The sequence below is a fragment of the Roseibium porphyridii genome, assembly GCF_026191725.2.
GTDB classification, from domain to species: domain Bacteria; phylum Pseudomonadota; class Alphaproteobacteria; order Rhizobiales; family Stappiaceae; genus Roseibium; species Roseibium porphyridii.
Genome location: NZ_CP120863.1, coordinates 4,648,262 through 4,705,932, shown reverse-complemented (window position 1 = coordinate 4,705,932; position 57,671 = coordinate 4,648,262). Strand labels below are relative to the sequence as shown.

Genomic DNA, 57,671 nt, shown 5'->3' with positions numbered 1-57,671 from the left:
TCCTGCAGGATGTCACCGCAGCGTTGCGCGGCAGGGATGATCCGTGCGCTGTCATACCCTTGGAAGACCGGGAGCATCTTGACCACATCGCCAATCGTCGCCAGTTCCATATCGGTCATTTCGTTGTCCGACGCCGAGACGATGACCATCACATAGATGAGGGCTTCCTGTACGCTGATCGGCTCATTCATAGTCACTATTCATTCTCCAGTGGCGCCGGTTATGTTCGATTTCGAAGGCCCGGTGTATAGGCTTGGCGTGAAAGCTTCAAGTCGTGGACTTGCGACATGTGATTGCACATGAATGCTGCTTGATCTAGTGTCGCGCCGCAGCATTTGGCCCGAGGCCCCAAAAAGCCTTCCGTTATGTTGCGCAATTCATCCAAACAAACAGAACGAATTTATAAAATGACCGACCAATCCCTGCCTCCGCTTGACCTTTCGCAAGACTTTGTCGAGGCGGCCCGGAAATCGAAAGCCTGGCCGTTCGAAGAAGCGCGAAAACTGGTCAAACGTATCGAGAAGCGGGATCCGGAAAAGCCGGTTCTGTTCGAAACCGGCTATGGCCCGTCCGGTCTGCCGCATATCGGAACCTTCGGTGAAGTGCTGCGCACAACCATGGTGCGCACGGCTTTCCGTTTGCTCACAGAAGACAAGATACCGACGCGTCTCCTGTGTTTCTCCGATGATATGGACGGAATGCGCAAGATCCCGGAAAATGTTCCGGATCGGGCAGCACTTGAGCCATATCTTCAAATGCCTTTGAGCGCCGTTCCCAATCCGTTCGGTGGGGATTTCGACAGTTTCGCCGCTCACAACAATGCGATGTTGCGCCGGTTCCTCGATACATTCGGCTTCGACTACGAATTCGCGAGCGCGACGGAGTATTACAAGTCCGGCAAGTTCGACGAAGTCCTGATCCTGGCGACACAAAAATATCAGAAGATCATGGACGTCATGCTGCCGACGCTGGGCGAAGAGCGTCAGGCAACCTATTCACCTTTCCTGCCGATCTCGCCGAGTTCTGGGCGCGTTCTTTACGTGCCGATGAAAGAGGTCAACGCGAAAGACGGCACCATAACGTTCCAGGATGAAACCGGCGAGGACATCACTTTGCCGGTGACCGGTGGGCAGGTGAAGCTTCAGTGGAAGCCGGACTTTGGTATGCGCTGGGCGGCACTTGATGTCGATTTCGAAATGTTCGGCAAGGACCACATGACCAATGCGCCGATCTACGACAAGATCTGCAACATTTTGGGCGGAAAGGCTCCTGAGCACTATGTCTATGAGCTGTTCCTGGACGAAAAGGGAGAAAAGATTTCCAAGTCCAAGGGCAATGGCCTGACCATTGACGAATGGCTGACCTATGCGGCGCCTGAAAGCCTGGCGCTGTATAACTATCAGAAGCCCAAAACTGCAAAGAAGCTCTATTTCGACGTCATTCCGAAAGCGGTCGACGAGTACTACACGTTTGCTCAGAAATACGAGCAGATGCCGGTTGAGCAAAAGCTGCAGAATCCGGCCTGGCACATCCACTCCGGCAATATTCCGAAGATTGATTTGCCAGTGCCTTTTGCCATGCTGCTCAATCTGGTGTCAGCTTCCAATGCGGAAAACAAAGACGTCCTCTGGGCCTTCATCTCGCGCTATGCACCGGGTGTCACACCTGCGACGCATCCGGATCTGGATGCGCTCGTTGGTTATGCGATCCGTTACTTTGAGGACTTTGTTCGACCGGCCAAGTCGTTCAAGGCTCCAGACGAAACCGAGCAGGCCGCGCTTCGTCAGCTGGACGAAAAACTGGCAGCATTGCCGCAGGACGCCGATGGCGCGGCCATTCAGGATGCGGTGCTCGATGTGGCGCGTGCAATTGAGCGGTACCAGGATCCGAAGAAAAAAGGCCCTGATGGTGGTCCTGGAGTTTCGGTTGTCTGGTTCTCCGCGCTCTATCAGCTTCTGCTCGGCCAGGAAAAGGGCCCGCGTTTCGGCTCATTCGTGGCTCTTTACGGCATAGCCGAGACCCGGGAGATGATCCGGAAGGCACTCGCGGGCGAACTCTCGACCTAAACAGGAAAGGCGGCGTGAATGCCGCCTTTCAAATTCTGAAGACTATGGTTGCTGCGCTCATTGCTGGGGGGCAATGGCCGGATCGCCAAGGCCGAAAAGCGATGTGTCGTCTTCCGGTGCTTCGGGATCGGCTCTGAGGCTCCATTCGACGATTTCAGGCTCGATCACTTCAAGGCCGGGCAGTGCGGCAGTCGGGTCGTTTTCCCATTGTGTGGCAGGCAGGTCTTTCAACCATTCTGCCTGCCATTTGCCGATCTTTCGCTCCTTGGCCTTGAGTGCCAGTTCCTGCAGGTGGTCGGGGGCATTCTCAAGAGGATCCGCCCATCCATAGCGGACCAACCGGGTACTGAGATCTATCTTGCCTCTGCTGCAGGTTGCCAGGATTTGCCGGGGGCCGAGTTCTTCGATCTTTTCGCAGTTGACCTTGAATTGGCGGATCAATCCGCGCAGAAAAGTTCTGGCGCGCGCTCCGCAAGGCCAGGTGCCGCCAAGGCGGGAAACACAGGTCTCTTCCGGCTCGAGCGGAATAATGTGAGCCAGCTTGACCGTGATTTGGTTCGCACGCAGCCGGCCACCGTCCAGGACCTGCACCCTGACAAGTTCCAGAGGGCCATCCGGGATCGGCTCGACCGGCGGATCCTTGAGTTCCAGATAGCGCTTGGAAGGCGCAATACGCTTCAAACCGCCACTCACTTTTGGCGCGCTGACCCCGTCAGGTGAGACATCCCGGATGTTTCCTGGAAGAGGAGCGGGCGCTGCCGGGGCAGGTGGAGAAGTTTGCGCACTGGAGATTTCGTTTTGGGTCTCTGCCACCAAAGCCTTTGCCAGTTGGCCGTCACGGCTGGCGGCTGTTTCATCGGAGGATGAGTTAGGCGGGTCGGCCAACAACAGCACCGCAAGCAGACCGCCGGCGGCGGTCAGCACAAGAGCAGGTACCAAGACTGACCTCAGATTCATTCCGCTATTACTCGCTTTTCAGACACGGCGAATGATAGCGCCAAACGATTTGAATGCCGAGTGTGCAAATTGGAACAACGCTCTTTAGACGAGACAGGTGCGAATTTCGTATTTTGCTGTGTTGCTGCGTCTCTCATGGCAGAAGTTTCAGCGTTTATCCTTAAAAAAATGTCGTGCCGTGAACAAGTGGCCAATGGTCAGCTTGTTCGACAGAATTCACTTGAGTAGTGTCCTGCCGGCGGAATTGACGGCAGGATTGGAATAACCCGCGCTGCCGTCTCGCGAAAAGGCACACGGATGACCCTGATTTTCAAGATCGTTCCACGATCTCTTTGGCAGACCGCGATCCAGGAAGGACGCTTTAAAGGCGCTCCTGTGGATCTTTCGGATGGTTTCATACACTTTTCAACTGCGGATCAGGTGCGAGAAACGGCACAAAAGCACTTTGTCGGTCAGGAAAACCTGCTTTTGGCAGCCTTTGACACTGATGCCCTTGGTGAAGAGCTGAAGTGGGAGCCTTCGCGCGGCGGTGCCTTGTTTCCGCACCTTTATTCGGATCTTGACCCAGCGTCTGCTGTTTGGGTCAAGGAGCTGCCGCTCGGCAAGGATGGCGATCATGTCTTTCCGGAGTTGGGAAAATGAGTTTGCCGTGGTTGGACAAGGCGGCACTGAAGGTTCTTCGCGGTTTGGACGCAGAGACCGCGCACAAGATGACGATACTTGCGCTGAAGTCCGGTGTCCTGCCTGGCCAAAGACGCCGGTCTGACCCGCGTCTTGCGGTGAAACTATGGGATTTGACCTTCCCGAATCCTCTCGGCATGGCAGCAGGTTTCGATAAGAATGGCGAGGTACCGGATGCGCTTCTGAAGCTTGGGTTCGGTCATGCGGAAGTCGGATCCGTAACACCAAGGCCACAACCTGGTAATCCGCGTCCGCGCGTCTTTCGATTGCCTGCCGATCAGGGCGTTATCAATCGCTATGGATTTAACAATGACGGACACGAAGCGCTGCGCAAACGTCTTGATGCGAGGCGAAAACTTTCCGGCATTGTCGGTATCAATGTTGGGGCGAATAAGGATGCTGAGGACCGGATCGCCGACTATGTCAGCGGCATTTATGCCTTTGCCGACATCGCAACCTATTTCACCGTCAATATTTCATCGCCGAATACGCCCGGCCTGCGCGACCTGCAGGCGCGATCGGTTCTGGCCGAGCTTTTGACGGGCGTGATTTCTGCGCGTGATGAGTGCACTCAGAAAATTGGCCGTCATGTGCCCGTGCTTCTCAAGATAGCTCCAGATGTTGCAGATGAAGACCTTTCCGACATCGTCGAGGAAGTCCTGGCGAAAAGCGTCGATGGGTTGATCGTTTCAAACACCACAGTTAGCCGAGATGGCCTGAGCGGACATGGGCCGTCAGCTGAAGCCGGAGGCCTCTCGGGCCGTCCGCTTTTCCGCAAATCGACGATTATGCTCGCCAGGGCACGCAAGCTTGCAGGACCTGAATTGCCGATCATTGGAGTTGGCGGCATCGATAGCGCCGAAACCGCGTGGACCAAGATCACTGCGGGAGCAGATCTCTTGCAGCTCTATTCTTCGCTAGTTTTCAAAGGACCTGCATTGGTTGGTGATATTCTGGACGGGCTGTCGGACAAGCTTGAAGAACAGGGGCTTTCCTCGCTGAGGCAGGCGAGGGATGCCAACATGGACGCATGGGCAGGTGAAAAAGCCTGACATCAGCCTTCTTTAAAGGTTTCAGCTGCGCGTTTTTGACAGGCAGCCAGCATGGTGAAGCCCCGAGCGCCGAAAAACAGCAACAAGGCCAGCCAGAGACCATGATTGCCGAGATACGGGAAAAAGGCGTAGTAAGCAGCAAGGTAGAGCACCAGTGATAGGAGCATCATGTTGCGCATGGTGGAAGACCAGGTCGCACCAATAAAAACGCCGTCCATCTGAAATGCCAGCACACCGAACAGGGGTGTGAGCACCGCCCAGGCCAGGAAAGTTGCCGCTGTCTGCCTGACTTCCGGCGAAGTCGTCATGAAATCGATCATGAACGGTCCGAAGGCCCAAAAGAGCATTGCAAGAAGCCCGGCCAGTGCAAAGCTCCAAAGTGCCGTCAGTTTGAGTGTCCGGTCGAATGCGGGTCTGTGTTTCGCTCCAACGGCGCGTCCGGCCAGTTGTTCAGCCGCTGTGGCCAGACCATCCAGGAAGAACGCTGCAACCATGATGAATTTTTCAAGCAACGCATTGGCGGCCAGCACAATGTCACCCTGATCGGCCGAGCGTGCCATGAAGAACGCAAAGGCGTAGAGCAGCGTGAAGGAGCGGATCATGATATCGCGGTTGATCGCCATCATGCGCAACAGCAGCCGGCGATCGAATACAATGGCTGCAGCTGGCCAGCTTCCGTTCCTCGTTGCCGCAAAAATCAGAACAAGTCCGAAAATCGTTGCCGATATTTCGCTCAAAACGGTGGCAAACGCCACGCCTTCCACACTCCACCCGAGCCCGACCACGAACCACAGACTGAGAGCGATGTTGAGGCCGTTCAGAACCAGTTGCAGCAATAACCCGGTTCCGGCTTTGTTAAGTCCGATGAACCACCCCAAAATGGCATAGTTGGCCAGCAGAAAAGGAGCGCTGTAAACACGAACGTCGAAATAGCGGCTGGTTGCAGATTGCACGTCCTGGCTGCCGCCCATGAACCAGAGCCCGAATTCTTTAAGCGGCAATTGGGCGAAGATGACCGCAAGGCCACTCAAAAGAGCAATGACAAGGGCCCTGAGCAAAGTAGCCCGGACTTCCCGCTCGTTCCCGGCTCCCAAAGCTTGTGCCGTGAGGCCGGTCGTGCCGGAGCGCAGAAAGTTGAATGTCGTGAAGGCCAGGTCGAAGATGATCCCGCCGATCGCGATGCCGCCCAACAGCGCAGCGTCACCCAGCCGCCCGATGACCGCCATGTCGACCAGTCCGAGCAACGGTGTCGACAGATAGGCAAGTGTCATCGGCGCGGCGATTGCCAGCACGGAGCGGTGCGTTACGGAAAATGCAAATTTGGACGGCACGGGTGTGACACTACTGTGTGGCATGGAGATCTCTGAATGGACTGACGCTCTCTTTGTCCCGCTTAACCTGTTTCGTCAATCCACGAGCCTGCATACCCGATATTCCAGCATCCTTTGACGAAAGCGACTGTTCCGAAGCAGGGGTGTAAGACCTGAACGTCTGACCTATATTGCGGCCCATGTTACTGCCGATTGTTCATCATCCTGCCTATTGTGCTGATCTTCCTGCAAATCATCGTTTCCCGATGGACAAGTTTCGGGCAGTGGCCGATTTGATCCGGCAAGAAGGTTTTTTGGAGCAGGGTGACTTCTACCGGCCGCGGCCAGCTCCGTTCGAGTGGGTCGCTCTGGCTCATGATCCTGCTTACGTAGATCAGGTCTTCAATGGAAAGGTGCCGGACAAGATTGCTCGGGAAATAGGCTTTCCGATGCGGGAGGACATTGCGCTGCGCGCACGCTGCGCGACAGGTGGAACCGTGCTGACATGCTATCTGGCCTTAGAGCACGGCATTGCCTGCAACACTGCCGGAGGCAGCCACCATGCACGCCAAGCACACGGTGCCGGTTTCTGTGTTTTCAATGATGTGGCTGTTGCACTCAAGGTGATGCAGGCCGATGGAGCTATCGGTAAGGCATTGATCGTTGATCTTGATGTTCATCAGGGCGATGGAACCGCCGATATCTTTCAAGATGATCCGGATATTTTCACGTTCTCAATGCATTCCAAGAAGAACTATCCAGTGCGAAAGGTTCCTTCGCATCTCGACATCGCGCTGGCTGATCTGACCGGTGACGACGCCTATCTGATGAGGCTCACTGAAGTGCTGCGGGACTTGTTGGAGCGCGAAGCCTGGGATCTGGTCGTCTATAATGCCGGTGTCGACCCTTATGAGAACGATCGTCTGGGCAGGCTTGCACTCACCAGAGAAGGTCTGCGGCGACGCGACAGATTGGTGATTGAAAGTGTACGCTCTTTTGGAATTCCGATTGCAGGTGTGCTCGGCGGAGGTTATTCAACCGACATCGATGAACTTGCGGATCGGCATGTCACTCTGCATCGTGCCGCGAGGGCGGTCAGTTCCTGGTCCGGCCCATCGAGAGAAGGCGAGATACCAACCAGATCGGGACAACCACGATTGCGCCGATGACGAGGTAATTTCCCAACCTGCCGATTGCATTGAAGCCCATATCCCAGAGACGTTCGAAAAAGTTGAGAACCATGTAGACCAGGTCGATCGGGTCCAGGTTAAGTGCGGACAAGACGATCCCGACCACGAAGGAAAGGAAAACAAGCCGCAACAGCACCTGAGCGGGAGAGCCTCCGAGAAAACGGCTCAAGCCGGTGTCTGACATGCGTTTCTCCTGATCCTGCGTTAATTTCTGAATTGTTCCGGAAGTTAGGAATAATCGTACCGGATTACAATGGCAGGCCTTCGGATGCGTTCAAAACCCCGAATAATTGTATGTGGTGGCGTAAATGGTAAAATCCTTTACGCGTCAGGCCAATTACTTACTTCGCATTATCGGTAATGATGATTCTAGGTTGGATAAATCGGTGGCAGAGCGAAATCCCACAATCGCGGCCAACTGACCAACCTCTACCTGTGGTGAAAGACATTCGTCGGCCCGGCGCGGAAAAACGGGTTTGGCAAACAAAACGATCACGCTGCGGGATGGGCCGGAAAAATATCGAAGACGGAACGGTCTCTATGCATGTCGTAGTCCGAAACCGTTTTTGGAAATGGGTAGCTGAGCGGGAGTTTTCGCTACCTGACGGCAAATAGAATGTTCTTAGGCACGGTGGCTCACTTGCCCGAAAGTACCACCGTGCCCCAATTCTTCCAATTTCTGATCAGTCAGCTGTAATCGCTTCCCGCAGGCGCGGCCGGGTGGCGTGCGCACTTTTGTTTTTTGGTGAAGGCTGGGTGAATTGCTTGACACTGTCGTCTGAAGCGGGATCGCCATTGATCGACAGAGGTTTCTCCGGCGCTTCCCGAACCTTGCGGGGAGAAACTCCGAACCATGCCTTCACAGCGCGGGAGAATGTACTGAGTTCTGAAAAACCCAAAAGATAGGCTATTTCCTTCATGGGCAGATCCGTGCTGCGCAGGTACCTTTCTGCGGCCGATCGGCGGATTTCTTCGCTGAGTTTGCGGAAACTCGTGCCTTCCTTTTCCAATAGGCGCTGCACGGCACGTTGCGACATTCCGAGTTTTGCTGCCACATGTGGCAGAGTGCAGGAGCCGTCGGCCAGATTGGATGCGACTTCATTCGCAATTCTGGACAGCGGTGCTTCCAGTTCACCGAACCGGTCCAGTTCGCTCAAAGCCGATTTCAGGATGATATCGTAAAGATGGGCGTCGTTGCGGCGAAGCGGACGCGACAACAGAGCCTTTGGCAAGGCGATCCTGTTGTGAGGTGCGTTGAAGCGGATGCGGCCTTGGTACTTTTTCTGAAAGGCTGATCTATTTTTGGGTTCCGAAGTCGCCAATTCGATCATGATCGGTGGCGTTTTCATGTCCAGAGCATGTTCCAGCTGCTGTGTCGCCCAGCCCATCCGCGCAAACATGTTCTGCCGCCATTCACCGCGACCTTCCAGGATCGGCCATTGAACGTAGCCACCGGTCTCATCTTCTTCGAAGGTCATGCGGTAGGCATTGGTGCGGATCGAAATAAACTTCACCCAGGCCTGACATGCATCGCGCAAGGTCGGCGCACAGGCAAAAAGATAGTCGAATATGGAAAAACAGCCGATATCGACATTGTTGAACAGGTCGAACATGACGGCATCGTTGCCAAGTTTCTCGGCAATATACTCAAAGACACCATGCCAGGCTGTTATGGGAACAACGCCCTGGGGGTCTTCCAGGCTCGCAAGGTCAAAGTTGTAACGTTGCGCCAGATATGGCCAGTCCAAATCTTCGTTTGAACAAATATCGCGCAATACGCGGAAAACGTCCGCGCGCGCCCATTCGCCATCAAGCGACATTCCCAACTCCAGCCGACGTGCACAGCTCTTTTACGAAATGTGCATGACAAGTCGTGAAGGATCAAGTTTTGACGTGATTTGCTAACACATATCACGTGCAAAATACGTAAAAATGACAATACCGCCCCTGAAAAGAGGCGGTATCTGCGCGAAGATTAAGCGGCGTCCTTGTCCAATTGAGGCGTTTTCGGCGGGAATCTCCCATAAAAACTCTGATTGTCCTTGGCCATGTCCCGGAGCAATTTGTTGGGTTTGAAACGCGGGCCCCATTTGCGGGTGAACTTTTTGCAAAGCTCCACGAAAGCCGGGGTGCCCATCATGTCGATATAGGACAGTGTCCCACCGGAATAAGGTGCGAACCCGAAGCCGAGGATCGAGCCGACGTCAGCTTCACGCACATCGGTCAGGCATTTCTCTTCGAATATTCGCGCGGTTTCCAGAGCCTGCATCACCAAGAGGCGCTGCTTCAATTCTTCAATGTTGAAGCTTTCTGCGGACTTCGGCTGACCGGTAACCTCCGGAATGCCAGGCCACAGGCTCTTTTCCTTGCCCTTGTAGTCATAGAAGCCCTTGGCATTCTTGCGTCCGAAGCGTTCGCGCTTGACCACCATTTCTTCCAGAATGTTGTCCAGAGGTCCTTCGACGTATTTGACGCCGAGGTCCTTGCGTGTCGCCGAAACGATCTTCCAGGCAAGATCCAGCGCCACTTCATCGCCGAGCGAGAGCGGCCCAACAGGCATGCCGGCCATTTTGCCCGCATTTTCGATCATTGCCGCTGGAACACCGTCCGCAAGCATCATCAGGCCTTCGCGGATATAGGTCATGACAACGCGGGATGTATAGAAACCGCGACTGTCGTTGACCACAATCGGTGTCTTCTTGATTGCCTTGATGTAGTCGAGAGCCAGGGCGAGGGCCCGGTCCGAAGTGCGTTTTCCAAGGATCACCTCAACCAGCATCATCTTGTCGACCGGCGAGAAGAAATGGATGCCGATGAAATTTTTCGGCCGCTTGGAAGCTTGGGCCAGGGACGTGATCGGCAGTGTTGACGTGTTTGATGCAAAGATTGCGCGGGACTTCATGACCGCTTCGGCCTTTTCCGTCACGGTCTTTTTGATATCCCGGTCCTCGAACACCGCCTCGATAACGAGATCGCAGTCCGCAAGCGCATCGTAGTCGGTGGTCGCCACGATCTTGGCCAGCAGTTTTTCCTTCTGGTCTTCGCTGGCCCTGCCTCGCTTGATCGCCTTGTTCATCAGCTCTTCGGTATGAGCCTCGCCCTTGTCCGCAGCTTCCTGATCCCGATCGATCAACACGATATCTATTCCGGCTTGAGCCGAAACATACGCGATGCCGGCTCCCATGAAACCGGCTCCCAGAATCCCAACTTTCTTGATCTTGTTCGGCCGTTGGTCGAGCGGGCGGCGTGCCAGCTTGTTGAGTTCCTGCATCGACACGAAGAGTGAACGGATCATGTTGGCAGCTTCAGGCGTTTGCAGAACCTTGGCGAAGTAACGGCTTTCCACCTGCAATGCGAGATCCATCGGCAGCTGCAGACCTTCAACAACGGAATGCAGCAGGTAGCGCGCTCCTGGATAATTGTCGTGGGTCTCGCGCCGGTAGATTGCATTCGCTGCAGGCCAAAACTGGAACCCAGCTGGAGAGTAGATCTTGCCATTGGGCAGCTTGTAGCCCTTCTTGTCCCACTCCTTGACCGGATCGATTCCGGCCTTCAGCATCTTTTTGGCAGCTGCGACAAGTTTTCTTGTGCCGGTCACCTCATCGACCAGTTTCATTTTTTGAGCCTGCGGAGCGCGCAAGGTTCGTCCCTGCAGCAGGAATTGCATGCCTTGCTGGCCATCTGTCATCCGCATGACACGCTGCGTGCCGCCAGCGCCTGGGAAAAGGCCGACCTTTACCTCCGGCAAGCCCATTTTCAGGCCCTCATCGACAACCCGTGCATGACAAGCCAGGGCAAGCTCCGTTCCGCCACCCATGCAGGTGCCGGCAACGGCGGCCACGAACGGCTTGCCGCAGGTTTCCAGTTTCCGATAGGCCAGTGACAGTTTACGCGAGCCTTCAAACAAGGCCTTGGCGGCTGCCTCCGGATCGCTTCCGCGCTTGATATGGAAGTCCTTCAAGAGACCCTCCAGCATCGTCAGGTCCGCGCCTCCCGAAAAGGCTGCCTTGCCGGATGCAATGACAGCGCCTTTGATGGCGTCGTTGCCGGCAACTTCATCAATCAGGGCGTCCAGCTCGTCCATGACCGAAAGATCAATGACGTTCATCGATTTTTCCGGCATGTCCCAGGTGATCAGCGCCAAGCCGTCGGTATCGGTCTCAATGGCGAAATTCTTGTAGTTCATCTGACATTCCTCCTCGGTCTCAAGCGCCGTTGGTCAAGTGGGCGCGCTGTTGCGCTGCCGACTTCGTGCCTTCCACGACCACGTCGCCCGTGTGTTTGGTTTCTGCAGGTTCAAAAAGCATCACCCAGCATTCGTTCTCAGCCAGCGGGTTGTGTTCCACACCTTTGGGAACCACATGCAGTTCGCCAGCGGACAAAACCACATCTTCGCGATCGCGGTACTGAATGGTCAGACTGCCTTTGACGATGAAGAACAGTTCGTCCTCGTCGGCATGGTCGTGCCAGACAAACTCGCCTTTCAACTTGGCCAGTTTGACACTCTGATTGTTGACATCGGCAACAACCCGCGGCGACCAGTAGTCGGTAATCTGGCCGAACTCCCTGTCGAGATTGCTGATCATCGCTCAGACCCGCTCGATGATTGTGGCCGTGCCCATGCCCGCGCCAATGCAAAGCGTTACCAGAGCCGTGTTGAGGTCCCTGCGCTCCAGTTCATCAAGCACGGTTCCAAGGATCATGGCTCCGGTTGCACCCAGAGGATGCCCCATGGCGATGGCTCCGCCATTGACGTTGACGACGTCAGGATCGAGATCGAAGGCCTGCTGATAACGCAGGACAACGGAAGCAAACGCCTCGTTGATCTCGACAAGGTCGATGTCCTTCATATCCATCTTGGCGTTTTTCAGAAGCTTCTCGGTAACATCCACCGGCCCGGTCAGCATCAGGGCAGGTTCGGAACCGATATTGGCGAATGCCTTGATGCGTGCCCGCGGCTTGAGCCCGGAGGAGCGCCCCGCCGTGCTGGAGCCGATCAGGACTGCGGCAGCACCGTCCACAATGCCGGACGAGTTACCGGCGTGGTGCACATGTTTGACGTTTTCGATTTCCGGATGCGCCTGAATACCGACGGCATCAAAACCACCCATTGCGCCCATCAGTTCGAAAGATGCATTGAGCGCGGCGAGCGACTGCATATCCGTTTCTGGCCGCATGTGCTCGTCTCGATCGAGAATGGTAATGCCGTTGATGTCCTTCACCGGGACCACCGACTTGGAAAAGCGTCCTTCGTCCCAGGATTTTCCGGCGCGTTTCTGGCTTTCCACGGCATAGGCATCGCAATCGTCGCGAGAGAAGCCATATTTGGTGGCGATCAGATCCGCGGAAACACCTTGTGGCATGAAATAGGAAGGAACGGCGACTTGTGGTTCAATTGGCCAGGCACCTCCAGAAGCACCAATGCCAACGCGGCTCATGCTCTCCACGCCACCTGCGACCACCAGTTTGTGTTGACCAGCCATGACCTGGGCGGACGCCATGTTGACCGCGTCAAGCCCAGAGGCACAAAATCGGTTGATCTGCATGCCGGGAACCGACGTCGCATATCCGGCGGCAAAGACAGCTGCACGGGCGATGTCACCGCCTGCTTCTCCGACCGGATCTACGCAGCCGAGCACGACATCATCGACTTTTGCCGTATCCAGTGAATTGCGATCACGAATGGCTTCCAGAGCTGTTGCTGCCAGACGTACGGACGGAACTTCATGCAAAGCACCGTCCTTTTTTCCGCGGCCGCGCGGCGTGCGCACGTGGTCGAAAATATAGGCTTCGGGCATCAGATCCTCCTCAAGATCAGACGATCCTCACTTGGCGTCCGGCAGGGGATGGCCGGGCATGAGGTCATAGGGGTGTTTCCAACCGGGCAGGGCCTTGATCCGGTCCAGCCAGGCAATGACGTTGGGATAGGGTGCGAAATCAATGCCGGTCTCGTCTCGGACATAAAGGTATCCGCACAGAGAAAAGTCGGCTGTCGTTGGCTTCGACCCGATGGCGAATGCGTTGTGTTCGAAGTGATTGTTCAGGATGGCGAGAGCAGATTTCACACGTCCGTCGAGCCAGCCGGTTACTTCGGTTTCACCGGTCTTGATCAACGCGCGCAGGAAGCGAAGCGGGCCGATCATGCCGGAGACTTTTTGATTGTCGAAGATGGTCCAGCGCAGAACTTCGCGGCGTTCTTCTGCGGTGTCGCCACCGAATTTGCCGAACTTTTCCGTTAGGTAATCCAGAATGACGCCGGACTGGGTCAGGACATTCGATCCTTCGACGAGAACCGGAACTTCACCCATCTCATTCAGTGTCGTGCGAAATTCTTCCGTACGGGTTTCTCCATTGAAGAAGTCCACCCATTTGGGCTCCCAATCGGCACCGCACAATTCCAGCATCAAGGCCACTTTGTAGGAGTGACCCGATTGTGCCATGCAGTGAAGAACGAATTCAGCCATAACTTGATTATCTCCCTGGCAAATCAGTTGAGGGGCGAGACTAACGCGCCGCGTCACGATTTGCGCGGGTGAATTTCCGACCCTCGCAAGAAGGGTCGAACGAGATCAGAACGCTTCGGCGTTAACCGACATCATTGTGTCCGAGCCGGTCGAGATTCTGGCAAGATGAGCTGCCGTTTCCGGCATTGTTCGTTCCATGAAGAAAGTCCCGAAGGCGATCTTGTTCTCGAGCCAGCTGGCCTTGTCGCCAGCACCGTTGGACAGCTGCTCCTTCGACGCCTTGGCAATCTGGGCCCACATGTAACCAAGAGCCACCAACCCGAAGAGATGCATATAGTCAACCGAACCGGCTCCGGCATTGTCGGGGTTTTTGGTGGCATTATTCATGAACCACATCGTGGCGGCCTGCAGATCGTCGACACCTTTTTTCAGCGGAGCGGTGAAACCTGCCAGGTCTTCATTGTCCTTGTTTTCCTTCAGGAACGTGTTGACCTCGTTGAAAAAGCTCATGATTGCCCGGCCACCGTTCGCCGGCAGCTTCCGGCCGACGAGATCAAGTGCCTGAATTCCGTTTGCCCCCTCATAGATCATGGCAATACGGGCATCGCGGACGAACTGCTCCATGCCCCATTCGCCGATATATCCATGGCCGCCATACATCTGTTGTGCGTTGACCGCATTGGCGAACCCCGTGTCGGTAAGCACGCCCTTCAGAACCGGGGTCATCAAGCCCATCATGTCGTCGGAAAACTGTTTCGATGCGTCGTCGTCCGAGCGATGCGAAACATCGCCGTGAAGCGCAGTCCAGATCACAAGCGCCCTTGCCGCTTCGTTGAACGAGCGGATCGACATCAGCGTCCGGCGCACATCCGGGTGTACGATAATGGGATCTGCCGCCTTGTCGGGGTTCTTGGGGCCGGTAAGCGCACGACCCTGCAAACGGTCGGTGGCATAGGTGGCGGCGTTTTGATAGGCGACTTCCGATTGCGAAAGACCTTGAACGGCGACGCCAAGACGCGCTTCGTTCATCATGGTGAACATGGCCCTCAGGCCCTTGTTCTCTTCGCCCACCAGCCAACCGGTCGCGTCGTCGTAGTTCATTACGCAGGTTGCGTTGCCGTGAATACCCATCTTGTGTTCGATGGATCCGCAGGAAACGCCATTATTGTCACCCACCGACCCGTCTTCGCCGACATGATTGCGCGGCACAACAAACAGCGAAATTCCCTTCGTTCCATCCGGTGCACCTTCAATACGTGCAAGCACAAGGTGAATGATGTTTTCAGCCATGTCGTGTTCGCCGGCCGAGATGAATATCTTGGTTCCGGAGATCTTGTATGAGCCATCGTCCTGGGGAACCGCCTTGGTGCGGATCAGACCAAGATCGGTGCCACAATGGGGTTCTGTCAGGTTCATGGTGCCGGTCCAGGTTCCGGCGATCATGTTCGGCAGATATGTCTGTTTCTGGTCATCCGTACCGTGCAGCGTCAATGCCGCGACTGCACCGGCCGTCAGTCCGGGATACATGGAAAAGGCCATGTTTGCGGACGATGCGAATTCATTGAAAATGGTCGCAAGTGTATGAGGCAGGCCCTGACCGCCATAGTCGGGATCAGCTGCAAGAGTGCCCCAGCCGTTCTCGCAGAAAGCACGGTAGGCCTCTCCAAATCCTTTGGGCGTTGTTACGGTTCCATCTTCATTGCGTGTACAGCCTTCCTGGTCACCGCTCTGATTGAGGGGTTGAAGCACCTCCTCGGCAAACTTGCCGCCTTCTCGCAGGATCGCTTCCACAAGATCCAAAGGGGCGTCTCTGAAGCCCGGAAGGTTGGAATAGCGTTCGTACCCGAACACGTCCTTTAAGAGGAAGAGTGTGTCATCGACGGGTGCTGTATAACTCGGCATGGAAATCCTCCCAGATTTGCCGGAATGCAATGTGAGCTTACGTTTCCGTAAACGTCATCTTGAGGTTTATATACGCGTCTTGATTCCGTCCGGCAAGTGGTGTCCCAAGGGAAGGCATGACAAAAAAATACGCCCAAAACATGCTAATTGGAATGACTTTGAGGGTTCCTCAGCACAGATCTGTGTTTTGTTGACGTAATTTTGAGGTCATCGCGACCTCCATCCATCCCAAGGACACAGGCACCGATGAGAGCGAATTGGCAAAGTCTAGGATCAAAGGAACGGATTGCCGTATGCCCAAGATTGATTGGATCACGCTGAAATGCCGGGACCCGGAAGCGCAACGGCGCTTTTACTGCGATGTCCTTGGAATGAAGGAGCAGGGGGACGGCACTGTCGGCTATGGCAAGGAAGAGGCAGGCTTAAAGTTCGAGCAGGCAGCGACTGCCTATTGCGGATCTAGCGAAGACCTATATTGGAAAATTGCCTTGTCCATACCGGATCTTGATCTGGCTAGCCGGCAGCTCGCCGAAAAAGGCGTGCGGGTCGGAGCACCTGAGCAATTTGGCGATATTGGCTATCTGGCACACTTCAAGGACCCTGAGGGGTTTCCGGTCGAGCTGATTGCACACTGTTTCAAGGGTGAGCGTAGCCTCAAGGAAACAGAGGCGGGCAAACTTGGGGGCGGTCCGGCCCTGAACCTTTTGACACTGCGCTGCCGGGAAACAGCGACAATGTTTGAAAGTTGTGACGCCCTCGGCATGAAGCTGCTGGCGACCATGCCGGTAGAAGCACATGGTTTCACGCTCTATTTCTTTGCTTTTACTGAGGAAGACCCGCCGTCATCGGATCCATTGGCACTCCAAAACCGCAGTTGGCTCTATCAACGGCCCTATACCGTCCTGGAATTCCAGCACCGTCCGTCACTTGAAGCAGCCAGGCTTCCAGGTGCCGGACAGGCCGGTTATCGAGAAACTGTTGTAACTGGTCTGGATAAGAGCCTTGTGGCGAACGTGTTTCGCGTTCGCGGGTCTTAAGTTCACGTTCGCTTCCAGCGGACTTACTGATAAGTCTTCTTCGGAAGCTTTTTTGCACCGCGCCGATAGGGAGGCCGCTTTGTCACAAGTTGTGCTTACAGTACTGTATCCTTGGCCGATCAACGCCGAGAAATTCAATGCCGACTATGAAGCTCATCTGGATTTGCTGCATGAGAAGGCGAGGATCCCTTCAGGTCCGAAACCTTACTCCGTGGTGAGGTTCCTGGCAGGGCCCGATGGCAATCCGCCCTTTTACCAGAGCTTTACAATGGCATTTCCATCAGCCCAGGCACTACAGGAAGCCATGTCGACAGTCGGAATGCAGGAAGTCGCGGCTGACGCTGAACGCATCTCGACCGGTGGCAAGCCGACAATCCTGATCGGCGAGCCAAAACACTAGAAGCTCATGTGCACAGAGCCGCAATAGCTGAGCGGTCGAGCCTCGATCAAGACGGAACTAGGAAAAACCGCCGGCCAAAGGCTCGGCGGTTTCCAACATCGTCTGAAGCTTTGAGCCTTAGGCTTCTTCGGCTTCTTTCTGCTTGAGCATCCCGGAAACGATCTCGACGGTCCGGGACAATTCCTCGATAGCCTGTTCGATGTCTTTGCGTTGCTCTTCAAGAACGGTGATCTGTTCATTGAACTTTGACAGCGCCACACGCAGCTGCGTGACCTGACCGTCGCGCAGGTCATAAAGATCAAGCATGTCCCGGATTTCGGACAGGGAGAAGCCGACGCTCTTGCCCATCAGAACCAGTTTGAGGCGTGCACGGTCGCGGCGGTTATAGATCCGGTTCAAGCCATCGCGTTTCGGATTCAGCAGTCCCTTGTCTTCATAGAAACGCAGGGTCCGCAATGTGCAGTCGAATTCCTTGGCCAGATCGCCGATGGTGAATTGCGTTTTCTTGGTGCTGTCATCATTTGCAGAGACAACGTCAACCAGATCGTCTTCGTTGAGGATCGAAAGCGCTTCGCTCATAGCAGTTTGTACTCTTCAGTGTCGCCGTTTACCGGCTCATTGTTGATGCTTTTTCGAATGTCGCCCTGCAGAATAGATCCGCGGTGCGATCTCAGGTGACGTCCGGAAGACGGGTTGAGACGGGTCACAGGATCAAACCCCTGTTGACACTTTCGTTCCCAAAAAACCATCCGCTCAAGCTGTCAGCCTGATTTATGGCGCACTCTTTACCTTACGTTTGCGTCAAGGTCCAGTCGCGTAAGGTCATCCGGCAAAAAAACGTTAACGGCCGTTTAGGCGATTCGGCACGAATCCTTGGTTTGTCCTCAGTCTTTTCAATCGAAAACAGTCGGTTTTCGCATTTAGCAAGGCCGATTAACGCCCTGTTTACCCTAAGTCTACAAAGTCTTTCAAAACGCTGCGCTTGTCCCGTCTTATGACGGATTCCCGGTGCAGCCTGCTCCATCAGCGGCCTGAATGGCCGTAAGCCCAGGGTCAAGATATGCCGGCTTGGAAGAAAAACGAGGCAGGACGCCGCGGTCGTGATGTGTATGAGAGCGACGACTATTACGACGCTCCCCGCCGCGAGCATGCAAGTAGCAGAATTGAACGGCTGACACGCACTGCGACCGCCTTGGGCAACCGATATGATTCACAGATGGTCGATGAGCGGGACGAGGATCTCGACGCTGTAGCAGATGAACTGGATCGTCTCCTGTCGGACCAGGACCGCACGGTTGGCAGGCCCGGAAGAGCCGCTGGCAAGCCTCGCCGGACCACCCGTCCGGCGCCGCGCCGTCAATCCCGTGCACCTGAACCCGGCCTGGATGATGTCATGGGAGCACTGGACCGGCTGGACGAGCAGGTGCAGGGGCTTTCAGGATATGAGGCACCGTCGGATCCTTATCGCGATGCCCCGCGTCCGCAGCGCCGGCCGGGCCGATACGCCATGGACGCGCTTCGCGAAGAAGAAGCATATTATCATCACGAAGACGATGACGATGGCTACGTCGACGACCTTGATTATGGTCACGAACCTGTCCGCCGTCGCGGAGGACATCCGCAGCGCGACGCCTCCATGCATATTTACAAGGATCTTGGCCGTCGTATCGACGCATTGAGAGCTCCGCATGAGCAGGCGTTGAACCAGGTGCGCGAGGAACTGGGTTCACTGCGGGATGCGCTCGGTGGAATTTCGCGTGGTACCAGCGAAACGGTTGGCCGGCAGAACGCAGAACTTCGGCGTCTGTCCGACATGGTCGAACGTATGCGCGCCGACAAACGGAACGACTTGCTTGCAAAAGAGATTCGCAAGGAAGTTGCCGACCTGAAATCGATGGTTGGCCGCACAAATGTTGAAGGTGCACTGGAAACGCTAGAGCACGGCTATGCGCACATTCTGCAGCGTCTTGATGAGCTGTCCCGGGCATCCGTTGACCCGAGAGTGTTGCGCGGTGTCACCGCGCGTCTGAATGAAATTGAAGACGCTTTTGCGGCCCTGCCGCGGTCAGAACACATGGTGGTGCTTGAGGACCGCGTCGTAAGCATTGCTGAGCGTATGGAAGAATTGCTTCAGCGCAAAGGCCACGCCGAAATCGAGCCGCTACGGGCAGAGCTGCGTGAAGTCCGCGGGTTCGTTGAGCAGATCGACATCAAAGGCCTTGTCGAGGGCATCGACGACAGGATGAAGTTCGTCTCTGGGCGGCTGGATGATCTTGAGGTGCTTGCGCGCGAGCAGCGCGGTCTCGACAGTCGTCTTTCCGCAATGGAAGAGCGCATGCCGGAGCCGGAAACCATTTCCCGGCTCCAGGGGCGACTTGAAGATATTGTCGGCATGATGTCCGACGACAGGGCAGCGCCAGCCAACCACGAACATCTGTCTCAGGTCGACAGACGCCTGAACGACATTGTCGACCGGTTGGAACGCATGGAACAGGCTCCGTTGCCGGCAACCGACACTGGAGCGTTTCAGTCGCTGGAAAACCGACTTGAAACAATATCCGGCAAGATCGACGCCATTGAAAAGAAAGCGTCCCGCCCTGTGCCCGTTCTGGATGCGGCCAATATGCGTGCAGGTGGCGCAGGCGGTCATGATGACAAGTTCATGATCCAGCTTCAGGATCGGCTGAACGATCTGACTGCGCGTCTCGATCAGCCGACGGAGGGCGTTACCACATCCGATCTGGACAAGCTGCGCGAAGAAATCGGTGCAATGCGTGCCTCAGTTGAGGCTCCGGGCTCCACGGAAGCCCTGGAAAAACGTATTTCCGACCTGGCTCAGATTGTCTCCAAAGGAGGGGACGGAGCTGACGACAGCCGTTTCGATCAACTGAGCTCGAAAGTGGCTGCTCTGGCAGAGCAGATTGAAAACACCTCTGTGAATGCAGCCAATGGCGATCACCTGTCTCCTGTGCTGGAACGCATCGAGAAAGGCCTTGAGCAAAGCCGCGACGACATTGCCGGGATCGCCAGGCAGGCGGCTGCCGAGGCAATTGCGACGACGCCAGCGCCGAAAAACGAGCAATATGACCAAGCCATCAATGCTTTGCAGGGGGACCTGAGGCAACTTCTCGATGCAGCTGAGGGCAGCGAGGAGCGCACGCGCAATACATTTGATGGCGTCAAATCCGTTCTCGGATCCTTGACCGAACGTCTGGATAACCTGGAACGTACGGAAGCGCAGGATCAGGGCGCGCCCATGCGCGAGCCTGCAGGTGCAAGAGCCGCAGCTGAGTTTTCACCACTCACGCTTGACGACACGTCGACGCTTTTCTCAGGACCTTCAAAACCAAAGCTAAGCGAACCGCCTCAAGCCGAATTTGCCGCCAAGGCCGAAGAAAAGGCCAGCCCGGAAGAACGGGCGCGGGACCGCAAGGCAGACTTTATTGCCGCTGCCCGGCGCGCTGCACAGGCAGCCTCTGCTGAAGCAGCCCAGCTTGAAAAGAAACAGAAGAAAAACGCTGACCCAGACCCAGCCGATGAACAACGCGGCAAGGCGCGTGTCGGCTGGCTCCGCAATGTGTTGAAACGCGACAAGTCCGCGGCACCGGTCGAGGATAAGGACGAACAGCTCGACGAGCTGGAACTTGGCACTGAGGATATCGCCGACCGGGACTTCGAAGCGCAGGATACCACTGTGCTGCCGGGCGACCGGCCTGCACCTGAGACCCCTCAAGGGTCCGGTTTCCGCCGCCGCGCCATTCTCTATGCGGCAGCAGCTGTGGTTCTGGTTCTCGGTATTCAGGTCTACAGGATTGCAACGACGTCCTCAGATGAGGGCAATCAGCTTGCCGCTGTACCCCAGGAAACACAGGAGAGTGTTGAAACACCTCCGGTATCGGCACAAGCAGATGCCGTTGCTGCACCGGCAACGTCGGTCGCAGATGCGGCTGCTACACCTGATGAGGGCGACCCACCCGCGGTCGCGACCCGCTCGGCGGGTGAGGCGCCAGCAGCAGCACCTCCCGCCGAAGCAAATTCGGTGCAACCTGAAGTGCCCGAGATAGCAGCTGCAACACCGGCTCCGGCTGCAGCGACACCGGCTGCCGCACCTCAGAGCGTTCAGAGCGCAGTTTCAGAAGGACCGATGTCCGCTGATGCAGAACTCGCCTTTGCACCGCCAGCAGGTGTTGCCGGCAGTTTCGGTCAGCAGGCTGTCGATAACTCAACGGGCTTCAAACCGACACCCCCTTCGGCAAGCGACACTGCAAACGCGCCTTCCGCGCTCATCGCAAGTCTGCCGCCTGAAGGGGTCGGACCGATGGCACTGCGCAGTGCGGCAGCCAGCGGCAATCCCGCGGCTGAGTTCCTTGTGGGCGTGAAATATACGGAAGGTAACGGTGTTCCGGCCGACCTTTCAAAGGCCGCGACCTGGTACCAGAAAGCCGCCGACAAAGGTCTGGCTCCGGCGCAGTACCGTCTTGCCAGCCTTTATGAAAAAGGCCGTGGTGTCGACAAGGATCTGCCGAAGGCAAAGGCCTGGTACGTCAAGGCGGCTGAAGCCGGCAACGCAAAGGCCATGCACAACCTTGCGGTTCTCTTTGCCGAAGGCGGCGGCGAGCAGCCTGATTATGCGGCAGCTGCCAAGTGGTTTGAGCAGGCAGCCAATTTCGGCGTGAAAGACAGCCTGTTCAATCTCGGCATTCTTTATGCCGGAGGGATCGGCGTCGATAAGGATCTGGTTGCCAGTTACAAATGGTTTGCAATCGCTGCTGACCAAGGAGATCCGGAGGCGGCAAAGCGACGTGACGATGTCGCCAACATGATGGATCAGGAAACGCTGGCAAATGCCCGCCTCGCGGTTGAGAGTTTCAGGCTGGAAACGCCGAATCCAGCGGCAAACAAGGTCACCATGGAACAAGGGTGGGCCGACAATGCATCGCTTCCTGCAGCACAGGCGGCTGTTAAGGCCGTCGACAACACGGCGATGGTTCGCGAAGCGCAGGACAAGCTGAATTATCTCGGTTTCGACACCGGCACACCAGACGGTCAGATGGGGCCACGCACCAGAAGTGCCATTCGCGCATTTCAGCGTAGCCTTGGACTTCCGGAGACCGGTGAAGTGGACAGCAAGCTTATCGACGAACTCAAGAGCCAGGCGATCTAATCGGGAACTTTACCGTTTCCGCCAGAAACTGGCCTAAAAAAGCTCTATCGAACCGAAGAAGCCTGTTGCCCGGTTGACACACCGGGCAGCACGGGTCTTTAACCAATTTAATGTAATTGATACGCAGTTTTACCTGCAATCTGTCCCGGCGTTGACCCTGTGCAATTATACCTGCCTATAGCCGAAATACCGGTCAATATCTTCGTGATATTTGCCATGGGTGGGGCAGTGGGTTTTCTCTCTGGTCTTTTTGGCATCGGTGGCGGCTTCCTGCTGACGCCTTTGTTGATTTTCTCCGGCATTCCGCCCGCGGTTTCCGTGGCAACTGTGACGACACAGGTCGTGGCGTCCTCTGCTTCGGCAGTGGTAACCTATTGGCGACGAAAAGCGATCGATTTCAAACTGGCGGGCATATTGCTGGCGGGAGGTGTTTTCGGCTCGCTGATTGGCGTAATTCTGTTCGACGTGCTGCAATCCGTCGGGCAGCTGGATCTCGTCATTTCGCTGTCTTACGTGACCTTTCTGGGCGCAATCGGCGGCTTGATGCTGTTTGAATCCGTGCGCGCGATCCGCCGCCGCAAATCCGGGTCCGCGCCAAGTGCGCGCAGGCCCGGTCAGCACAATTGGATTCATGGCCTGCCGCTCAAGGTTCGGTTCAGACGGTCGAAGCTCTATGTCAGTGTGATCCCGGTTGTTGGCCTTGGTGCGATCATAGGCTTCCTGGGAACGATCCTCGGCATTGGTGGCGGGTTCATGATGGTCCCGGCGCTGATTTACCTGCTAAGGGTCCCGACCAGTATTGTCATCGGAACATCGCTGTTCCAGATCCTGTTCACGATGGCGGCGGCGACGATTTTCCATTCCATGGGAACCAAGACGGTCGATATCGTCCTGGCGCTCACACTGATGATTGGCGGTGTGATCGGCGCACAATTTGGCGCGCGCATGGGGCAGAACCTGCGCGGTGATCAACTGCGTCTGTTGCTTGCGTTGCTGGTTCTGGGTGTTGGATTGCGCTTTGCCGTCGACCTTTTGCTTGTTCCGGATGATTTCTATTCCATCGCGATCCGCAAGGGGGCCGGGTCATGATGCGCCTGGTTCTTCTGCTGTCCCTGATGCTGTTCCCGGTTGGTGTGCACGCGCAGAACCCTTCGAACGAAGATCTGGTCACGGCGCTTTCCTCCGATGTTGTGTCGATCCAGTCCAACTTCACAGGAACTGAAATCGTCATATTCGGACAGGCAAGCCATATTGCCCGTCAGCCGAACGACCCGAGCGGCTATGAATTGGCGATTGTCGTTGAAGGACCGCCGCAGGACATCACCACTCGTCGAAAAGGCCGGTTTCTGGGGGTCTGGGTCAATCGGGAGGCCGAGCGTTTCCAGGCCGTACCGTCCTTTTATGCGGTGGCGAGTTCGGTCGATATCGGACTAATGGCCGACAGGACTGTCCTTGATGAACTTGGCATCGGTCTCAACCACATCAATCTGGCGGTTTCGGGTGTCTCGAACGTGCCGCTCTCTGATCGTGACGACTTTCGAAAGGCGTTTGTTCGTCTGCGTCAGGAGGCCGGGCTCTATTCGGAACAGGAAACATCGATCGAGTTTCTCACCCATACGATGTTCCGCACCAACATTCCTCTACCGGCAAACATCCCGGTTGGAGACTACAAGGTAAAAAGTTTCCTCTTCCACCACGGAGAGGTCGTCTCGCAAACCGAAGAAAGCCTCGCGGTCGCCAAGATCGGTTTTGAGCAAATTACGTTCGAACTCGCCCAGAACTACCCGTTCTTCTACGGTGTGCTGGCGGTCATGCTGGCGATTTTCACCGGTTGGCTCGCAGGTGTGATTTTCCGCAAAGACTAGGGTCGGCACCCTGATTTCGAGATGGCAGAGCGCCACTTGGGGCTGGCGCTGTTGTCTATCATCGTTATTCTTCGGTGCCGGTGGAACATCCAGAAGCGCGTGGGGCCCAGATGAGTGATGAACCTTCGACTGAAACATCGGGTGGCATGGATGCCAACTCAAATCCGTCGGTTGATGCCAGGGTAATCGACATAGCCATCCGGCTTGGTGTTTTGGGGCTGTTTGCCTATTTTTCTCTGCAGTTGATAGCACCTTTCTTTCTGTTTTTGCTTTGGGCAGTGGTTCTGACCGTGGCGCTATACCCGGTTTACGCCTGGTTGGCCGGCAAGCTTGGTGGACGCAAGATACTCTCAGCCGTGTTGCTCACGCTGTTTTGCCTCGCCGTTGTCATTGGGCCGGTTGCTGTGTTGGTCGTCAGCCTTGTTGAAACCTTGCAGTCCTGGTTTGAAGCGGTGTCGGGCGGCAAACTGAATTTGCCCACGCTGCCGGAGCGGATCGCAGGCCTCCCTCTGGTCGGTGAGAAGATTGCCGAGTTCTGGGGGTTGGCGCAGCGCAGTCTTGAACTGTTTCTGACAAAGGTTGGGCCGATGCTCGTTCCCGCCGGCAGCCGTATCTTGTCCGTGCTGGCCTCCCTGAGTGGAAGCGTCCTCTTCTTTGTCGTGTCGATCATACTGGCCGGATGCCTTTTCGTACCCGGGCCCTCGCTGGCCAAGGGGGCGAAGCGTTTTGCGGACAGGATCATCGCGCCGCGCGGTGCGGAATTTGTGGATCTTGCAGGCGCAACCATCCGCAATGTCTCTCGCGGTGTCATCGGCGTTGCCGTCATTCAGGGACTTCTGACGGGCGTTATTCTAATCGCATTTTCAGTGCCGCTTGCGGGTATTCTGACTTTCGTTGCGCTCGTGCTTTGCATTGTCCAGATAGGGCCTGCGCTGGTCATCCTGCCGACAATCATCTGGGCATGGAGTGCCTGGGATCTTGTGCCGGCGCTTCTCTTCACGGTGCTGATGGTTCCGGTCATGCTCGTCGACAATGTTCTCAGGCCCATCCTGATGTCACGGGGCCTGGATACGCCCATGCTGATCATATTGATCGGTGTCCTGGGCGGAACGATTGCCCACGGTTTGTTGGGGCTCTTTCTCGGGCCTGTCGTGTTGGCTGTGTTTTATGAATTGGTGATCGCTTGGGTGAAAGTAGGTGAAGAGGAAAACACACCTGAGGCGTAAACAACCTGTTGCTGGGAATTTGGTTTTGAGGGCGACCATATGAGCAAAGAGCTCGACAGTTTTGTGCGCAAGGAGCTGCGCAAGAACGTAATCCTGATTGTCGTTGTGATCGCCGTTCTGATTTTCGCCGGCTATCGCTTGCTATGATGCGAACAGAAAACAGCTCCGCCTGGTTATTGGCGCAGTTTCTCAACGAGCCGATCGGCTTCGACGCCGAGAAATGATGGATCCGACACATCTATCAATGGCAACCCATAACGCGTTGCCGCTTCAACAATGTTGTCGTTGTCTGTAAGTGAGCGCCGAATGAATTTCTCTATCAACTGTTTCGTTGGCTCATCCTGATCCGAATAGAGACTTTCAGCTTCCATGCGCTGCCTCAGAAATGCATTGCTCGCATAAAGCCCGACTGTGAGGGTGCGGGGTAGTTGCATTTCGGCAATGAATTCCGGGCGAAGTGCCGATCCCTCAATCACACACCCTGAACCCGATTGACTGGCGGTGCTGATCCTGTCTTTGAGGTGCGGCCACATGTTTTCATGATGAACTCGCAGAAACCAGTAAATAGTTTCCTCTGACAGTTTCGAATAAAATTCGGCGACCTGTTTCCTGACACTGGGCCAAGGTCTGCCCGGATGCCTTCCCATTTTGTCCGTGGATAGAGCGGGCCAGCCAAGGTCTTTGCCGATACGTGTTGCAAGAGTAGATTTTCCGGCGTGAGATGTGCCGAAAATCAGCAAGGTGGAGTAAGTGTTGGTCACTCTTTGATCGTCAGTCTGCGACAAGCCGCGACGCTGTGAACGGAAACAGTCGGTCGTTGCCCAACATGAAGACAGAAAATTTCCTGCGCTGGAAAATCAAGGCGTATGCCTCGTCGGTCACATTAAGGCCACCCGTCAATGCACCGAACGCGGGCAAAATCAGGCGGGTGCCATCTGTTGCAAAGCAGGCTCGACGGATCGAGCGTCCAAACCGCCGCACTCTGGCGGCGGGGTGCAAGTGACCACAGACCTCACCCACGGCGTCGACCGCTCCAACACCTTCGATCGGCTCATGCCGAAAGGTCAAAGGTCCGATGGCAACATCGTCGACTGTTTCACCGCAAAGCCGGACGGGAGCCACCGGGTCATGATTGCCTGTGACCCAGATCCATTCCCGTCCGAGTTGCAATGTTGTCAGCATGGCACGGTATGGGGCGGGCAGGCGGTCCGATCCGTCCGGATCATGAAAACTGTCGCCGAGGCAGATCACACGGGCAGGATCGAAAGCATCGATAACACCTGCGAGTTTTTCCAGCGTGACGCCAGTGTCGTAAGGCGGCAGCATGATGCCGCGCCGGGCATAGCTGGAGCCTTTTTCAAGATGCAGGTCGGCCACAACGAGGGTTGCCTCATCCGGCCACCACAAAACGCCGCTGTCGTGGAGACCCACCAGTTGTCCATTGATCTGAATGTCATGACACACCGGCGCAGCTGTGTATTTGCGCAAATGTGACGTGAGTGCACTCATTCCATGGCCTCCAGAACCAGCTCCTCTGCCGTCTCTTCCAATAGCGAATCCATCGCTTCCCCGTAGACCGGTTCCTTGCCTATTTCCAGGAGAATGGGCACGGCGAGTGGAGAGACGTGCTCAAGGCTAGTATGCGTGATTCGTCCCTGAATACGTGTGAGAAGTTCCCCCAGACGCGAGATATCCAAAAGTCCTTCCGCCGCATCGTTCCAGGTTGCTTTCAGCAAGACGTGATCCGGTTCATGAGCGCGCAGAACATCATAGATCAAGTCAGTCGATACGGTGACCTGCCTGCCGGATTTCTCTTTGCCCGGATGCCGGCGCTCAATGAGGCCGGCGATCACCGCACAGTTGCGAAACGTGCGTTTCATCAGACTGGATTCAGCCAGCCACGCATCAAGATCGTCGCCCAGAATGTCTTGTTCGAACAACTTTTCCAGCGGGATCTTTCCTGACGAAAACAGAAGCGACAGGTCGCCAAGACCCCAAATGGACAGCGCATAGTCGTTCGCAACAAATCCCATGGGTCTTGCGCCCATCCGCTCTAGCCGTTTGGTGAGCAGCATGCCGAGCGTCTGGTGCGCCAAACGGCCTTCGAACGGATAGCAGACCATGTAATGCTTGTTGGATCTGGGGAAGGTCTCGACCAGCAATCCGTCCTTGGCTGGCAGCACGGACTTGTCGCGCTGGATCTCCAGCCAGTCGCGCACCTGATGCGGCAACTCTTTCCAGGAAGGCGGATCTGCAAGCATCGCTCTGACCCCTTCGGCCAGATACGTGGAGAGCGGAAATTTGCCGCCCATATAGGACGGGATCATCGGGTTTTCGCTTTTCGACCGGGAAACATAGGCCTCGGTTTCCTTGATACCTTCGAAACGGACGATCTCTCCGCCGAACAGGAATGTGTCGCCCGGTGTCATCTGGTCGATGAAATACTCCTCGATTTCTCCCAGAATTCGACCACCACGCCCGACAGGCGTGCGCCGGCCATCGGCCTTCGACCGAACCAACCGCACCTTCAGCTTGGGAGCCTCGACAATCGTGCCGACATTCAGCCGGTATTGCTGCGCAATCTTCGGGTGCGAAATGCGCCAGAGTCCATCCTTCGCCTTGCGCAGCTTTGCGTATTGTTCATAGCTTTTCAGCGCGTATCCACCAGTGGCAACAAAATCGAGCACCCGCTCGAAAGTCTCCCAGTCGAGTTGCCGATAGGTCTCCGAAGAACGGATTTCATCAAATATGGCAACCGCGTCCAGAGGATCGGCGCAGGCGAGGCCGAGCAGATGCTGGGCAAGAACGTCCAGGGCGCCCTTGCGCAGCGGAGGCGTGTCTTGCTCACCCCTTTTTGAAGCAGCAAGTGCCGCCTGGCATTCAAGCACCTCGAACCTGTTGGATGGAATCAAGATGGCCTTGGAGGGGTCGTCCATGCGGTGGTTGGCGCGCCCGATCCTCTGGGCAAGGCGGCTGGCTCCCTTCGGTGCGCCGATATTGATGACAAGATCGATGTCGCCCCAGTCGATGCCCATATCCAGGGAAGAGGTGGCAACAACCGCCCGCAGACCACCCGACGCCATTGCAGCCTCGACCTTGCGTCGCTGGCCGACATCCAGTGAACCGTGGTGAAGCGCGATCGGCAATGTATCCTCATTGATCCGCCACAGTTCCTGGAAAACCATCTCGGCCTGGCTGCGCGTGTTGACGAACAGCAGCGAAACATTGTGCGCCTTGATCATTTGGTAGATGTCAGGGATGGCGTAACGCGACGAATGACCCGACCAGGGAAGACGCTCTTCTGAATCGAGGATGGAAATATCCGGCTGGGCACCGCCGCTGACCTTAACCACATGCGACAAGTTTCGTTTTTCCGGATCGGTCTGATCGACAAGGTAGGCCTGAAGGTCTTCAGGCTCTGCCACTGTCGCGGACAAGCCGATTGTTCTCAGACCCGGTGCAAGGCGCCGCAACCGGGCAAGGCCCAGAGCCAGCAGATCGCCGCGCTTGGAAGTCACCAGCGCATGGAGTTCATCCAGGATGACCGTTTCAAGGGATCCGAACAGACGCGCGGACAACGGATCGGACAACAACAGAGCGATCTGCTCCGGGGTCGTCAGCAGAATGTCCGGTGGATTGAGTTTTTGTCTCTGGCGTTTGTGAGAAGGTGTGTCACCGGTCCGGGTTTCCAGCTTGATGGGCAGGCCCATTTCCGCGACCGGTGCTTCAAGATTACGGGCAATGTCAACGGCGAGCGCCTTGAGCGGTGAAATGTAAAGCGTGTGGATACCGCGTCCGGCCTGTCCGGGCTTGCGTTTGCCCTTTTGCTCCAGTTCCACCAGGCTCGGCAGGAACCCTGCAAGCGTTTTGCCTGCACCTGTTGGTGCGATCAATAGGGTGGAGTGACCTTGCTCCAGATGGTCGATCAGCTGCAATTGGTGCGCACGCGGCGCCCAACCGCGCGAGGCGAACCAGTTCTGGAAGCGGTTGGGTAGGAGTGGGGCATCCATGTCCCCGTTTTAGGATAGGCCGGAAAAAAAGGCGAGTGGTCCGCCCTTATTTGTTCAGCTTGTGTTCAGCTTCCCAATGGTCAATTCTCACTTAGAAATTTCGATTAGGAGGGTTACTTGAAATCGTTTGTTTTTATGGGGTTTTTGGCTGCAGGAGTGGTCTCGGGCCATGGCATCTCGGCTGCCTCGGAAAGTCTTGCTTATCAATGCAATCTCGGCGACGGTTTCGCATTCGTGCAAACGATCCCCGAAGAGGGGCGTGCAGTCTATCAAGGTGACACTGGTAACCTGAACCTTGTTCCGGACGGGCGCGGTGGATATTTCAATGACCTCGAGGAAGTGTCTTTTGCGGACCAAAACGGTCAGCCCGCGCTTTATCTCGGCGACGTTGCCTTTGCCTGCCAGCTGGCGGCTCCGCGCCCCACACGTAGTCAGACCCACGCGGGGGGCGCTGTCGGCGGAAATGAGACGCGCCTGAATGCTCAGGGTCAGTCGCTCGGTGGCAAACTTCGCGATGGGCCAGGCATGAATTTTCGCCAGACGGGAAGTCTTGCCGAAGGAACATGGATCACCATCCTGACAAACACTGGCGTTCGGTTTAACGGCTACGACTGGTTTGAAGTTGCAACTGACCGTGGACAGCGCGGTTTTCAGTGGGGCGGTATCATGTGCTCCTATGGCCAGCAGATCGCGGGCATTTTCGAGCAATGCGGTGCCCGGTCCGCACAGAACCCCCAGCAGGCTGCGAATGCTGCACAGCAATTGAATGTTCAGGGACAATCTCTTGGCGGAAAACTTCGTGGCGGTCCGGGAACCAACTATGCACAGGTTGGAAGTCTGACCGAGGGAACCTGGGTCACGATCCTCAGAAACACCGGCGTTCGGTTTGACGGTTATGACTGGTTTGAAGTTGCGACCGATCGTGGCCAGCGCGGTTTCCAGTGGGGTGGCATAATGTGCTCCAACGGACAGCAAATATCAGGCATTTTTCAGCAATGTGGCAGTCAGCCTCCGCAGCAACCGGTGCAAAACAGGTCAACCGGCTCAGCCGGCGGCTGGATGGCGTTCGCGCTCGCGCCGAACGGCGCGTACGGTCACGGAGCTGCACCAACACAGGCCGGAGCCGAGCAGTTCGCCATGAACTATTGTGGTGGGCCGCAATGCCGGATCGCCGACACAACGCAGGCCAGATGTCACGCGCTTGCGATCGCTCCCGGCAGCAACGGTATCGGAGCAGGAGAGAGTGAGCAGGCGGCCCAGGGTTTTGCGATGGGGTGGTGCGCCAACAACGGCGCCTCCAACTGCCGGATCGAATACACCTATTGTCAGTAGTCTTGAATTCCAGGCGGTTTTCGGACTGCTTGGATATGGCTTTGACAAAAGCCGAACCTAGTTAGATCCAGATGTCCGATCTCCTCACGCTCGCGCCGGAAGGGCTCTTTTGTTCTCAGGCCGGTGCGCATATTGACCCGATAAGACCGGTCGAAAAGGCCATTATCACGCATGGGCATGCCGACCATGCTCGGGCGGGTCACGGCGCGGTTCTGGCCACACGTCAGACGCTGGACATCATGGCGATCCGCTACGGCGAGAATTTTTGCGGCACGGCTCAGTCTGCGGAGTGCGGCGAGACACTCACCGTCGGTGGCGTCACTGTGTCGCTTCACCCAGCTGGTCATGTTCTTGGGTCCGCCCAGGTTTTGCTGCAAAAGGGAGGTCGGCGGACAGTGGTCTCTGGAGACTACAAAAGACAGAGTGACCCGACTTGCGCCGAATTTGAGCTTATTCGCTGCGACACTTTCGTGACGGAAGCGACCTTCGGTCTGCCGGTGTTCCGCCATCCTCCGGCATCGCAGGAGATCGACAAACTCCTGTCCTCCCATGATCTGTTCCCCGAACAGGCCCATCTCGTTGGAGCCTATGCGCTTGGCAAGGCGCAAAGGGTCATCGGAGAATTGCGCGCAGCGGGCTACGAGAAGACGATTTATCTACACGGCGCACTGGAAAAACTGACCGCGTATTACCAGAGCCAGGGCATTGATCTGGGCTCCGTGGAACCCGTCGCAAAACGGGGTAAAGAGCTTCAGGGAGAGATCATCCTGTGTCCCCCTGGCCAGCTTGCGGACAGATGGGCGCGGCGGTTCGGCGACCCCGTGACTGCCATGGCCTCCGGTTGGATGCGTGTGCGCGCCCGTGCACGCCAGCGCGGCGCTGAATTGCCCCTGATCCTGTCTGATCATGCCGACTGGGACGACCTTTGCCGGACCATTCTTGAAACGGGTGCCGAACAAATCTGGGTGACGCATGGCGCCGAAGAAGCGCTTGTCCACTGGTGCGAATTGAATGGACGAAAGGCACGTCCACTCAATATGATAGGGTATGACGATGGTGAGGATGCCGACAATGCGGTGGCGGCTGAGGTGTAATGCCGAGCAAACGCAGCGGGCAGTCCTTCGGGGAGGCAGTCATGGCGGATGACGGTGGTTTTGCGGGTGCTGGCAACGACCCGGCAGTTGGCGCAGGTGCCGGAGCGAACGGCGATGCCGAAGTGGCCATTGCCGAACTCTTTGATGATTACCAGTCAGGTTTCAACGACTACGACGTGGATCGCATCTGCGATTGTTTCGCAATGCCTGCAATCATCTGGCAACATGAAAAGGGGCACGTCTTTGCCGATGAAGAAGAGCTGATTGAGAACATAGAAGCGCTTCTGAAAGCCCTCGAGAAAGAAGGTGTCAGTCATTCGGAGTTTCGTGTCGCTTCCAGCCATGTCAGCGGATCGGCAGCTCTGGTGACGCTGGACTGGACGCAAGAGAATTCAGACGGTGAGCCCGTCTTCGAATTCACTTGTCACTACCAGCTTATTCAGGACGGCTCGGACTGGGTGATTGCCTGCATAATCAATGATTGAACGCTTCTTGTCTCCCTTAGTGCGTAGATTGGCATTTGTCGCTTTGCTGCTTTGCCTGTCCGGTCCTGCGCTGTCGGAGGTAAAGGGTGGCGCACGATTTGGTGCATTGACCGGAACTTCGACAGAACTTCGGGATTGCGAATTGCCCGAAATCGGCACTGGAACGGTTTTCCTCAACAACGGATGCCGCTATCGCCGCAGCATCACGATTGAGCAGAGCAATGTTGTTCTCGATTGCAGAGGGGCGACAATCACGGGCATGCACCGGCGAGGCATCGTCATTCGCCCAGGTCTTCGTAATGTCACGATCCGCGACTGCCGATTGCATGACACTGGCGGTATTCTGATTGAGGGCCAAACGCCGGAAGATGACGCACCAGCGCGTGATGCCGCCCGAGCCGCTTCATCAAGCGGGGTTGTGCTTGAACATCTCACGATTACAGAATCCTATATGACCGGCGTCTTTGTCGACCACTATGTCGTTGGCGCAACGATCCGGAATTCCATTGTCGCGGATGGACATCATGTAGGCATCTACCTGGAACACGGATCGCAGAAAAACACCGTGTCAGGAAACCTGATACGCAACAACGGCCTCTTCACCAACCAGGGTATTCGGCGGGTCGGCCCGACCCGGCGCGAGGGACTATCGGTTGACGGTTCCGCATTCAACCTGATTGAGAACAACGTCTTCGACAGCAATGCGTTTGGTGGGATTTTTCACTACAAGAATTGCTGGGAATTTCACACGACCAACCCGGAAAGCCGGCCACGGCTGCAGGGCTCTGATGGCAATGTGATCCGAGGAAACACCTTTAAGAACATGGACATCGGCATCTGGGTGGCTTCTCGCCAGGCGCGGGATCTGGTGATGTGGGATTGCGGCGACGAAAGCCCCTATGAAAACCCGGTTTCATTGGCGCTCATGATGGGTGACAGGTCTTGGGGCAAGTCCGACGAGTTCCTCGGTTACCACTTCAACCCGGAACTGATTGCCGGTTTTGTCGACAAGCGCGCGCTTTCGCCCCGCTGGCCATTTCCGATGAAACTTCACCTTTTCGAAGATTTTGCGAAGGACAATCTCTACCAAGGCAATTGTTTTGAAAACCTGCAGACCGGTATTCGTATCGAAGATGACGGCAACGTGGTTGATGACAATCTATTTGTCGGGGATTTCGAATACCTTTATCTGGGGAGCCCGTTCCGGGCAAAATATCTGAACAGGCCCATTGTCGGAACGGTTATTGAGAACAATCGAAACTATTCACCCTCAGGCCGAGATTTCCTCCAAAACAGTTTCCTGGCGCAAGGCGAGCACGATCAAACCTTGATCCATCAGCCCAAACCGTCAGAAGCCGGCACCGTTACCGATACGTCCTGCCCAACCGGCTGAACGACGGTATTCAGACTGCCATATATACCTGCGCAAAGATGATCGAGCATCTTCTCGCGGCTTTCACCATCAGAGACGCTCCCGACAGCGGCATGCAGAACGGAGCGGACCATGTTCATGATGACCACGACTGCTGGCTTCAGTTGATCGCCCTGTTGCACATCAGGCCTTTGTGACAGGAAGTTCAAAACGATCTGCGCCATTTCACTTTGGAAACCGTCTTGATCGACCAGCTTGGAGCGGGCAGGGATCCACGCATCGAACTCCGCATGAAGGCGCGGTGTTTTCATATGCATATCCAGATTTGCCACGATGATTTGCCTGATCGCATCCTTCAGCGGCATGAACTGGCACCGGTCCATAGCTCCCTTGACCACGGCAAGCACCTCTTCGTGGTGCTTTTTGTGAACCGCCAGAATGAGGGAATCCTTGTTGGGGAAATACTGGTAGAGGGACCCAATGCTGATGCCGGCCCTGTCCGCGATCTGATTTGTGGTTGCAGCTTCAAACCCGTGTTCGGCAAAGATCTGCCTGGCAGCTTCAACAGTCGTTTCAACCATCATGCGCGAACGCAACTGTTTGGGCTGGCGCCGCGGTTGCGGATCCGATTGCAAAGGCACAGACAACTCCTTCTTCCTGTCGACCGTCTCTAAAAGGGAACGAGATTGGACAGAAATGTGACCAGAACGCGAGTAGCCTGAGAGGCATTGCTCGCCGAAGGCCGTTAAGTGGGAATTTAGTCGATAAAAATCAATCGGTTAAATCGAGAGTGCCTAAAATTGAGACAGCGAAACAGAGCATTGGGAACGCGAGTATCTGAAATTTCGTTCTGAAGCCAAAGTCCTCCTGCCAACCGGCGCTTGCTCAACGAGCGCCGCATCTTTTGACTTGGACGGAGGTTACACAGTTGCGCAACCGCAAGGAATTATCACTGACAACCGGATTGATGCTGGCGTTAACCGGTTGCTGCGCAGCACCGGCATTGGCCGCCGATCTGCAGGCGGATATGCCTGAGAACGTTGCTCTGGAAGAGGATGAGCAAGGGGGCTTTCATGGCATTGTCGTCCTTGGAGCCGGCGTTCAGTCGGACTTCGAGGGGGCCGCGGAGTATGCTGCGGTGCCTCTGCTTTACGCCAACCTGACCGCATTCGGCCTTGGTTTGGAAATCGAAGGCCCGGAGGCGTCGTTAAATCTCAGGCCTGACGCAGCTTTCCAATTCGGACCTTCGATCGGATACGACATGGGACGTGACGGAACTTCCAACAAGGTGGTTGATCGCCTGGACAAAATTGACGCTGCCTTCGAAGTTGGCGGCTTCGCGGCCTACCAGTTCAGCTCACTCTTGGCGCAATCAGACGTCTTTGAGATTTCAGCCGAATTGATGGCCGATGTCTCGGGTGTTCACGACGGCGTATCGGGTTCCCTTGGCGCAAGCTACATGTACGGTGTCACGGAACGACTGCGTCTGGGAACGGAGGTTGCCGTCGGATTTGCAAGTGACAGCTACATGGACACGTATTATGGCGTGACAAGCGGCGGTGCATCTCGATCCGGCCTTCAGGCCTATACTGCAGGTGGAGGCGTGAAGGACGTCAGCCTGGGGGCGACCGCGAGTTTCAACGTCACTGAACGTTGGGGGATCGTTGGAAGAGTGGGCTATTCCAGACTTCTGGGTGATGCTGCGGACAGCCCGATCGTCAAGAAGGAAGGGTCGGCTGACCAGTTTTCAGGCGGCATTGGAATTTCCTATTCCTTTTGATGGAGATGCGGAGGCGTGTGCCTCCGCTTTCCATGCGAGAAGTCGGACATTCGGCAGCGAGATAACCAAGGAATTTCCCGGTGGATCAGCTCTCAGTTTCTGAGCCGCGGTGCGTAATAATAGTGATCGTAGGGATGTCCGGGATAGTCTGTCCTGAGAGACCCGACGTCTTCTTCAGCCACGGGCTGCACATAGCACGCGCCATTCGTGCGATCGAAATCAATGCTTTTGCACCAGGCACGCTGGACACAGATCGACTTGCAGATTTCGAGCGTCAGCGCAGGGTAGGTTTCCTTGTTGTGGCCGGGAATTCCGGCATTCGGAACAAGACCGAATCCATCGGCGGCGGCTGGCGCTGAGGCTTGTGCAATCCCTGGAGCATCCATGTGGTCGAGCTCCTGCTGCAGATACGATATCCGGTCGTTGTACATTCCTGCATTGCAGAAATAGTTGTCTTCACAATCGTCTCGGGAGGCAAGCCATTCTGCGAATTCTCGCGCCATTTCAGCACGCGATGGCGGGTCAAGAACCGCGTAAAGCTTGTCGGATATTTCGCCTAATTGAGCATCGCGTCGCAGCAGATCTTCATCAGCGCAAATGAACTGCTCATTGTTCGTTCGGGCTGCATGGCAGTCCATGTGAAAATCGGGTTGATCTGACGCGTATGAGATCGAAACTTCGGTCCCGAGCGTCAGGCTCAAAAACACCATTCCAGCAACAGCATACTTCATTGAGGCCCCCATTTTTTTATCCAGCGTACTGGACGAAACAAGGGGCCGCAATTTGGAGAAAATGACAAAGGCTGAGGCCTTGTCGACTGAACTTATGGCTTCTTTGACTTTGTTGCCTTCCTCGCGGCACGAGACGGTTTGTTTTTCTTTGAGGCTTTCTTTTTGGTCTCTGATGACTTGGCTGAGGATCTTGAGCGAGGCTTGCCGCGTTCCTCACCGGTTTTGGGGCTACGTCGCGGTTTTTCGCTGCTATCAGCTCCATCGAGTTCCCGTGCGAGCGCCTTCATATCCAATGGCTCAAATGCCGGATGGTGCGGGGCAGCGTCATCATCTGCAAAGCGGCGGCGCTTTTTGCCTCGGGGCGCTTCATTATCCCGCTTCGGTCCGCGTTTGGGGCGTCCTTGCTTCAAAGTGTCTTCCCGGCCCATGCTCTCATAGTCGGGGGCATCAGCGTGACGAGGCTTGCGCCGCGGCGGCGCGTTCCGGTTTCCGCGCGAAAAATCCTCCTTGGGCGGTGAGGGCACTTTGCCACCTCGTGCATCGAGAAGCTCGATAGTGACATTCTCTTCGCCCGTACCGTCGCGTTTGATGACTTCGGAGAACCTCTGGCCGTGGCTGCCTGCAATCTCAAAATAGAGTTGGTTCTGAAAAATCTTGATCGCGCCGACTTCCCGCTTGGTGACGTGACCCGCGCGACAGATCATCGGCAAGATCCAGCGTGGTTCGGCACGTTGCCGATGGCCAAGTGACAGCGAGAACCATACTCCGTCTTCGAACTTGCCGGTAATTTCCGCGCTGCGGCCTCCACGCGATCCGGCGTCCCGGCCTCGAAGTGCGGTGTCCTGAAGGTCGGACACATCTTCTGGGGCAGGCAGGCGTGATTGACGCAGTTTGACGAACGCAGCGGCCAGCTTTTCCGGGCTGTGGAGCGCCAGAAGTTCCATGGCGACTGCCTGTTCTTCTTCTTCAAGCTCCGCGCTCAAAACCGGATCGGCAAGCAGTCTTTCCTTGTCTTTCTGGCGGATTTCATCAGCTGTCGGGGCGCCTTTCCAGGTGGCCTTGATACCGGCAAACTGCAGCACACGTTCTGCCTGTCGCCGGCGAGGAAAGGGCACCATAAGCACGCAGGTCCCTTTGCGGCCTGCGCGGCCTGTCCGTCCAGACCGGTGCAAAAGCGCGGCCTTGCCGGTTGGAAGATCTGCATGGATAACCAGATCAAGGTTCGGCAGGTCGATACCGCGTGCGGCCACATCTGTTGCTACACAGACCCGCGCACGGCCATCTTTCATCGCGGCAAGCGCGTTTGAGCGCTGTTCCTGGCTAAGTTCGCCCGACAGCGAGACGATGGAAAAGCCCCGGTTTGCAAGCCGTGACGTCAAACGGCTGACAGCTTCTCGCGTTGAGCAGAATACAATGGCCTTTTCCGCCTCATGGAGGCGCAGAACGTTTATAAGAGCATTTTCACGTTCATTTGGTGCCACGGGATGCGCGACATAATCGATGTCGCCATGCTGTTCCCTTGAATTGATTGTCGACAGACGCACGGCGTCCTTCTGGAAGCGTTTGGCAAGTTCGGCGATCGGCTTCGGCACGGTTGCAGAAAACATCAGAGTGCGCCGCTCTCTCGGCGCTGCATCCAATATGAATTCGAGATCTTCGCGAAAGCCCATGTCGAGCATCTCGTCGGCTTCGTCGAGCACGACGGCCTTAATCTGCGAAAGGTCCAACGCACCGCGTTCGATATGGTCGCGCAGACGGCCCGGCGTGCCGACCACGATATGGGCACCACGATCAAGCGTGCGGCGCTCGGTGCGCGGGTCCATGCCGCCAACACAGGACGCCATCACCGCGCCGGCTTCCGCATAGAGCCAGGACAGTTCCTCCTTGACCTGAAGCGCAAGTTCGCGGGTCGGCGCGATTGCCAGCGCAATGGGGGAGGCTGCAGGACCCAGGCGTTCCTCGCCCTCAAGCAGTGTCGGCGCAAGGGCCAGCCCAAAGGCGACCGTTTTACCGGAACCTGTTTGCGCAGAAACAAGAAGATCTGCTTCCGGCGGCGCTTCGCTCAGAATGCTTTCCTGTACGGGAGTGAGGCTTTCATAGCCCCGTTTCGCCAGCGCGGCCGACAGGGCCGGGGCGAGAGACGTCAATTCGGTCATCGAGATCTTTCAACTGCTCCGGATCATCTGCATGCCAGTCAGCAGTCTACCGGATCGGGCCAATCTAGTATCGGCCAAGGGATGGGCGCGGCTTATACAGCGATTTTGTATAGGCGTCCATCCCGGTATTTCGGTCGCGTATTAAGAGGCATCCAGATTTTTTGCGATGTGAATTTGTATGCAACCGACAATGCAACCCGCAAAAATACCATAGGTATACAATTTCAGGTTTCTCAGCTTCTGGTTATATCAAAAATTAACCAGAACAAGCGCAGATTTACGCCGGGATTGCTGGATTTGGGGAATTGCGATGTTGAAATCGATTCGCGTTCAAATTGCGTTATTAGCTATCGTTCCGTTGCTGGCCTATATGTTTGCCAGTTTTCTAGCGCTGCAGGAAGCGGGGCTGGAACGCACAACGGCTTCCGAGATCTTGCCAATTGCCAAGGTCGCAGAAAAATCGGAAGAAGTTTTGCACCAATTGCAGAAAGAGCGGGGGTTAACTGCAGGCCTTCTTGCTTCCGGGTATGGGGCCAAAGAAAGTGCTCTCCTTTCAGCGCAGCGATCTGCAACCGACACTGCATTGAGCGACCTTCGCAGCATGGTCGCCGGGTTTGATATTACCCGCGAAAAATTGCAGAGCGAAGTTGAGCACATCGTTGCAGGGCTGGATGAAATCAGCGCTCATCGTGCGGGAATAGACGGGAAATCCGTCACCGGTGGTGACAATCTCAAGTTTTATTCCACCAAGGTTCGGGATCTCATCACCATCGTCCAGGAAGCGCAGCACGCAAGTGCCGACGCTGAATACGCGAGCCTGATGACGCCTTTCCTCTTGCTGACCGAAGCGACTGAAGCTGGTGGATTGGAGCGAGCGATCGGCGGTCAGTTGTTCACGACAGTTGCCAAGACCGGCGAAGTACCAGCTGACAGGTATTTGGCCTATTTCGAACGCCTGTCGATCGAAACCGCTTTCCTTGAAAACTTCAAGCGTATTGCGACGCCCGAAGAACTGGAGGCATACAACAGCAATGTATCCGGACCTGTTGTTGCCCAGGTTGACGCCTGGCGTGAGATCCTGCGCTCGCTGCCTGACACAAAGGATGGCCAGAACATCGATGGTCTGGTTTGGTTCGGGAAGGCGACCGAGCGATTGAACCTGATCAGAGAGACGGCACTTGGGATGCTGTTTGCTGCAGAAGACCGCGCTGCGGAGATGGCCAACGATGCTTCGTCTCACTTCATGTACGTGCTTGCTGAAACCGTCATTGTCGTTTTGATCACACTGGCAATCTGTGTCTGGCAATTGCGCAATGTCGACAAGCTTCTGGCGCAACTGACCCAAAATCTTGTTCGAGTTGCCAAAGGTGACACGGAGTTTGCGATGCCTTTCACCGACCGCAAGGACGCCGTGGGCGATCTTGCCAGGGCAGGCAGTGTTTTCCAGGAAAATGCCCGCGTCCGCACCTCGCTTGAAACGGAAGCGGTGAAGGAACGTGATCGCGAGCGGATGCGGCAGAACCACATCGAGGACCTGATCAACAAGTTCCATGCATTGATGGAAAGCGTTACAGCGGATGTGAACGCAAAGACCGGAGAAATGACCGAGATAGCCTCGAAGGTCCGCGATATTTCACAGGATGCTTCGGGAGCTGCAACGCAGGCAAAGGAGGCCTCGACATCCTCCTCGAACAACGTGCAGACCGTGGCTGCGGCCGCAGAGGAAATGTCGGCCGCCATTCAGGAGATCATGAACCAGGCGGATCGAGCAAACACTGTCATTGGCGAGGCGACCGACGTCGCGCAGCGGACCGACACGAATGTTTCAAGCCTCGCGGACGCGGTTGATAAGATTGGAACGGTTGTTGAAATGATCCGGGCCATTGCCGAACAGACCAATCTTCTGGCACTGAATGCAACCATTGAGGCAGCCCGTGCTGGCGAGGCGGGCAAAGGATTTGCGGTAGTCGCTGCGGAAGTGAAGGAGCTTTCAACGCAGACTGCACAAGCAACCGAAGAAATTTCCAACCAGATTTCGTCTGTTCAGGGCCTCACAAATGAAGCCGTTGAATCAATCCGGCGGATTTCCGGCTCCATTGAAATGATCAATGACGTGACTGGGGCAATCACCACCGCAGTTGGGGAGCAAAGTGTTGCGACCCAGGAAATTTCACAAAGCATTACTATGGCGGCGACAGAGACCAGCAACGCCGTGAAAAGCGCTGAGACGGTGGATGACGCAATCCACGTCACTGCCGGTGAAGCGGAAGCCGTCGACCGTATTGCCGGAGAGGTTAAACGTGTCGCAGCCGAGATGGCGCAGGGTATCGAAGGCTTCCTGCAGGAAATGGCCCATGATGTCGAGGAGCGTCGCCGCGCGAACCGAAAGCAGGAATCCGGTCAAGAAGTTACCCTGATCACGGAAGATGGACAGCAATACACCACCAGGCTGATGAACAGCTCGGAAGGTGGCATTGGTGTCATGACTTTCGACGGTGCTCATGTCGGCATGCAGGTGATTTTCGAAGAACCCTCAGGTGACCGCTTTCCAATGGCTGTCAAATGGGTCCGGGACGATGTTGCCGGTCTGCAGTTTCTCAAGGCAGAAGGCATGAAGGCGGCAGCAGCCTGACACTCTGACAAACTTGACGCTGAAGCGGATTGAAACACTTAACCGGGAAAGACTTGCAACACACAAGCTTTCCCGGTTGGTATTGGCACTATGCGTTCCTTTTCGAAACTGCTCGACAGGCTGTCGCTTGAGCCCAGACGTCTCGCAAAAGAGGCTTTGCTGGTCAGATATTTCCAGGAGACTGCAGACCCGGATCGCGGTTATGCCCTCGCGGCCTTGACCGGTGGACTGACCTTCAAGAACGCCAAACCGGCCCTCCTGCGTGCGTTGGTGAGCGAGCGCACAGACCCGGTACTCTTTGCACTTTCCTACGATTTCGTTGGAGACCTGTCGGAAACCATTGCGCTTATGTGGCCTGCGCATGCGAATTCGCAGGCAGATAGTGAAGAGGCTGTTGCGCCTGACCTTGCTGATATCGTCGACCAACTTGAACACGCGGGCAAAACGGATGTTCCGCGCCTTCTGATCAGCTGGCTGGATACGCTGGACGAAACCGGTCGATGGGCCTTGCTGAAACTCGTCACGGGTGGTTTGCGTGTCGGTGTGTCGGCCCGCCTTGCAAAGTCATCGGTTGCAAAACTTGGTTCGTTGAATGTCTCGCAGGTCGAAGAAGTCTGGCATGGATTGTCACCTCCTTACGAGGCGCTTTTTGCCTGGGCGGAAGGCAAGACCGAACAGCCTGATATTGATGATCCTGCGCCGTTCCGGCCTGTTATGCTCGCGCATCCACTTGACGAGGCCAAAGACCTTGAGCTGCTGGCAGCAGAAGACTTTGCCGTTGAATGGAAATGGGATGGAATCCGGGTCCAGGCGGCGTCGGGTAAAAACCGTGAAGGCGAACCGGTGAAACGCCTGTTCAGCAGAACCGGAGAAGACATTTCTAGGGCATTCCCTGACATCATGGATGTCCTTTCCTTTGACGCCTGCATCGATGGAGAACTTCTGATCGTTTCACAGGACAAGGTACGCCCGTTCTCGGATTTGCAAAAACGCCTCAACCGAAAGACCGCCGGCCCTAAGTTGATGCGGGACTATCCTGCAGCTATTCGCGCATACGATCTGCTTTACCTGGAGGGCGAAGATCTCCGCAGTTTGTCGTTTCGCGAACGGCGCAAGAAACTCGAGGCCTTCGTTGCTGCATTGTCAGAGCCACGGATCGACATCTCCGACATGGTTCCGGCATTGTCCTGGACGGAGATAGCAGCAGCCAGGGCAGAACCAGGGCACTTGCTAAAGGACGGCAACGCGGAAGCCGTTGAAGGTGTGATGCTCAAAGGCTGGGAGACGCCTTATGTAACCGGACGGCCGAAGGGCCTCTGGTTCAAATGGAAGCGGGAACCGAAACTGGTCGACGCCGTGCTTATGTATGCGCAACGTGGTCATGGCAAACGGTCTTCATTTTATTCTGACTACACATTTGGTGTTTGGCGTGAAGGAGATGAGGGCCCGGAACTCGTTCCTGTCGGAAAGGCCTATTTTGGGTTTACCGACGAGGAGTTGCGTGAAATCGACCGGTTTGTCCGCAACAATACAATCAATCGCTTTGGTCCTGTTCGCGAAGTCAGTCACGACCTCGAAAAGGGATTGGTTCTGGAAGTTGCTTTTGAGGGGTTGAACCGCTCTACGCGACACAAGTCAGGCATTGCCATGCGATTTCCGAGAATTTCGAGACTGAGATGGGATAAACCCCCTTCGGAAGCAGACCGTATCGAAACCCTTAAGGCGCTGTTGCCGGTGGAGGGGTAACACCCAGGTCTCCGTGGGGTGCAGACGGCCTGGGACGGATGAAGGTCTTGAAAAATCGGCAATTGGCCGTGCTTTGGACACGGAAATGTGGCACCAGTTGAGTGCGCGTGTGTCCGAAGACGCCGTGTTCTGTAACTGGAGACGCATAATGTCAAACCGCAACAGGTGGTTTCTTTCTCTTTTGAGCGGCGCTGTAGCCGCAACGATTTTCGCCACTTCAGCTGGAGCCGAGAGCCAGGTCTCTGCGGAAGACATCGAAGCGGTTACAGATGGTGCAGCCAATCGCTATTCGCTTGTCGCAGTTGACGACGACATTTTGAGGGTCGACCGGCAAAACGGGACCGTGTCTGTCTGCAAGGAACAGAATGCCTCCTGGCGGTGCAATCCGGTGCCTCTCGCGGAAGATGCATATCTTGCAGAGATCAATGATCTTGCTGAAGAAGTTGATCGTCTAACGGCGCGGCTGCAAGAGTTGGAAGACGGCGCAAGTGGTGGCGCAACAGTGCCGCCAGCAATATCGCCTGAAAAGGCAGACCCGGAGACCGGTTCTGAAAACGAGACCTCGCGCCTGAATGAAAAGGACGAGGAAGAGCTAGAGCGCATGATGACATTCACCGAAAGCGCGATGCGCAGGTTTTTCGGCATGGTGCGTGAGCTGCAGCGCGATTTGGAAGGTGAAGGAAACTAGACTTCCTTCACCTCAGTTTTCGAGACTTTCCTGCGTTGCCGGCGTCAGTCGATCAGCATCTTGTTGATCGTCTGATGTGCCTCTTGCGGCAAGGCAACTGCTTTGCGTGCCTCAAGATCCATTGTGAGCGCAACAACGTCAAGTGTGGCCGCCAGGCGGCCGGTGCGGCTTTCGAACAGGTGGTGGCGCATCGAAAACGTTTTCGGACCCACACCGGTAAATCCCGTCGCCACGATCACCGTGTCACCCGTTTTTAAAGGCGTTGCCCAGGTCAGTTTCATTTCCACCGCAACACGACCAAAACCGTTTTCGGAAAGATATGAGTGTGTCATCGGCGTGCGTTGCCAGACATGAGGAACGCCATCGGTACAGCACGACAGCGCGAACTGGTCATCCGCCTTGTTATCAATGCCGATATCACGCGGCAGGACGGTGCCGCGATAGCAAATCTGAGCACCCTTTGACTGCACTCCCGGCAAAGTCGCTCGATGGCCGGCAGGACCGGCCGAGAGGCCTCTTGGTGAAGCCTCGGAAATCATCGGCGTCTGAAAATCCGAAAATCTCTGGCGGAGGTTTTTGGCTGAACTTGCATTCGGCTCATAGCCATCCAGAGCCGTGGCTGCCAACATTCCGGTGCCGCCATCCCGCAACTCGTGAATGACGGTCAACATGTGCGGACCGTCAAACGCAACACTCGACTGAACGGTGATGAGATCGCCGGTACGCAACTCCTTATGAAACCTGACGTGCCGGACCCTTCTTGCGCCGACAAGGGTTTCGCTCAGACCCGAAATGAGTCGAAACTGACGATCCGCTTCTTCGAACCGGCTGAAATAGAACTGTACGTTAAGGTGGTCGTTTTCATCGCATTCCCAGCGATTGACAAACGAAAATAGCGTTGCCTGAATTGTCATTATTTAAAGTCGTATGCCCAGTGATTTTGATTATGTGTGCAATCGCTTGCAAGTTCATTTGTTGCTGTCTTTGCGTAAATTATCAACAGCAAATGTAGTCTGTGGAAAAAATACACTCTAAGGTGAATGGATACTGCTGCTATTCGTAAATTCACTTCGCATGCGCGAAATAAACTCTGGGTTGTTGCAGTGACTGTGCTACATGACGGAATTTATACTTAGGTTATTCAGCGTAAGGTTAGGTCTTTATTCCATGCCTTGGTGCATCTGCGAATATTACGGGTTCGCCAAAAGCATGGTTTGACTTGCGAGTTCTCCTTGTTGCAAACATACTGAACTAAAGGCCGCAAGAAAGAGTGTCACGCTCGATAACCAAATGGTCTAAGGCACAGGGAGGTCCCAATTCGTTGGACGGGGGGCTGTGCTGCGGAAGGACCGTTGAGGGAGGAAAACAACGTGTCGGCGACAACGTACAAGTTTATCATCGCAGACGATCATCCCTTGTTTCGTGGCGCATTGCGTCAGACGCTGGAAACACAGTTTCCAAATGCATCGATAGAAGAGGCCGGTGCGCTTGAAGACGTTACAACGCGCCTGGAACAGGATGGGGATGCGGATCTGATACTTCTGGATCTGACCATGCCTGGCATGCGGGGTTTCTCCGGGCTCATGTATTTGCGGGCACAGTTTTCCGGAGTGCCTGTAGTCGTTGTTTCTGCCAATGAGGACCCGCAGGCAATCCGGCGGGCGATTGAATTCGGTGCATCGGGGTTCATCCCGAAGTCGCATGGCATCGAGGTCATCCGGCAGGCGATTTCCGAAGTCATGACCGGAAATGTCTGGACACCGCCGGATGTTGATTTGTCAGCGGATGATGGCGGCAGCGATCTCGTGCAGCGTCTGTCCACACTCACACCGCAGCAGGTGCGGGTTCTGATGATGCTTTCAGAAGGTCTTTTGAACAAGCAGATCGCCTACGAGCTGTCGGTATCAGAGGCAACTGTGAAGGCCCACGTTTCGGCAATCCTCCAAAAACTCGGCGTTGAAAGCCGCACCCAGGCAGTGATTGAAGCGTCGAAGATTGAAGCGGGGCAGTGGCAGCTTGGCGGCGAAGAAGAAACGGAAGCCGCAGAGGCGCGCTAAAGCCGTGGACCCATTGGCATAAAGACCAGAATTGTTGCCGGTGTCAGCTGGGGCAAGTGCGGCTCAGCTTACGCACGGTTTCTCAAGTATTTCGAATTTTCCATCGATTCTATTCGGGTGTCTTTACCGGACCTTCAGGGTATTCCCCTATAGCTCGTTCGGCGGGGAGATTCCGCGCTCAAGTATCGAGTAGCAATCGCGGAGACAAGATGCGCTTTAGCGCCCACTGGAAACTGGTCTTGCTGACGATCGGCAGGGCATTCCTTTCGACTGGCAGGACAGTCCAGGGAGAGCTTAAAGATCGCACGGTCACACCGACCGGGCAGCAGGATTCAAATCAGATCAGGGCCTTTCTTCTGTCCTTCGGATATCCTGTCGTTGAGGAGGACGTTGCACGCAAGGTTCGTGCAGCCCAGATCGCCAGCATTGCCCGCCTGACACCGTTCACGGTATTGGCGAATTTGATCAATGCAATTGTCATTGTCCCTGTTTTCCTTGGCATTCTGCCAAGCGTAGTCGTCTTTGGATGGCTGGCGGCCGTGGTTGGTCTTTTGACGCTCACAACGAGTAAATGGATCAGTGCAAGCCGGTCTCCTATCGAATCTGCTTCCCGGCGTGCACTTGATAAAGCGGTTTCCCACGCGACAATCTTCAGTGCTTTGTGGGCGGTCGTACCAATCGCTGCATTTTCGACCGGCGATGCGAACGCTATCTGGATCGCGTCTTGCGTGACCACGGGCATGATCTGTGGTGGCGGCTTTGCGCTTGCAACAGTTCCTCAGGCCGCCATCCGATGGGTGGCCATTATTTTCATTGCCTCGGCCGTATCGCTTTCCATCGATCCGAGTGCATCCACGTGGCCGTTATTGTTTCTGCTTTCAAGTTATGGGGTTGTGATCGTTTGCAGCGTTGCGTCCGCAGGGTGGTTGTTCGCATCGCATTTCCTTGCCGAGGCCGAACTTGAACACCGCGGGGAGTTGATCGCACTACTTCTGAATGAGTTTGAAGAAAAGGCCAGCGACTGGATCTGGGAGGCCGACAGTCAGGGCACGCTGCGCAATATCTCTGAGCGTTTTGTGCACGCCAGTGGCAGAACACAGGACGAACTTGAAACATTGCGCATGGTGGATCTCGCCTATTCACTCGACGAAACCGAAGCACGCGATGTCGTGGGCGAGTTGGAAGAGGCGCTGGAGCTGCAAAAAACATTCCGCGACCGGGTTATCGGAGTGGACGTAAAGGGCGAAGAGCGCTGGTGGTCCCTGTCTGCCCGTCCGGTTTATGACGATCATGGGTCTTTTGCCGGATATCGCGGTGTGGCGTCGGATATCACTGAAACACGGCGTGCTAACGCACTTGTCTCACACCTTGCCGAACACGATTCCCTGACAGGGATAGGCAACAGGAGCTGGTTCCTGAAGCAGGCCGAGCAGTTGCTTGAAGAACAGGCTAAGACCGGGCGAACGACCTTGACGCTGTTCCTCATCGATCTGGACAACTTCAAGGTTGTGAACGACACAAGCGGGCACCCGGCAGGAGATGAATTGCTGCAACAGGTCGCGAGCCGCTTCTCGGCAATCAGTGAAGGCAGAACGGTTCTTGCAAGATTTGGTGGTGATGAGTTTGCCGCCCTTGGACAGTTCGTAAGCGATCAGGCGGCAAGTGCTTTCGCTGAAGAACTGGTGAATGTGACCCGCAAACCGTTCCGAATTGGCCGCAGAGATTTTGCGATTGGCGCAACGGTTGGGTTCACGCGCCTTCGCGATGACGCCGATACCGTTGATGACCTGATGCGGAAGGCAGATATTGCGCTTTACAAGGCCAAGGAAAGCGGACGCGGCAGAGCACTTGCATTCGAAGCCGACATGGAGCGGGAAGTCCGTGAGCGCCGCGAAATGGAAGCCGATCTGCGCGAGGCTTTTGAATACGGCAAACTGGCAACCGAGTTCCAACCGATTGTGGATGCGCGCACCGGCAAGGTCGTATCCAGTGAGGTGCTTGTTCGCTGGTACCATCCGACACGCGGTGAAATTGGCCCGGACACGTTCATCCCGATCGCCGAGCACGCAGGCCTGATATTGCCTCTGGGGAATTGGGTTCTCAAACGCGCTTGCGCAGCGGCTGCCCAGTGTCCTGAGTTGAACAGCATCGCCGTCAACCTGTCGCCGGTTCAGTTCATGGATCCCAATCTCGTCGAGCAGGTTACTGCCGTGCTGGCTGAAACTGGATTTCCGCCTGAGCGGTTGGTTCTAGAAATTACAGAATCTGTCTTTCTGAAGGACTTCGGTACGGCGTCGACCAAACTTGCCAAATTGCGCGAACTCGGCATTCGTATTGCGCTTGACGATTTCGGAACGGGCTATTCGTCGCTTTCTTATCTGCGGCAATACAAATTCGACAAGATCAAGATCGACAAATCCTTCGTGGACGAAATCGGTGAGCGCAGCGACGGGCTTGCCATCATTTCGGCTGTGATTGCGCTTGCCCACAATCTAGGACTTGAAGTGACCGCGGAAGGGGTGGAGCGCAAGTTTCAGGTCGACGCTTTGCGTACCCTTGGATGCGACACAATGCAGGGCTACTATTTCGGCAAGCCGAACGCGAATCCAATGAAGATCACCGATGTAGCGACGGAAGACTGGGATCAGCCTGTTTCTGAAGAGACTTCACCGGTGGCCGGGCTTTTGAAACCGGCGGGTTGATCAGGCTCCAGACTAAAAAGCCTCGCAATTTATTCCGCTGCCTGACCTGCCTGACAACGTGCCAGATGCGCCCTGAGCGCAGCCGGCTTGACCGGTTTGTTGAAGAAGCTGATGTCTTTTTCGCCAGCTTCGGTTCTGACGGCCCGGCTTCTGTCGGCTGTGATCAGGATCGCAGGGATCTGGTTCCCGAATTTCCATCTCAACCTGACAATGGCTTCGATGCCCGTACCATTGTCCAGATGGTAGTCGGCAAGGATCACATCCGGTGTCAAACCGGCTTCATTCAGTTTGGCCGCTGCTTCTGTATCGTCTGCGGCAGTGAACACTCTGCAATTCCAGCTGGAGAGTAGGTGCTGCATTCCGCTGAGGATATCGGGTTCGTTGTCGATCGCCACCACGCAAAGTCCGTCCAGCTGGCCCAAAGATGCAGGCAATTGCTGAACTGGTGTGAGGTCCGGCAACGCTGCGGACCGCGGCAGTTCGACCGAAAAACAGGAGCCCTTGTAGGCTTCTGAACGCAATTCCACGGGATGTTTCAGTACATGTGAAATCCGTTCAACGATTGAAAGTCCGAGCCCGAGCCCCTTGGCCACGCGCATTCCGTCATCCAGTCGATGGAATTCCTGAAAAATCGCCTTTTGCTTGCTTTTGGGAATGCCCATGCCGGTGTCGTGAATTTCAACCAAAATGTGCTTGCCGCGCCTGCGGCAGCCAACAAGCACCCGGCCTTTTTGCGTATATTTCAGCGCGTTTGAAACGAGGTTCTGCAGCAGGCGACGCAACAGACGGCGATCGGTCCGAACCGAGAGCGAGGTTGGAACAATCCTCAGCTCCAGCCCTTTCTCCTCGGCAACGGGCTGAAAATCCAGGGCAAGTCCGCGCAATATTTCATCCAGTCGAAAGACGGTTGGCTCCGGCTTCAAGGCCCCGGTATCCAACCGCGAAATATCGAGCACCGCGCCAATGATATCTTCAACAGATTCCAGCGCTGTTTCGACATTGCGGACAAGCGAACCGTCTTCACCGTCCTTGAGTTTGTCCACGAGGACCGAGGCATAAAGACGGGCGGCATTCAGCGGCTGCAGGATGTCGTGGCCTGCTGCTGCAAGAAATCTCGTCTTGCCGATATTGGCTTCTTCTGCGGCGTGCGTGGCCTCAACGAGGCGTTCATTGACCGAGGTCAGCTCTTCGGTGCGTTCGCGCACGCGGCGTTCCAGGGTTTCGTTGGCACGTGCCAGGGCGTCCTCGGCCATCACACGTTCGGTGATATCGGTATAGGTTGTCACGATGCCGCCATCGGGCATGGGGCTGATGCGCACTTCGAACACGGTGCCGTTGGACGCCAGACGCTCCTGAAAAGTCTCTTGGACGAGCACGAGTTTTTCTAGCCTGTCGGCCACGATTGCCTCAACCGGGCCGGGTCCATGTTCACCGCGCTCCGCGTTGAAACGCAGGATCGCGTCCAGCGTTGTGCCGACTTGGCCGTATTCCGCAGGAAGACCAAGCATGTCGCGGAACTGGCGGTTCCAACAGATCAACCTCAGATCCCGGTCGAACACGCCGATGCCCTGCCGAACCTGGTCGAGCGCCGTTTGCAAAAGATCCCTGTTGTACTGGATCGCCATGGAGGCGTCGTCGAGAAGCTTGACTGCACCCTTCGTGGAAGGGTCGTGCCGCTTCAACATCAGCGTGAGCACTAGGCGGGAGGACGCTGCCCCAATCGCGCTCGCCAATAGCTGCTCTGAAAACCTGAGCAGGTTGGCATCGGCCAGCATGTTTGGGTCCAGTTCCTTGCCACGTTCGCTGGCGAACCGCTGGAATGAACGTTCGGTTCTCACATCTCCAAGATAGCGCGCAACTGTTGCCTGAAGATCGCCCGCAGTTACTGATGTACGCCAGTACCGCAAGTTGGGCGAGGGGGCGAGCTTTGCGGGGACGAAAACATTTGCCTGTATGGTCTCTGCCGGAAGCGGCTTTCGAATGAACGACGCACCGACAAACAGGCAGATATTGACGAAAAGGCTCCAGAGTGTGCCGTGTATGAACGGATCGATCTCAATGCCGAGAAGCGCCTGGGGCTGCAACCATGCAATGCCGAAAGGGCCGGTTTCCAGGAACCCGTCGGAAAAGAGGCCGGACTTTGCGAAAGTCGGCAGCAAGAGCGTGTAGGCCCAGACAATGAAGCCGCCGCATAGACCGGCAATAGCTCCGAGCGAAGTTGCCCGGCGCCAGAACAGCGCACCGACAAAGGCCGGTGCGAATTGCGCAATGGCCGCAAAGGACAACAGGCCGATGGATACGAGCGCTGCCGTGTTGCCTGCCGCTTTGTAATAGGCATAGGCAAGCAGCAAGATGCCGAAGATCGCAAGCCGCCTTATGGTCAGGAGCCGCCTGCTCATGTCGCGGCCGTTTGCGTTGACAATGTCTTCTTCGCTGTGACGACGCAGCAGCAATGGCACCACAATATCGTTGGAAATCATGATGGAAAGCGCAACGGTGGCGACGATTACCATGGCAGTCGCCGCGGACAGACCACCAATAAAGGCGAACATGGCCAGCCAGTACTGACCCGCATCGATCGGAAGCGCCAGAACATAGGTGTCCGGGTTGATGTCCTGTCCGAACCTGAGCATGCCAGCCGCGGCAATCGGAATAACGAACAGGTTGATCAGCACCAGATAGAGCGGGAACATCCAGGTGGCGCGGCGCAGCTCCTCGTCGGAATTGTTTTCCGTCACGGTGACATGAAACTGGCGTGGCAACAAAATGACGGCAAAGGCCGACAGGCAGGACATGACGAGCCAGTTGCCGATATTGATCGGCTGGTCGAATACCTGCGCGACTTCAGGAGCTTCCGAGATTGCACGGACGAGGTCGAGCGGACCTTCGAACATGAAATAAGTCACCCAGATGCCGACCGCCAGAAAGGCGAGCAACTTGACCACCGCTTCAGCCGCAATGGCAAGCATCAGCCCTTCCTGGTGCTCGGTGGCATCTATGTGCCGGGTGCCGAACGCCCAACTGAAGATTGCCATGCCGAGCGCGATCATCAGGGTGATATCGTCAAAAATCGGCGCAAAAATAAAGCCGGGCGAGATCAGGGATCCGGCCATGGTGGTGATCGACAGAGACAGGGCTTTGAGCTGTAGAGCGATATAGGGAATGACCCCGATGACGGCGATCAGCGTGGCGAGCGCCGCAACCGACTGGCTCTTGCCGTATCGGGCTCCGATAAAGTCGGCAATAGAGGTGATGCTCTCTGTCTTGGAGATCTGGATGATCCGCTGCAGGAGCGGATAGCCAAGTGCGAAGACAAGCAGTGGACCGATATAGATTGTCAGGAATTCAATGCCGGTTCGGCTGGCATTGCCGACCGAGCCGAAAAATGTCCAGGAGGTGCAATAAACTGACAGCGACAAGGCATAGATGAACGGTCGGCCACCCGAACGCGACGAAAAACGCCGTGTCATCCGGTCGCCGTAACTTGCAATCGCGAACAGACACAGGATGTAGGCCGTTGCGGTTAAGATCACGAGCCATCCATGCAGCATGGTCTGGTTTTACCGTCCTCCCGTCCGGTTTGGCTTTCACGCCTTGTGTTTACTGCCCTGTCGTCTTTGCGCAGTGACATTCAGCTTCGCAATTTTGTGATCGGACCACAGCTAAGTGGTTCTGTCCATTCGCCTTGTGAACAACATCGGCATTCCTTGCCTTTCACACGATTTGAATGCGCGATTGATCAGCATTCGTGAAGTCTTCTTCACATCCTTTCATAAAACAAATGGCGGCAAAGAAAGTAAGCTTGCGGCAAGGAAAGCAAGGAGCCAGCGTGACCAGCCTGATAGACCAACTGAGCCCGGAAGCCAGAAACGCGCCGGAAAGCGGAATTGTTGAAGTGTTCAATGCCGGCTGGGGCAGGGAAGATCTGATTCCCCTTTGGGCCGGGGAGGGAGACTTGCCAACGCCCGCATTCATATGCGACGCGGCAAAGGCTTCGCTGGACCGTGGCGAAACCTTCTACACCTACCAGCGCGGCATCCCGCAACTGCGTGAAGCGCTGGCGACCTATCATTCAGATCTCTACGGCCGACCGTTTACGCCGGAACGTTTTTTCGTGACCGGGTCCGGCATGCAATCCATCCAACTCGCGGTCCAGGCTGTTTCGGGCGCAGGTCAGGAGGTTATCGTTCCTTCGCCGACCTGGCCAAACATCACTGCGGCGGTGGAAATTCACGGCGCACATGCGGTTCGCGTCCCCATGCGACAATCCGATAGCGGCTGGCAGCTTCACCTGGATGACATCGAGGCCGCCATCACGCCAAGGACATCTGCACTCTTTTTGAATTCGCCATGCAATCCCACCGGGTGGGTGGCAGACCGTCAGCTTCTCAAGGACTTTGTAGCGCTTGCGAGAAAACATGATCTTTGGATCATTGCCGACGAGATTTACGCCTTGTTCTACTATGGAGACGGGCGCCGGGCTCCCTCGTTCTATGATGTGGCGGAGGAAGAGGACAGGATCCTGTTCGTCAACTCCATGTCCAAGAACTGGGCCATGACCGGATGGCGCATTGGCTGGATCTCGGCACCGCCAATTCTCGGCCAGGTGATCGAAAACCTTGTTCAGTACTCGACCTCTGGTGTGCCGTCTTATTCTCAGTGGGGTGCGGTCGCCGCTTTGAGCGAAGGGCATGACTTCCTGAAGGAGCAGGTGGCTAGAGCTGAAAGAGGCCGGTACTGTGTTGTTGAAGGATTGAGACAGATTGACCGGGTGAACATTCAGGCCCCGGAGGGTGCGTTCTATCTGTTCTTCTCCATCGACGGTGTTGAGGACACGCGCCAATTTGCCCTTGACCTCGTTCGCCAAACTGGCGTCGGTCTCGCGCCGGGCACCGCTTTTGGCGTTGGCGGTGAGAACCATCTTCGCCTGTGCTATGCCCGTCGCACAGACCATCTGGAAACGGCCATTGATCGAATTAATTCTTGGCTGACAGCGATTTAGATGCCGGATGGGTTGTTCGGATACGTAAAAGCCCTTAAACCTTAAATGGCGTGGAATCCATTTGAGTGTCGGTATGGGGCAGGACGGCGTTATAGAGCGGGAAGAGGAGAATGCAGCCGTATCGGAAGCACGTCTTGCAAGCGTGTTCGATACAGCTGCAGATGGCATCGTGGTCATTAACGAGCGCGGTCAGATCCTTGCTTTCAACAAGGCTTGCGAACAGTTGTTTGGCTACGAGGCTGCGGATCTGCTGGGCCGGGATGTCAGCCGCATCATGCCCCATCATTACGCAAGCCAGCACAAGCAATATATGCACAACTACATTTCCACCGGTGAGAAGAAGATCATCGGGATAGGCCGGGAAGTGCAGGCGCAACACAAGGACGGCACGGTTTTCCCAATCGAACTGTCAGTCGGGGAAGCCGGCACGCATTTTGGGCGCCAGTTCATTGGTATCTTGCGGGATCTGCGGCCGCGCAAGGCCATGGAAGATCGCTTGTCCAAGACCCAGGCGCAACTGTTGCACATGACCCGGATCAGCGCTCTGGATGAGATGGGTGCAGCTATTGCTCATGAGCTCAATCAGCCTTTGACGGCTGTTCTGCTTTACCTGCAGTCCGTATCTCGCAAGGCCAATGCTGAAGACTCGCTGGATCCGCTTATTGTGGATGTAATCGGCAAAGCGGTCCGCGAAGCCGAACGTGCCAGCGAAATCATCCAACGCATGCGCCAGCTGGTGGAAAAGAAAGCTCCTGAACGGCAAACCATCCAGGTTGAGGAATTCATCAAGACCTGTGTGGAAATGGCAGAGCTCGGAAGTTCTGACGGATACGCTTATTTGCACACGAATGTTTCCACAGAACTGCCGATGCTTCAGGCAGACCCTGTTCAAATCCGACAGATTTTGATCAATCTTCTTCGCAATGCACGCGAAGCAGTGGTAGACGTGCCGCAGAAAAAAGTTTTCCTGTCCGTTTCCCGGATTGGCGACACCTTGGAGTTTAGGGTTACTGACAATGGCCCGGGTGTTCCTGAAGAGCTTGCAGGCAATCTGTTTCGAGCCTTTTCAGGTGCAAAACACAAGGGTGTCGGTCTGGGATTGGCAATCTCTCGGTCAATCGCGCAAAATCACGGCGGTGATTTGAGGCTGGAGAATAACAAGGATGGCGGAGCGTCATTCGTTTTGACATTGCCGGTCGAACCGAAAGACGAAGATACGGTTGAGCCATCCGGTTCTGCCACGACAGAAGATTAAGAGCGAGGAATACGTCCACATGAAAGCTGACGCGGAGGCCATTTACATCGTTGATGATGACCCTGCGGTGCGAGACGCGCTGTCTGTCCTTTTCAATATGGAAGGATATGTGGTCGAGACCTTTTCCGACGGAGACACATTTGTCGAATCGGCCAGCAAGGCGGTTCCGGCATGTGTCATGCTGGATGTGCATATGCCAGGCCGGTCGGGTATTGAGATTTTGAAGTCTCTCAATGCTGAAAATTACCCGGCACCGATATTCATCATCTCGGGTCAAGGCGACATTCCGATGGCGGTCGAAGCCATTCGGAACGGGGCTTTTGATTTTATCGAAAAACCCTTCTCTGCAGAAACGGTCTTGGAACGTGTGCGCGACGGGATCTCGCGTATGAAGCAGCAGGGCGATGTTGCAAGTCCAACGTTTCAGGGCGCTGAACTTCTGACACGGCGTGAACTTGAGGTGCTCAAGGAGATCACCGACGGTGCTTCGAACAAGGAAGCAGGACGAACGTTGGGCATCAGCCCGCGGACGGTTGAAGTGCACCGAGCGCGCATCATGGAGAAGCTCGGGGCGCGGAACGCGGCCGATCTGGTGCGCATAGTCCTTGGACATCCAACTGCGTAAAGCGGCTGTAACTTCGAATAAATCTGCCGGTTGCTCTCAAAGCTGTGATGCATGCTGGTATTTGTGCGTACATCCCGAGCGGTAAAATTGGAGTATCTGTAAGGCAAGGTCAGGTAATTGTGCCCGACTATAGGATTGCAGTACGTGGTTGTTCATATTGTAGAGGATGATGAAGCGGTTGCAGATGCGCTTGCCATGGCGCTCGAAGATCTCGACCATCGTCCTAGAACATATCCGGACGGCGAGACATTTCTCGCCCGGGCGCGCATCGCGACGGACGACTGGGTCTTTGTTGACCTTGGACTTCCGGGCAGAAGCGGTGCAGACGTGATCCGCGACCTGTTGGATTCCGGACAGCCTCCCAACATTGTAGCCATTTCCGGAAAATCCCGAACCAATCTTCTGCGTCAGCTTCGAGAGTTGCCAGACCTGAAAGTTTTGCGCAAACCGCTGTCGATCGAGATGATTTCGGACGCAATGGGATAAGAAAAAGTCCTTATCCAGCGACAAAAAATCGCGCGTCTTTTCATCTCATATGTAGTTCCTCTTACGCAGTCGACCGAATTTCGTCCCTCTACTTCTGTCTCTAAAGTTTACTCATGCAAACGGCGAGCGTCGGACGGGGCGCTTGCATCAGCAACGGGGCGGTTTGGGGTTCGGACGATTGGATCCCCTCACAGGAAAGCACCTGCTGGTTTGCGGATCAGATCCGGGCATTTCTGCTCGAAGGAGGGAAAATGGCATATTTCGACGCAAGCAACCCGAGCCAAGGTGCATCTTTCGCGCACAGCGCCGCACCGGTCTTTTCTTCGGAAACATCCTCCTTCTCGGCCTTTGGTGCAAAGGCAGCGCAGTATGACACCCATTCGGTGGTCTACTACGAGGGCGACCCGAGCAAACGGCTCTATGAACTCGTCAAAGGGTCGGTGATGCTCTACAAGCTCCTGCCCGACGGTCGGCGTCAGGTCGTGGAAGTGCTGCGCCCTGGTGATATTTTTGGCCTGGCGGGTGGTGACGAGTATGATTGCACCGCCGAAACACTTACCGAAGCCGAAGTCAACGAAATCGACCTGAAGCAGGTCGAGCGCTCCAACGAACTGCAACGCACCCTCAGCACCTGCCTGACAAATCAGATGCGTGTTCTTCACGAACATGCCGTGCTCCTCGGGCGTAAGTCGGCGGTTGAACGTGTCGCCAGTTTCTTGATGCACCTTGTTCCCGCTCGTGGCGGTATCGGATGCGTTGGACCTGACAATGAAGAACAAGACGGATTTGATCTTCATCTTCATATGACCCGGCAGGAAATCGCAGATTATCTCGGACTGACCATCGAGACAGTCAGTCGTGTCGTGTCCGACCTGAAACGCCGTGGTGTCATCAGGGTCGACAAGGCAGACAAGATCCATCTGAACAAAGTTTGCAGCCTTTGTCAGATGACTGGCATGCACTAGCTCCCACTCGGCATGTTCCTCCCTGGGGCTGCGGTTTCCGCAGCCTTCTTTTTTTGTTTTTTTGAAATAATGACTTGAGCCGAACCTACGGTCATAGCTTAGGGAGCCTGTTCAGGAGGTTCCCATGGATAAGACAAGCCCTCAGGACGTATTGTTGACAGCGGCAGAGTGCGCCGCACGAACCGGAATTTCGGTGAGAACTCTCCGGGTCTACGAAGCAAATGGTCTTCTGTCACCTGTTCGATCTCAAAAGAACTGGAGGCTTTACAGTTCTGGCGACATAGCCAGGCTGAACGAAATCCTGAGCTTGAAACAGCTTGGCCTCAGTCTGTCGGCCATTGCCGAGATCCTGGAAGGGCGAATGACGGATGTCGGCCATCTGTTGGACATTCAAAAAACAATTCTGACTGCCCGACAGGAACAGGCTGAACGCGGACTTCGTCTCGTTGCCCAGCTTCAATCCAAGAGCCTGGCTGGAGAAGGTTTGTCGATGGGTGATCTCCTTGACTTGGCAAAGGAGACTAAAATGAACGAAGCAGCAGATGAATATGCCTGGAAGCGATATGACCAGGCGCGTCCCCGGACGGAAATCGAACCCGATCGGGACAACCTGCAGGCATGTGCCGGCGAATACCGCTTTGAAGACGGTATTGCGATCAGGATCACATCAACCGGCAATGGGCTGCGTGGAGAATTGCTTGGACAACCGGAGTTTGACCTCTTTGCGGAAGCGCCAGACAGGTTCTTTCTGAAAGTGACACCGGCACAGTTCACGTTTTCAAGAGATGAAGAAGGCGAGGTTGAGGGGTTGGTCCTGCACCAGGGTGGCTTCGAAATGAAAGCTGAAAAGTGCGCCGAAGGTGTTTTTGCCGCAACGAAAGCCGACCTTGAGGACAGAATTCGGAACAAGACGCCCTTTGCCGGTGGTGAACAGAAACTGCGTCGGCTGATTGGTGAACATCGCGAGGGAAAACCGGACTATGTCGAGATGACGCCCGTCTTGAAGGCACTCGTTGAAGAACAATTACCGGTCGTGGTCAAAGAGCTTGAGCGTCTTGGTCCGATGAGATCGATCGAGTTTCGCGGTGTTGGGGTTGATGGCTTCGACATTTACATCGTCGAGTTCGAGAACGGGCGAATGGAATGGGGCATGTCTCAATGCCCTGATGAGACGCTCAACGGCCTCTTTATGCGACCGGTCCCTTAAGTCCAACGTGAAAGAAGAGCCCGGAGTGTCCG

Annotated in this window: 45 protein-coding genes (1 of these 45 cut by a window edge); 26 read left to right on the top strand and 19 right to left on the bottom strand. The window is 55.7% G+C overall.

Annotation, left to right across the window (positions count from 1 at the left end):
- Positions 1 to 191 carry the 5' end (the start) of a tellurite resistance TerB family protein gene (locus K1718_RS21610; RefSeq protein ID WP_152504394.1) on the bottom strand. The gene continues 223 nt to the left of window position 1, outside the view, so the window shows 191 of its 414 coding nt (coding positions 1-191); its start codon is at positions 189 to 191; its stop codon lies off the left edge, out of view.
- A gap of 216 nt (positions 192 to 407) precedes the next feature.
- Here K1718_RS21610 and K1718_RS21605 point away from each other — a divergent pair, with 216 nt between their 5' ends.
- Positions 408 to 2,066: a lysine--tRNA ligase gene (locus K1718_RS21605; protein ID WP_265680893.1), complete on the top strand. Its 1,659-nt coding sequence runs from the start codon at positions 408 to 410 to the stop codon at positions 2,064 to 2,066.
- A 57-nt stretch (positions 2,067 to 2,123) separates the two neighbouring features.
- On the opposite strand, the gene K1718_RS21600 is transcribed toward K1718_RS21605, so the two are convergent.
- On the bottom strand, positions 2,124 to 3,023 hold the full coding sequence (locus tag K1718_RS21600; protein ID WP_265680894.1) for a thermonuclease family protein: 900 nt from the start codon (positions 3,021 to 3,023) through the stop codon (positions 2,124 to 2,126).
- Between the two features lie 297 nt (positions 3,024 to 3,320).
- On the opposite strand from K1718_RS21600, the gene K1718_RS21595 reads away from it, so the two are divergent.
- The gene (locus tag K1718_RS21595) at positions 3,321 to 3,665 is read left to right on the top strand and encodes a DUF952 domain-containing protein (RefSeq protein ID WP_152502917.1); all 345 of its coding nucleotides are present in this window, start codon (positions 3,321 to 3,323) and stop codon (positions 3,663 to 3,665) included.
- Positions 3,662 to 4,756 (top strand): quinone-dependent dihydroorotate dehydrogenase, encoded by a 1,095-nt coding sequence (locus tag K1718_RS21590; protein ID WP_265680895.1) that lies wholly within the window; start codon positions 3,662 to 3,664, stop codon positions 4,754 to 4,756. The genes K1718_RS21595 and K1718_RS21590 overlap by 4 nt, the downstream gene beginning before the upstream one ends.
- A 2-nt stretch (positions 4,757 to 4,758) precedes the next feature.
- Here K1718_RS21590 and K1718_RS21585 read toward each other — a convergent pair whose 3' ends face one another.
- Positions 4,759 to 6,111: an MATE family efflux transporter gene (locus tag K1718_RS21585; RefSeq protein ID WP_265680896.1), complete on the bottom strand. Its 1,353-nt coding sequence runs from the start codon at positions 6,109 to 6,111 to the stop codon at positions 4,759 to 4,761.
- 155 nt (positions 6,112 to 6,266) lie between these two features.
- Here K1718_RS21585 and K1718_RS21580 point away from each other — a divergent pair, with 155 nt between their 5' ends.
- Entirely contained in the window at positions 6,267 to 7,235 is a 969-nt protein-coding gene (locus tag K1718_RS21580; RefSeq protein ID WP_265680897.1) for a histone deacetylase family protein, read from the top strand.
- On the opposite strand, the gene K1718_RS21575 is transcribed toward K1718_RS21580, so the two are convergent.
- The 7 genes from K1718_RS21575 to K1718_RS21545 all read right to left on the bottom strand — a co-directional run bounded on the left by K1718_RS21575 (position 7,162) and on the right by K1718_RS21545 (position 15,622).
- The gene (locus K1718_RS21575) at positions 7,162 to 7,440 is read right to left on the bottom strand and encodes a DUF6460 domain-containing protein (protein WP_152502913.1); all 279 of its coding nucleotides are present in this window, start codon (positions 7,438 to 7,440) and stop codon (positions 7,162 to 7,164) included. The genes K1718_RS21580 and K1718_RS21575 overlap by 74 nt on opposite strands.
- Before the next feature lie 499 nt (positions 7,441 to 7,939).
- Positions 7,940 to 9,076 (bottom strand): AraC family transcriptional regulator, encoded by a 1,137-nt coding sequence (locus K1718_RS21570; protein ID WP_152502912.1) that lies wholly within the window; start codon positions 9,074 to 9,076, stop codon positions 7,940 to 7,942.
- A 155-nt stretch (positions 9,077 to 9,231) separates the two neighbouring features.
- A complete protein-coding gene (locus K1718_RS21565) occupies positions 9,232 to 11,442 on the bottom strand; it encodes a 3-hydroxyacyl-CoA dehydrogenase NAD-binding domain-containing protein (RefSeq protein WP_265680898.1) in 2,211 nt (736 codons plus the stop codon).
- A 19-nt stretch (positions 11,443 to 11,461) separates the two neighbouring features.
- The gene (locus K1718_RS21560) at positions 11,462 to 11,842 is read right to left on the bottom strand and encodes a cupin domain-containing protein (RefSeq protein ID WP_152502910.1); all 381 of its coding nucleotides are present in this window, start codon (positions 11,840 to 11,842) and stop codon (positions 11,462 to 11,464) included.
- A gap of 3 nt (positions 11,843 to 11,845) precedes the next feature.
- Positions 11,846 to 13,054 (bottom strand): acetyl-CoA C-acetyltransferase, encoded by a 1,209-nt coding sequence (locus K1718_RS21555; protein ID WP_265680899.1) that lies wholly within the window; start codon positions 13,052 to 13,054, stop codon positions 11,846 to 11,848.
- A 27-nt stretch (positions 13,055 to 13,081) separates the two neighbouring features.
- Complete coding sequence (locus tag K1718_RS21550; RefSeq protein ID WP_152502908.1) at positions 13,082 to 13,720, bottom strand: glutathione S-transferase family protein; 639 nt, start codon at positions 13,718 to 13,720, stop codon at positions 13,082 to 13,084.
- A 105-nt stretch (positions 13,721 to 13,825) separates the two neighbouring features.
- On the bottom strand, positions 13,826 to 15,622 hold the full coding sequence (locus tag K1718_RS21545; protein WP_265680900.1) for an acyl-CoA dehydrogenase C-terminal domain-containing protein: 1,797 nt from the start codon (positions 15,620 to 15,622) through the stop codon (positions 13,826 to 13,828).
- A gap of 293 nt (positions 15,623 to 15,915) precedes the next feature.
- Here K1718_RS21545 and K1718_RS21540 point away from each other — a divergent pair, with 293 nt between their 5' ends.
- Complete coding sequence (locus tag K1718_RS21540; protein WP_265680901.1) at positions 15,916 to 16,659, top strand: VOC family protein; 744 nt, start codon at positions 15,916 to 15,918, stop codon at positions 16,657 to 16,659.
- Between the two features lie 79 nt (positions 16,660 to 16,738).
- The gene (locus K1718_RS21535; protein ID WP_152502905.1) at positions 16,739 to 17,059 is read left to right on the top strand and encodes an EthD family reductase; all 321 of its coding nucleotides are present in this window, start codon (positions 16,739 to 16,741) and stop codon (positions 17,057 to 17,059) included.
- Positions 17,060 to 17,176: 117 nt separating this feature from the next.
- Here the strand turns inward: K1718_RS21535 and K1718_RS21530 are convergent, their stop codons facing one another.
- A complete protein-coding gene (locus K1718_RS21530) occupies positions 17,177 to 17,638 on the bottom strand; it encodes a MerR family transcriptional regulator (RefSeq protein ID WP_152502904.1) in 462 nt (153 codons plus the stop codon).
- Between the two features lie 481 nt (positions 17,639 to 18,119).
- Between K1718_RS21530 and K1718_RS21525 the strand changes: the two genes are divergently transcribed.
- The 4 genes from K1718_RS21525 to K1718_RS21510 all read left to right on the top strand — a co-directional run bounded on the left by K1718_RS21525 (position 18,120) and on the right by K1718_RS21510 (position 25,314).
- The gene (locus tag K1718_RS21525) at positions 18,120 to 22,223 is read left to right on the top strand and encodes a peptidoglycan-binding protein (protein ID WP_265680902.1); all 4,104 of its coding nucleotides are present in this window, start codon (positions 18,120 to 18,122) and stop codon (positions 22,221 to 22,223) included.
- Between the two features lie 159 nt (positions 22,224 to 22,382).
- Positions 22,383 to 23,312, top strand: a complete 930-nt coding sequence (locus tag K1718_RS21520) for a sulfite exporter TauE/SafE family protein (protein WP_152502902.1) — start codon at positions 22,383 to 22,385, stop codon at positions 23,310 to 23,312.
- Complete coding sequence (locus tag K1718_RS21515) at positions 23,309 to 24,088, top strand: TIGR02186 family protein (RefSeq protein WP_152502901.1); 780 nt, start codon at positions 23,309 to 23,311, stop codon at positions 24,086 to 24,088. Before K1718_RS21520 ends, K1718_RS21515 begins: the two co-directional genes overlap by 4 nt.
- A gap of 110 nt (positions 24,089 to 24,198) precedes the next feature.
- Positions 24,199 to 25,314 carry an AI-2E family transporter gene (locus K1718_RS21510; protein ID WP_265680903.1) on the top strand — a complete coding sequence of 372 codons (1,116 nt, stop codon included), beginning with the start codon at positions 24,199 to 24,201 and terminating at the stop codon, positions 25,312 to 25,314.
- 173 nt (positions 25,315 to 25,487) lie between these two features.
- On the opposite strand, the gene K1718_RS21505 is transcribed toward K1718_RS21510, so the two are convergent.
- Genes K1718_RS21505 through K1718_RS21495 form a run of 3 tightly spaced genes read right to left on the bottom strand, consistent with a single transcriptional unit; the run spans position 25,488 to position 29,324 of the window.
- Entirely contained in the window at positions 25,488 to 26,075 is a 588-nt protein-coding gene (locus K1718_RS21505; protein ID WP_152502899.1) for a hypothetical protein, read from the bottom strand.
- 10 nt (positions 26,076 to 26,085) lie between these two features.
- Positions 26,086 to 26,823: a ligase-associated DNA damage response endonuclease PdeM gene (gene pdeM, locus K1718_RS21500; protein WP_152502898.1), complete on the bottom strand. Its 738-nt coding sequence runs from the start codon at positions 26,821 to 26,823 to the stop codon at positions 26,086 to 26,088.
- Positions 26,820 to 29,324: a ligase-associated DNA damage response DEXH box helicase gene (locus K1718_RS21495; protein ID WP_265680904.1), complete on the bottom strand. Its 2,505-nt coding sequence runs from the start codon at positions 29,322 to 29,324 to the stop codon at positions 26,820 to 26,822. Before K1718_RS21495 ends, pdeM begins: the two co-directional genes overlap by 4 nt.
- A gap of 117 nt (positions 29,325 to 29,441) precedes the next feature.
- On the opposite strand from K1718_RS21495, the gene K1718_RS21490 reads away from it, so the two are divergent.
- From K1718_RS21490 to K1718_RS21475, 4 genes are all read left to right on the top strand, one after another.
- Positions 29,442 to 30,656: a DUF4189 domain-containing protein gene (locus tag K1718_RS21490; protein WP_265680905.1), complete on the top strand. Its 1,215-nt coding sequence runs from the start codon at positions 29,442 to 29,444 to the stop codon at positions 30,654 to 30,656.
- Between the two features lie 71 nt (positions 30,657 to 30,727).
- Positions 30,728 to 31,750: a ligase-associated DNA damage response exonuclease gene (locus tag K1718_RS21485; protein ID WP_265680906.1), complete on the top strand. Its 1,023-nt coding sequence runs from the start codon at positions 30,728 to 30,730 to the stop codon at positions 31,748 to 31,750.
- A gap of 41 nt (positions 31,751 to 31,791) precedes the next feature.
- Positions 31,792 to 32,235, top strand: coding sequence for a DUF4440 domain-containing protein (locus K1718_RS21480; RefSeq protein ID WP_152502894.1), 444 nt, complete (start codon positions 31,792 to 31,794; stop codon positions 32,233 to 32,235).
- The gene (locus K1718_RS21475) at positions 32,228 to 33,628 is read left to right on the top strand and encodes a right-handed parallel beta-helix repeat-containing protein (protein WP_285806036.1); all 1,401 of its coding nucleotides are present in this window, start codon (positions 32,228 to 32,230) and stop codon (positions 33,626 to 33,628) included. The genes K1718_RS21480 and K1718_RS21475 overlap by 8 nt, the downstream gene beginning before the upstream one ends.
- On the opposite strand, the gene K1718_RS21470 is transcribed toward K1718_RS21475, so the two are convergent.
- A complete protein-coding gene (locus tag K1718_RS21470) occupies positions 33,571 to 34,248 on the bottom strand; it encodes a TetR/AcrR family transcriptional regulator (protein ID WP_265680908.1) in 678 nt (225 codons plus the stop codon). The two genes, K1718_RS21475 and K1718_RS21470, sit on opposite strands and share 58 nt — an antisense overlap.
- A gap of 287 nt (positions 34,249 to 34,535) precedes the next feature.
- On the opposite strand from K1718_RS21470, the gene K1718_RS21465 reads away from it, so the two are divergent.
- Positions 34,536 to 35,387, top strand: a complete 852-nt coding sequence (locus K1718_RS21465; RefSeq protein WP_265680909.1) for a MipA/OmpV family protein — start codon at positions 34,536 to 34,538, stop codon at positions 35,385 to 35,387.
- A 92-nt stretch (positions 35,388 to 35,479) separates the two neighbouring features.
- Here K1718_RS21465 and K1718_RS21460 read toward each other — a convergent pair whose 3' ends face one another.
- Positions 35,480 to 36,118: a PAN domain-containing protein gene (locus K1718_RS21460; RefSeq protein ID WP_173006109.1), complete on the bottom strand. Its 639-nt coding sequence runs from the start codon at positions 36,116 to 36,118 to the stop codon at positions 35,480 to 35,482.
- Between the two features lie 92 nt (positions 36,119 to 36,210).
- Entirely contained in the window at positions 36,211 to 38,274 is a 2,064-nt protein-coding gene (locus K1718_RS21455; protein ID WP_152502889.1) for a DEAD/DEAH box helicase, read from the bottom strand.
- A 310-nt stretch (positions 38,275 to 38,584) separates the two neighbouring features.
- Between K1718_RS21455 and K1718_RS21450 the strand changes: the two genes are divergently transcribed.
- From K1718_RS21450 to K1718_RS21440, 3 genes are all read left to right on the top strand, one after another.
- Positions 38,585 to 40,906, top strand: a complete 2,322-nt coding sequence (locus tag K1718_RS21450; RefSeq protein ID WP_265680910.1) for a methyl-accepting chemotaxis protein — start codon at positions 38,585 to 38,587, stop codon at positions 40,904 to 40,906.
- Between the two features lie 90 nt (positions 40,907 to 40,996).
- A complete protein-coding gene (locus K1718_RS21445; RefSeq protein WP_265680911.1) occupies positions 40,997 to 42,652 on the top strand; it encodes a cisplatin damage response ATP-dependent DNA ligase in 1,656 nt (551 codons plus the stop codon).
- A gap of 148 nt (positions 42,653 to 42,800) precedes the next feature.
- Entirely contained in the window at positions 42,801 to 43,340 is a 540-nt protein-coding gene (locus tag K1718_RS21440; RefSeq protein WP_265680912.1) for a hypothetical protein, read from the top strand.
- A gap of 44 nt (positions 43,341 to 43,384) precedes the next feature.
- On the opposite strand, the gene K1718_RS21435 is transcribed toward K1718_RS21440, so the two are convergent.
- Positions 43,385 to 44,254, bottom strand: a complete 870-nt coding sequence (locus K1718_RS21435; protein ID WP_265680913.1) for an acyl-CoA thioesterase — start codon at positions 44,252 to 44,254, stop codon at positions 43,385 to 43,387.
- Positions 44,255 to 44,710: 456 nt separating this feature from the next.
- Between K1718_RS21435 and K1718_RS21430 the strand changes: the two genes are divergently transcribed.
- Together K1718_RS21430 and K1718_RS21425 are read left to right on the top strand one after the other, a co-directional pair.
- Positions 44,711 to 45,397, top strand: a complete 687-nt coding sequence (locus tag K1718_RS21430) for a response regulator transcription factor (protein ID WP_152502884.1) — start codon at positions 44,711 to 44,713, stop codon at positions 45,395 to 45,397.
- A 209-nt stretch (positions 45,398 to 45,606) separates the two neighbouring features.
- Complete coding sequence (locus K1718_RS21425) at positions 45,607 to 48,099, top strand: putative bifunctional diguanylate cyclase/phosphodiesterase (RefSeq protein ID WP_265680914.1); 2,493 nt, start codon at positions 45,607 to 45,609, stop codon at positions 48,097 to 48,099.
- Between the two features lie 29 nt (positions 48,100 to 48,128).
- On the opposite strand, the gene K1718_RS21420 is transcribed toward K1718_RS21425, so the two are convergent.
- Positions 48,129 to 51,650, bottom strand: a complete 3,522-nt coding sequence (locus K1718_RS21420) for a PAS domain-containing hybrid sensor histidine kinase/response regulator (RefSeq protein ID WP_152502882.1) — start codon at positions 51,648 to 51,650, stop codon at positions 48,129 to 48,131.
- 278 nt (positions 51,651 to 51,928) lie between these two features.
- Here K1718_RS21420 and K1718_RS21415 point away from each other — a divergent pair, with 278 nt between their 5' ends.
- The 6 genes from K1718_RS21415 (at position 51,929) to K1718_RS21390 (ending at position 57,639) form a co-directional block, all read left to right on the top strand.
- Entirely contained in the window at positions 51,929 to 53,101 is a 1,173-nt protein-coding gene (locus tag K1718_RS21415) for a pyridoxal phosphate-dependent aminotransferase (protein ID WP_265680915.1), read from the top strand.
- Positions 53,102 to 53,162: 61 nt separating this feature from the next.
- Entirely contained in the window at positions 53,163 to 54,356 is a 1,194-nt protein-coding gene (locus tag K1718_RS21410) for a two-component system sensor histidine kinase NtrB (RefSeq protein ID WP_335343006.1), read from the top strand.
- 19 nt (positions 54,357 to 54,375) lie between these two features.
- A complete protein-coding gene (locus K1718_RS21405) occupies positions 54,376 to 54,981 on the top strand; it encodes a response regulator transcription factor (protein ID WP_152502880.1) in 606 nt (201 codons plus the stop codon).
- 144 nt (positions 54,982 to 55,125) lie between these two features.
- Complete coding sequence (locus K1718_RS21400) at positions 55,126 to 55,467, top strand: response regulator (protein ID WP_152502879.1); 342 nt, start codon at positions 55,126 to 55,128, stop codon at positions 55,465 to 55,467.
- Between the two features lie 251 nt (positions 55,468 to 55,718).
- Positions 55,719 to 56,432 carry a Crp/Fnr family transcriptional regulator gene (locus tag K1718_RS21395; protein ID WP_152502878.1) on the top strand — a complete coding sequence of 238 codons (714 nt, stop codon included), beginning with the start codon at positions 55,719 to 55,721 and terminating at the stop codon, positions 56,430 to 56,432.
- 124 nt (positions 56,433 to 56,556) lie between these two features.
- Positions 56,557 to 57,639 (top strand): MerR family transcriptional regulator, encoded by a 1,083-nt coding sequence (locus K1718_RS21390; protein ID WP_265680916.1) that lies wholly within the window; start codon positions 56,557 to 56,559, stop codon positions 57,637 to 57,639.
- The last annotated feature ends 32 nt before the right edge of the window (positions 57,640 to 57,671 follow it).

Bases quoted from the DNA above. Each gene is read 5' to 3' on its own strand.
- K1718_RS21605 (WP_265680893.1), top strand. From the start codon at position 408: ATGACCGACCAATCCCTGCCTCCGCTTGACCTTTCGCAAGACTTTGTC.
- K1718_RS21600 (WP_265680894.1), bottom strand. From the start codon at position 3,023: ATGAATCTGAGGTCAGTCTTGGTACCTGCTCTTGTGCTGACCGCCGCC.
- K1718_RS21595 (WP_152502917.1), top strand. From the start codon at position 3,321: ATGACCCTGATTTTCAAGATCGTTCCACGATCTCTTTGGCAGACCGCG.
- K1718_RS21590 (WP_265680895.1), top strand. From the start codon at position 3,662: ATGAGTTTGCCGTGGTTGGACAAGGCGGCACTGAAGGTTCTTCGCGGT.
- K1718_RS21585 (WP_265680896.1), bottom strand. From the start codon at position 6,111: ATGCCACACAGTAGTGTCACACCCGTGCCGTCCAAATTTGCATTTTCC.
- K1718_RS21580 (WP_265680897.1), top strand. From the start codon at position 6,267: ATGTTACTGCCGATTGTTCATCATCCTGCCTATTGTGCTGATCTTCCT.
- K1718_RS21575 (WP_152502913.1), bottom strand. From the start codon at position 7,440: ATGTCAGACACCGGCTTGAGCCGTTTTCTCGGAGGCTCTCCCGCTCAG.
- K1718_RS21570 (WP_152502912.1), bottom strand. From the start codon at position 9,076: ATGTCGCTTGATGGCGAATGGGCGCGCGCGGACGTTTTCCGCGTATTG.
- K1718_RS21565 (WP_265680898.1), bottom strand. From the start codon at position 11,442: ATGAACTACAAGAATTTCGCCATTGAGACCGATACCGACGGCTTGGCG.
- K1718_RS21560 (WP_152502910.1), bottom strand. From the start codon at position 11,842: ATGATCAGCAATCTCGACAGGGAGTTCGGCCAGATTACCGACTACTGG.
- K1718_RS21555 (WP_265680899.1), bottom strand. From the start codon at position 13,054: ATGCCCGAAGCCTATATTTTCGACCACGTGCGCACGCCGCGCGGCCGC.
- K1718_RS21550 (WP_152502908.1), bottom strand. From the start codon at position 13,720: ATGGCTGAATTCGTTCTTCACTGCATGGCACAATCGGGTCACTCCTAC.
- K1718_RS21545 (WP_265680900.1), bottom strand. From the start codon at position 15,622: ATGCCGAGTTATACAGCACCCGTCGATGACACACTCTTCCTCTTAAAG.
- K1718_RS21540 (WP_265680901.1), top strand. From the start codon at position 15,916: ATGCCCAAGATTGATTGGATCACGCTGAAATGCCGGGACCCGGAAGCG.
- K1718_RS21530 (WP_152502904.1), bottom strand. From the start codon at position 17,638: ATGAGCGAAGCGCTTTCGATCCTCAACGAAGACGATCTGGTTGACGTT.
- K1718_RS21525 (WP_265680902.1), top strand. From the start codon at position 18,120: ATGCCGGCTTGGAAGAAAAACGAGGCAGGACGCCGCGGTCGTGATGTG.
- K1718_RS21515 (WP_152502901.1), top strand. From the start codon at position 23,309: ATGATGCGCCTGGTTCTTCTGCTGTCCCTGATGCTGTTCCCGGTTGGT.
- K1718_RS21510 (WP_265680903.1), top strand. From the start codon at position 24,199: ATGAGTGATGAACCTTCGACTGAAACATCGGGTGGCATGGATGCCAAC.
- pdeM (WP_152502898.1), bottom strand. From the start codon at position 26,823: ATGAGTGCACTCACGTCACATTTGCGCAAATACACAGCTGCGCCGGTG.
- K1718_RS21495 (WP_265680904.1), bottom strand. From the start codon at position 29,324: ATGGATGCCCCACTCCTACCCAACCGCTTCCAGAACTGGTTCGCCTCG.
- K1718_RS21485 (WP_265680906.1), top strand. From the start codon at position 30,728: ATGTCCGATCTCCTCACGCTCGCGCCGGAAGGGCTCTTTTGTTCTCAG.
- K1718_RS21480 (WP_152502894.1), top strand. From the start codon at position 31,792: ATGGCGGATGACGGTGGTTTTGCGGGTGCTGGCAACGACCCGGCAGTT.
- K1718_RS21475 (WP_285806036.1), top strand. From the start codon at position 32,228: ATGATTGAACGCTTCTTGTCTCCCTTAGTGCGTAGATTGGCATTTGTC.
- K1718_RS21460 (WP_173006109.1), bottom strand. From the start codon at position 36,118: ATGAAGTATGCTGTTGCTGGAATGGTGTTTTTGAGCCTGACGCTCGGG.
- K1718_RS21455 (WP_152502889.1), bottom strand. From the start codon at position 38,274: ATGACCGAATTGACGTCTCTCGCCCCGGCCCTGTCGGCCGCGCTGGCG.
- K1718_RS21450 (WP_265680910.1), top strand. From the start codon at position 38,585: ATGTTGAAATCGATTCGCGTTCAAATTGCGTTATTAGCTATCGTTCCG.
- K1718_RS21445 (WP_265680911.1), top strand. From the start codon at position 40,997: ATGCGTTCCTTTTCGAAACTGCTCGACAGGCTGTCGCTTGAGCCCAGA.
- K1718_RS21440 (WP_265680912.1), top strand. From the start codon at position 42,801: ATGTCAAACCGCAACAGGTGGTTTCTTTCTCTTTTGAGCGGCGCTGTA.
- K1718_RS21435 (WP_265680913.1), bottom strand. From the start codon at position 44,254: ATGACAATTCAGGCAACGCTATTTTCGTTTGTCAATCGCTGGGAATGC.
- K1718_RS21425 (WP_265680914.1), top strand. From the start codon at position 45,607: ATGCGCTTTAGCGCCCACTGGAAACTGGTCTTGCTGACGATCGGCAGG.
- K1718_RS21420 (WP_152502882.1), bottom strand. From the start codon at position 51,650: ATGCTGCATGGATGGCTCGTGATCTTAACCGCAACGGCCTACATCCTG.
- K1718_RS21405 (WP_152502880.1), top strand. From the start codon at position 54,376: ATGAAAGCTGACGCGGAGGCCATTTACATCGTTGATGATGACCCTGCG.
- K1718_RS21395 (WP_152502878.1), top strand. From the start codon at position 55,719: ATGGCATATTTCGACGCAAGCAACCCGAGCCAAGGTGCATCTTTCGCG.
- K1718_RS21390 (WP_265680916.1), top strand. From the start codon at position 56,557: ATGGATAAGACAAGCCCTCAGGACGTATTGTTGACAGCGGCAGAGTGC.